Annotated in this window: 55 protein-coding genes and 2 tRNA genes (2 of these 57 cut by a window edge); 40 read left to right on the forward strand and 17 right to left on the reverse strand. The window is 36.8% G+C overall.

Annotated features, from left to right (window positions below; genetic code table 11):
* Positions 1-288, reverse strand: partial view of a L,D-transpeptidase gene (locus QOX35_RS06275; RefSeq protein WP_283686221.1) — the 5' end (the start) only. It extends 726 nt beyond the left edge of the window; the window shows 288 of its 1,014 coding nt (coding positions 1-288); the start codon lies at positions 286-288; its stop codon lies beyond the left edge, outside the window.
* A 348-nt stretch (positions 289-636) separates the two neighbouring features.
* Here QOX35_RS06275 and QOX35_RS06280 point away from each other — a divergent pair, with 348 nt between their 5' ends.
* On the forward strand, positions 637-1,722 hold the full coding sequence (locus QOX35_RS06280) for a TlpA disulfide reductase family protein (protein ID WP_283686222.1): 1,086 nt from the start codon (positions 637-639) through the stop codon (positions 1,720-1,722).
* A 97-nt stretch (positions 1,723-1,819) separates the two neighbouring features.
* On the forward strand, positions 1,820-2,929 hold the full coding sequence (locus tag QOX35_RS06285) for a TlpA disulfide reductase family protein (protein ID WP_135103741.1): 1,110 nt from the start codon (positions 1,820-1,822) through the stop codon (positions 2,927-2,929).
* Between the two features lie 68 nt (positions 2,930-2,997).
* Here the strand turns inward: QOX35_RS06285 and QOX35_RS06290 are convergent, their stop codons facing one another.
* Positions 2,998-3,984: an adenosine kinase gene (locus QOX35_RS06290; protein WP_283686223.1), complete on the reverse strand. Its 987-nt coding sequence runs from the start codon at positions 3,982-3,984 to the stop codon at positions 2,998-3,000.
* 83 nt (positions 3,985-4,067) lie between these two features.
* On the opposite strand from QOX35_RS06290, the gene QOX35_RS06295 reads away from it, so the two are divergent.
* A tRNA-Asn gene (locus tag QOX35_RS06295) sits at positions 4,068-4,141 on the forward strand.
* A gap of 32 nt (positions 4,142-4,173) precedes the next feature.
* Positions 4,174-4,247 (forward strand) — tRNA-Asn (locus QOX35_RS06300).
* Between the two features lie 58 nt (positions 4,248-4,305).
* On the opposite strand, the gene QOX35_RS06305 is transcribed toward QOX35_RS06300, so the two are convergent.
* Together QOX35_RS06305 and QOX35_RS06310 are read right to left on the reverse strand one after the other, a co-directional pair.
* Positions 4,306-6,678 (reverse strand): DUF5686 family protein, encoded by a 2,373-nt coding sequence (locus tag QOX35_RS06305; RefSeq protein ID WP_283686224.1) that lies wholly within the window; start codon positions 6,676-6,678, stop codon positions 4,306-4,308.
* A gap of 190 nt (positions 6,679-6,868) precedes the next feature.
* Complete coding sequence (locus tag QOX35_RS06310) at positions 6,869-7,318, reverse strand: type I restriction enzyme HsdR N-terminal domain-containing protein (RefSeq protein WP_283686225.1); 450 nt, start codon at positions 7,316-7,318, stop codon at positions 6,869-6,871.
* A 78-nt stretch (positions 7,319-7,396) separates the two neighbouring features.
* On the opposite strand from QOX35_RS06310, the gene QOX35_RS06315 reads away from it, so the two are divergent.
* The 3 genes from QOX35_RS06315 to QOX35_RS06325 are packed head-to-tail and all read left to right on the forward strand — an operon-like array spanning position 7,397 to position 10,154.
* Positions 7,397-8,176, forward strand: coding sequence for an AMP nucleosidase (locus QOX35_RS06315; protein WP_135103745.1), 780 nt, complete (start codon positions 7,397-7,399; stop codon positions 8,174-8,176).
* Positions 8,170-9,177 carry a DNA polymerase III subunit delta gene (gene holA, locus QOX35_RS06320; RefSeq protein ID WP_283686226.1) on the forward strand — a complete coding sequence of 336 codons (1,008 nt, stop codon included), beginning with the start codon at positions 8,170-8,172 and terminating at the stop codon, positions 9,175-9,177. The genes QOX35_RS06315 and holA overlap by 7 nt, the downstream gene beginning before the upstream one ends.
* 11 nt (positions 9,178-9,188) lie before the next feature.
* A complete protein-coding gene (locus QOX35_RS06325) occupies positions 9,189-10,154 on the forward strand; it encodes an alpha/beta hydrolase (protein ID WP_283686227.1) in 966 nt (321 codons plus the stop codon).
* 21 nt (positions 10,155-10,175) lie between these two features.
* Here the strand turns inward: QOX35_RS06325 and QOX35_RS06330 are convergent, their stop codons facing one another.
* The gene (locus QOX35_RS06330; protein WP_283686575.1) at positions 10,176-11,588 is read right to left on the reverse strand and encodes an ATP-dependent DNA helicase; all 1,413 of its coding nucleotides are present in this window, start codon (positions 11,586-11,588) and stop codon (positions 10,176-10,178) included.
* An 83-nt stretch (positions 11,589-11,671) separates the two neighbouring features.
* Here QOX35_RS06330 and QOX35_RS06335 point away from each other — a divergent pair, with 83 nt between their 5' ends.
* Entirely contained in the window at positions 11,672-12,481 is an 810-nt protein-coding gene (locus tag QOX35_RS06335) for a DUF3822 family protein (protein WP_283686228.1), read from the forward strand.
* The gene (locus QOX35_RS06340) at positions 12,478-13,023 is read left to right on the forward strand and encodes an RsmD family RNA methyltransferase (RefSeq protein WP_283686229.1); all 546 of its coding nucleotides are present in this window, start codon (positions 12,478-12,480) and stop codon (positions 13,021-13,023) included. The genes QOX35_RS06335 and QOX35_RS06340 overlap by 4 nt, the downstream gene beginning before the upstream one ends.
* 588 nt (positions 13,024-13,611) lie before the next feature.
* Here the strand turns inward: QOX35_RS06340 and QOX35_RS06345 are convergent.
* Positions 13,612-14,871 (reverse strand): DNA recombination protein RmuC, encoded by a 1,260-nt coding sequence (locus QOX35_RS06345; RefSeq protein ID WP_283686230.1) that lies wholly within the window; start codon positions 14,869-14,871, stop codon positions 13,612-13,614.
* Positions 14,872-14,988: 117 nt separating this feature from the next.
* Here QOX35_RS06345 and QOX35_RS06350 point away from each other — a divergent pair, with 117 nt between their 5' ends.
* The 3 genes from QOX35_RS06350 to QOX35_RS06360 all read left to right on the forward strand — a co-directional run bounded on the left by QOX35_RS06350 (position 14,989) and on the right by QOX35_RS06360 (position 16,831).
* The gene (locus QOX35_RS06350; RefSeq protein WP_283686231.1) at positions 14,989-15,327 is read left to right on the forward strand and encodes a hypothetical protein; all 339 of its coding nucleotides are present in this window, start codon (positions 14,989-14,991) and stop codon (positions 15,325-15,327) included.
* A complete protein-coding gene (locus QOX35_RS06355; RefSeq protein WP_283686232.1) occupies positions 15,324-16,268 on the forward strand; it encodes a bifunctional methionine sulfoxide reductase B/A protein in 945 nt (314 codons plus the stop codon). Before QOX35_RS06350 ends, QOX35_RS06355 begins: the two co-directional genes overlap by 4 nt.
* A 137-nt stretch (positions 16,269-16,405) precedes the next feature.
* On the forward strand, positions 16,406-16,831 hold the full coding sequence (locus QOX35_RS06360; RefSeq protein WP_283686233.1) for a DUF5606 family protein: 426 nt from the start codon (positions 16,406-16,408) through the stop codon (positions 16,829-16,831).
* 279 nt (positions 16,832-17,110) lie between these two features.
* Here QOX35_RS06360 and secG read toward each other — a convergent pair whose 3' ends face one another.
* From secG to QOX35_RS06400, 8 genes are all read right to left on the reverse strand, one after another.
* Positions 17,111-17,494: a preprotein translocase subunit SecG gene (secG, locus tag QOX35_RS06365; protein ID WP_135103754.1), complete on the reverse strand. Its 384-nt coding sequence runs from the start codon at positions 17,492-17,494 to the stop codon at positions 17,111-17,113.
* Positions 17,491-18,270 carry a DUF8458 domain-containing protein gene (locus QOX35_RS06370; RefSeq protein ID WP_283686234.1) on the reverse strand — a complete coding sequence of 260 codons (780 nt, stop codon included), beginning with the start codon at positions 18,268-18,270 and terminating at the stop codon, positions 17,491-17,493. Before QOX35_RS06370 ends, secG begins: the two co-directional genes overlap by 4 nt.
* An 18-nt stretch (positions 18,271-18,288) precedes the next feature.
* Positions 18,289-18,792 (reverse strand): LPS assembly lipoprotein LptE, encoded by a 504-nt coding sequence (gene lptE, locus QOX35_RS06375; protein ID WP_006842353.1) that lies wholly within the window; start codon positions 18,790-18,792, stop codon positions 18,289-18,291.
* Entirely contained in the window at positions 18,789-20,075 is a 1,287-nt protein-coding gene (locus QOX35_RS06380) for a sigma 54-interacting transcriptional regulator (RefSeq protein WP_283686235.1), read from the reverse strand. The genes lptE and QOX35_RS06380 overlap by 4 nt, the downstream gene beginning before the upstream one ends.
* A gap of 127 nt (positions 20,076-20,202) precedes the next feature.
* Positions 20,203-21,039, reverse strand: coding sequence for a lysophospholipid acyltransferase family protein (locus QOX35_RS06385; RefSeq protein ID WP_283686236.1), 837 nt, complete (start codon positions 21,037-21,039; stop codon positions 20,203-20,205).
* Between the two features lie 59 nt (positions 21,040-21,098).
* Positions 21,099-21,599: a metallophosphoesterase family protein gene (locus QOX35_RS06390; RefSeq protein ID WP_283686237.1), complete on the reverse strand. Its 501-nt coding sequence runs from the start codon at positions 21,597-21,599 to the stop codon at positions 21,099-21,101.
* The gene (menA, locus tag QOX35_RS06395) at positions 21,599-22,504 is read right to left on the reverse strand and encodes a 1,4-dihydroxy-2-naphthoate octaprenyltransferase (protein ID WP_283686238.1); all 906 of its coding nucleotides are present in this window, start codon (positions 22,502-22,504) and stop codon (positions 21,599-21,601) included. The genes QOX35_RS06390 and menA overlap by 1 nt, the downstream gene beginning before the upstream one ends.
* Positions 22,505-22,611: 107 nt before the next feature.
* Positions 22,612-25,059, reverse strand: a complete 2,448-nt coding sequence (locus QOX35_RS06400) for a DUF5686 and carboxypeptidase regulatory-like domain-containing protein (RefSeq protein WP_283686239.1) — start codon at positions 25,057-25,059, stop codon at positions 22,612-22,614.
* Positions 25,060-25,254: 195 nt separating this feature from the next.
* Here QOX35_RS06400 and QOX35_RS06405 point away from each other — a divergent pair, with 195 nt between their 5' ends.
* The 12 genes from QOX35_RS06405 (at position 25,255) to QOX35_RS06460 (ending at position 37,072) form a co-directional block, all read left to right on the forward strand.
* Positions 25,255-26,640 carry an aspartate kinase gene (locus QOX35_RS06405; protein ID WP_135103762.1) on the forward strand — a complete coding sequence of 462 codons (1,386 nt, stop codon included), beginning with the start codon at positions 25,255-25,257 and terminating at the stop codon, positions 26,638-26,640.
* Positions 26,641-27,050: 410 nt separating this feature from the next.
* Positions 27,051-27,872, forward strand: a complete 822-nt coding sequence (locus QOX35_RS06410; protein ID WP_283686240.1) for a MotA/TolQ/ExbB proton channel family protein — start codon at positions 27,051-27,053, stop codon at positions 27,870-27,872.
* A gap of 70 nt (positions 27,873-27,942) precedes the next feature.
* Entirely contained in the window at positions 27,943-28,554 is a 612-nt protein-coding gene (locus QOX35_RS06415; protein ID WP_135103764.1) for an ExbD/TolR family protein, read from the forward strand.
* Positions 28,555-28,587: 33 nt separating this feature from the next.
* Positions 28,588-29,250, forward strand: a complete 663-nt coding sequence (locus QOX35_RS06420; protein ID WP_283686241.1) for an ExbD/TolR family protein — start codon at positions 28,588-28,590, stop codon at positions 29,248-29,250.
* Between the two features lie 24 nt (positions 29,251-29,274).
* Positions 29,275-30,111: an energy transducer TonB gene (locus QOX35_RS06425; protein WP_135103766.1), complete on the forward strand. Its 837-nt coding sequence runs from the start codon at positions 29,275-29,277 to the stop codon at positions 30,109-30,111.
* 111 nt (positions 30,112-30,222) lie between these two features.
* Entirely contained in the window at positions 30,223-30,417 is a 195-nt protein-coding gene (locus QOX35_RS06430; protein WP_228093666.1) for a hypothetical protein, read from the forward strand.
* A 21-nt stretch (positions 30,418-30,438) separates the two neighbouring features.
* Positions 30,439-31,422, forward strand: a complete 984-nt coding sequence (locus QOX35_RS06435) for a PstS family phosphate ABC transporter substrate-binding protein (protein ID WP_252637666.1) — start codon at positions 30,439-30,441, stop codon at positions 31,420-31,422.
* A gap of 55 nt (positions 31,423-31,477) precedes the next feature.
* The gene (locus tag QOX35_RS06440) at positions 31,478-33,130 is read left to right on the forward strand and encodes a tetratricopeptide repeat protein (RefSeq protein ID WP_283686242.1); all 1,653 of its coding nucleotides are present in this window, start codon (positions 31,478-31,480) and stop codon (positions 33,128-33,130) included.
* A gap of 218 nt (positions 33,131-33,348) precedes the next feature.
* Positions 33,349-34,617 carry a methionine adenosyltransferase gene (metK, locus tag QOX35_RS06445; protein ID WP_283686243.1) on the forward strand — a complete coding sequence of 423 codons (1,269 nt, stop codon included), beginning with the start codon at positions 33,349-33,351 and terminating at the stop codon, positions 34,615-34,617.
* Between the two features lie 99 nt (positions 34,618-34,716).
* Complete coding sequence (locus QOX35_RS06450; protein WP_135103771.1) at positions 34,717-35,556, forward strand: DUF4271 domain-containing protein; 840 nt, start codon at positions 34,717-34,719, stop codon at positions 35,554-35,556.
* Positions 35,553-36,311 (forward strand): uroporphyrinogen-III synthase, encoded by a 759-nt coding sequence (locus tag QOX35_RS06455; protein ID WP_135103772.1) that lies wholly within the window; start codon positions 35,553-35,555, stop codon positions 36,309-36,311. Before QOX35_RS06450 ends, QOX35_RS06455 begins: the two co-directional genes overlap by 4 nt.
* A gap of 62 nt (positions 36,312-36,373) precedes the next feature.
* Positions 36,374-37,072 carry a M48 family metallopeptidase gene (locus tag QOX35_RS06460; RefSeq protein ID WP_283686244.1) on the forward strand — a complete coding sequence of 233 codons (699 nt, stop codon included), beginning with the start codon at positions 36,374-36,376 and terminating at the stop codon, positions 37,070-37,072.
* A gap of 1 nt (position 37,073) precedes the next feature.
* Here the strand turns inward: QOX35_RS06460 and cdd are convergent, their stop codons facing one another.
* Positions 37,074-37,556: a cytidine deaminase gene (cdd, locus tag QOX35_RS06465; RefSeq protein WP_283686245.1), complete on the reverse strand. Its 483-nt coding sequence runs from the start codon at positions 37,554-37,556 to the stop codon at positions 37,074-37,076.
* Positions 37,557-37,591: 35 nt separating this feature from the next.
* Between cdd and QOX35_RS06470 the strand changes: the two genes are divergently transcribed.
* The 5 genes from QOX35_RS06470 to trmD all read left to right on the forward strand — a co-directional run bounded on the left by QOX35_RS06470 (position 37,592) and on the right by trmD (position 42,984).
* A complete protein-coding gene (locus QOX35_RS06470) occupies positions 37,592-38,530 on the forward strand; it encodes a glucosaminidase domain-containing protein (RefSeq protein WP_283686246.1) in 939 nt (312 codons plus the stop codon).
* A 150-nt stretch (positions 38,531-38,680) separates the two neighbouring features.
* Positions 38,681-39,961, forward strand: a complete 1,281-nt coding sequence (locus QOX35_RS06475) for a DUF4468 domain-containing protein (protein ID WP_283686247.1) — start codon at positions 38,681-38,683, stop codon at positions 39,959-39,961.
* A gap of 6 nt (positions 39,962-39,967) precedes the next feature.
* On the forward strand, positions 39,968-40,732 hold the full coding sequence (locus tag QOX35_RS06480) for an SDR family oxidoreductase (RefSeq protein WP_283686248.1): 765 nt from the start codon (positions 39,968-39,970) through the stop codon (positions 40,730-40,732).
* Positions 40,733-40,965: 233 nt separating this feature from the next.
* On the forward strand, positions 40,966-41,877 hold the full coding sequence (locus QOX35_RS06485; RefSeq protein ID WP_283686249.1) for an EamA family transporter: 912 nt from the start codon (positions 40,966-40,968) through the stop codon (positions 41,875-41,877).
* 423 nt (positions 41,878-42,300) lie between these two features.
* Positions 42,301-42,984: a tRNA (guanosine(37)-N1)-methyltransferase TrmD gene (gene trmD, locus QOX35_RS06490; RefSeq protein ID WP_283686250.1), complete on the forward strand. Its 684-nt coding sequence runs from the start codon at positions 42,301-42,303 to the stop codon at positions 42,982-42,984.
* Here trmD and QOX35_RS06495 read toward each other — a convergent pair.
* A complete protein-coding gene (locus QOX35_RS06495) occupies positions 42,981-43,799 on the reverse strand; it encodes a hypothetical protein (protein WP_283686251.1) in 819 nt (272 codons plus the stop codon). The two genes, trmD and QOX35_RS06495, sit on opposite strands and share 4 nt — an antisense overlap.
* Positions 43,796-44,389, reverse strand: a complete 594-nt coding sequence (locus QOX35_RS06500; RefSeq protein ID WP_283686252.1) for an RNA polymerase sigma factor — start codon at positions 44,387-44,389, stop codon at positions 43,796-43,798. The genes QOX35_RS06495 and QOX35_RS06500 overlap by 4 nt, the downstream gene beginning before the upstream one ends.
* 170 nt (positions 44,390-44,559) lie before the next feature.
* Between QOX35_RS06500 and QOX35_RS06505 the strand changes: the two genes are divergently transcribed.
* From QOX35_RS06505 to metH, 11 genes are all read left to right on the forward strand, one after another.
* Positions 44,560-44,757 carry a winged helix-turn-helix domain-containing protein gene (locus QOX35_RS06505; protein ID WP_006842379.1) on the forward strand — a complete coding sequence of 66 codons (198 nt, stop codon included), beginning with the start codon at positions 44,560-44,562 and terminating at the stop codon, positions 44,755-44,757.
* A 205-nt stretch (positions 44,758-44,962) separates the two neighbouring features.
* Positions 44,963-45,214: a coiled-coil domain-containing protein gene (locus QOX35_RS06510; protein ID WP_283686253.1), complete on the forward strand. Its 252-nt coding sequence runs from the start codon at positions 44,963-44,965 to the stop codon at positions 45,212-45,214.
* Between the two features lie 15 nt (positions 45,215-45,229).
* Positions 45,230-45,535 carry a cell division protein ZapA gene (locus QOX35_RS06515; RefSeq protein ID WP_006842381.1) on the forward strand — a complete coding sequence of 102 codons (306 nt, stop codon included), beginning with the start codon at positions 45,230-45,232 and terminating at the stop codon, positions 45,533-45,535.
* 114 nt (positions 45,536-45,649) lie between these two features.
* The gene (gene rny, locus QOX35_RS06520) at positions 45,650-47,179 is read left to right on the forward strand and encodes a ribonuclease Y (protein WP_006842382.1); all 1,530 of its coding nucleotides are present in this window, start codon (positions 45,650-45,652) and stop codon (positions 47,177-47,179) included.
* Between the two features lie 252 nt (positions 47,180-47,431).
* A complete protein-coding gene (locus QOX35_RS06525) occupies positions 47,432-48,439 on the forward strand; it encodes a 2-hydroxyacid dehydrogenase (protein WP_135103782.1) in 1,008 nt (335 codons plus the stop codon).
* A gap of 24 nt (positions 48,440-48,463) precedes the next feature.
* Positions 48,464-49,633, forward strand: a complete 1,170-nt coding sequence (locus QOX35_RS06530) for an N-acetylmuramoyl-L-alanine amidase family protein (RefSeq protein WP_283686254.1) — start codon at positions 48,464-48,466, stop codon at positions 49,631-49,633.
* Positions 49,634-49,671: 38 nt separating this feature from the next.
* Positions 49,672-50,559 carry an MlaD family protein gene (locus QOX35_RS06535; protein ID WP_135103784.1) on the forward strand — a complete coding sequence of 296 codons (888 nt, stop codon included), beginning with the start codon at positions 49,672-49,674 and terminating at the stop codon, positions 50,557-50,559.
* Between the two features lie 322 nt (positions 50,560-50,881).
* On the forward strand, positions 50,882-52,285 hold the full coding sequence (gene dnaA, locus QOX35_RS06540; protein WP_252637680.1) for a chromosomal replication initiator protein DnaA: 1,404 nt from the start codon (positions 50,882-50,884) through the stop codon (positions 52,283-52,285).
* Positions 52,286-52,503: 218 nt separating this feature from the next.
* Entirely contained in the window at positions 52,504-52,956 is a 453-nt protein-coding gene (smpB, locus tag QOX35_RS06545) for an SsrA-binding protein (protein ID WP_283686255.1), read from the forward strand.
* Positions 52,957-52,994: 38 nt separating this feature from the next.
* Entirely contained in the window at positions 52,995-54,341 is a 1,347-nt protein-coding gene (locus tag QOX35_RS06550) for a DUF3329 domain-containing protein (protein ID WP_283686256.1), read from the forward strand.
* Between the two features lie 4 nt (positions 54,342-54,345).
* Positions 54,346-57,671, forward strand: the 5' portion of a protein-coding gene (gene metH / locus QOX35_RS06555) for a methionine synthase (protein WP_283686257.1). 367 nt of this gene lie beyond the right edge of the window; only the first 3,326 of its 3,693 coding nucleotides appear in the window; the start codon lies at positions 54,346-54,348; the stop codon falls past the right edge of the window.

Here is a 57,671-nt window from a genome sequence, read left to right on the forward strand (position 1 = left end):
TTGTTGGAAATTTTCGAGAATAGCCAAGCCTTGTTTGATCTTCTCCCACTGGAACTGCCGTGTTGTGTCACGATATGGGTATGTGTCTTGCAGAGTGTATTGGTCGTAAAGAAAATCCTTCTCTATGGTAATATCTTTGGCTTTTATCCTCTGCATTTTTTGAGCATTCTTCATCAAGAGAGAATCCTGACGTAATTGGCTGAGAAATGAGTCTTGTCCGGTTTTTTCGGAACAAGAATTAAATATAAATAAACAAACGAAAAATAAAGAAATTGTTGTCGCTTTCATCAAAACGTAAAATGTTTCTTGAAGTTTATATGATATAATTTAAATACCGACATTTCATTTTTGTCACATATGATACAAACAATAAAAATGCCTGATTGTTCGATGTTTATATCTACACGTAAAACAAAAAGTAACAAAGGTAACACTTATTTGCAGAATTTAGAGTGTCACTGTTTTTATATCGAACCATCTCTTTATGAGATAATTTTAATCGGTCAAAATACAAAATAAAAGAAAGCTAAAAGTTGCAGTATCACATATTTCGCTTTTAAGTATTAAGTGTTAAATAAGCAAGATTATGAACTATTTACTTATCTTTGCTTGATATTTACTTAATACCTCTTATTAATGAAAAAAATCATATTTCTCTTTTTATCAACCCTTGCAATCTTATTCGTTTCTTGTCAGGGTAATTCTTATTCCATAGAAGGAAAGTTTTCGGATAATTCATTCGACACCAAAGTTGCATATTTACAAAAAATAGATAGTATCAACTCTCAGAAGGCAACAGTAATCGATTCCGCAACGATATCTGATGGAAAATTCAGTTTTAAAGGAACAGCTGATGAGCCTATGATGGGATTTGTATCTGTAGGCAAACTTGAGAATGCAGATAATGATACACCGATAGGAACACTGATATTAGAACCGGGTAATATCAAAATTACATTTGATAAAACAAACGTAACTCTTGGAGGAACACCCAAGAATGACGAGTTTAATAATATACACAAGGTAATGAACACTCTTACCGATAAGATATCTAAAATTACGCCTCAGGATGCGAACAACCCTGCAATAAGAGCCGAAGTAGATACTTTGCAAAAACAATTGCAGATGTCGACTTTCAATTTTGCTAAGGCAAATATTTCGAATAAAGCCGGTGAGTTTTTATTCTATTCATCAGCAAAATCATTTAGTAAAGATCAGCTAAAAGAATTGATAGCAGCCAGCGACAGTACATTCCGAAACAGAGATGAGATCAAGGCTTTGGTAAAAGAATTGGACAGAGTGAAACCTGAAGTAGGTAATCCATACAGTGATGCTCAATTGATAGATCAAAGTGGACAGATGGTATCCTTGTCTGACTATGTAGGCAAAAATAAATTAGTCTTGATCGATTTCTGGGCTTCATGGTGTCAGCCATGTATTCAGGAAATACCAAATCTTATAAAAACTTATAATGCATACAAATCTAAAGGTCTTGAAATAGTTGGTATATCAGTTGATGATGATAAAAACAAATGGACTGCAGCTGTCCAAAACTATAAAATGACCTGGGTGCAATTGGCAGATGCAACAACAATGGCATCGCAATTATACGGAGTGCAAAGCATCCCGCATACATTACTTATAGATCAAAATGGCGTTGTTATAGCCACCGATTTAAGGGGTAAAGAATTGGACGATAAAATAGCTGAAATCCTAAAATAATCTTTAAGTCATAAACAATAAGAGTTTTGTCTTTGTTTTAAACGTAACTCTTAAAAAATTAAGATATACTATTTATTAACCACTATTTTGATTTAGAATGAAGAAAATAATTTTGTTTCTTGCAGCAATTGCGATACTTGCTACATCTTGTGTAGAGAAAGATGCTTTTACCATTAAAGGTAAATTACCGAATGGTACGTATGACGGACAACAAGTATATCTAAAGACTTTAGATGAGAATTGGAAAGACCTTGTGGCTGTTGACACAGTAGATGTTGTTGACGGAGAATTTGTTTTCAAAGGACTAGCCAAAGACGGTGCAAAAATACATTTCATCTCATTGGATGATGCACCTGACAATATGAACAGACCTGTTTTGGTGATAGTGGAACCCGGACAGATAGAAGTTTCTCTGGATAGCATTTCTACAGTAAAAGGTACTCCTTTGAATAATGCTTGCCAAGCGTTTAATACAAAGAGCCAGGCTATAGAAAATGAAATGATGTCTATCTCTTCCAAGTTGAGGGATGATTCAACGAATACAGCCAATAAAGCTGAACTTGAAAAACAGTATGAAGACAAATATAATGTTTGGACAAAAGAGACTTTCGACTTTGTAAAGGAAAATATACAAAACCAACTTGGAGTTTATTTCTTATCTCGCAACTTTTATCGCTTCTCTGCCGAACAGCTTAATGAGCTTATTCCGTCTATTAAGCCTGAATATAAGTCTATAGCCAGAATACAAAAGGTAGAGAAAGTAGCCAAAGCTCTTGATGCAACGTCTGTAGGGAAAACATTTACCGATATAAAAGGTAAAACTCCGGAAGGAAAAGATATAGCATTAGCAGATTTTGCAGGTAAAGGAAAATATGTCTTGGTCGATTTTTGGGCTTCATGGTGTCCTCCATGTCGTGCCGAAATGCCAAAACTTGTAGAACTTTATAAGCAATACAGTGCCAAAGGGGTTGAGATCGTAGGTATTTCTTTAGACAAAACAAATGAAGACTGGGTGAAAGGAATCAAGAACCTGAATATTACATGGCCTCAAATTTCAGACCTTAAATTCTGGGATAGTGAAGGTGCTGCAATTTATGGTGTGTCTTCTATTCCTCACTTGATGTTGTTAGACAAAGATGGTAAAATATTAGCCAGAGGTCTGAATGCTGAAGAAGCAACTAAAAAGATAGAGGAACTCTTGAAATAATAAAAGAGCCGATCATAAATAAAAAAGCCTGTTTGCAAAAACAGGCTTTTTTGTTACTCAATAGTATCTTATAATACTGTCTTTATTTTTTCTATCTCGTCATCTATATCATTCCACTCGTTGTCGCCCACTTTAGCCCCTATCTTTTGAATTACGTATGCGGCTAGTAGAGTTCCTATTTGCCCACTGATAAAAAGTGAATAGTTTTGTATCAGTCCATATATAAATCCGGCTGCATATAGGTCTCCTGCTCCCGTTGTATCTACACAGTTTACTTTGTATGCGGGAACAAATATCTTTTCGTCTCCTTGTTGTATCCACGATCCTTTGTCTCCAACTTTCACTATAGCTATATCTGTTTGTTTAGCTAATAAAGAGACGGCTTCTTCGGCTTCTACATTCAATAGGGCTCTTGCTTCCTCTTCGTTCGCAAAGACGATGTCTGTGTACGTAGGGATGATGTCTAGAAGAAATTGACGGTTTGCTTCCACTACATTATAACTGGCAAGGTCAAGTACAACTTTTGCTCCTGCTTCTCTGGCTAATTCAATTGCTCTGCGGATCAGTGCATGACTTTGTACCAGATATCCCTCAATGTAGAAATACTTGTAACCTTCAAAATCGGCTGTTTTAAGCTCTTCTGCATCCAATAGGGCAGCAGCACCTAAGTATGTGCCAAAAGTACGCTCTCCGTCCTTAGAAATGAACGTAGATGCAACACCCGAAGGTTCATTAACCTCGGTCAGGTGTGATTTGATTTTGTATTTATTTAAGTCTTCTTTAAAGAAGTTTCCATAAAAGTCTTTTCCTACCTTTCCCAGAAAGCCGGTTTCTATTCCCAAACGGGATAAACCTACAATTGTATTCGATGCAGAACCGCCTGATACAATATTCTTTTTTAATTTATTTATTTCACCTGATAATATTTCAAACTTCTTGTCATCTATAAGCTGCATGCTACCTTTCGGTAGTTCAAGCAGTTCTAACATCTTATCGTCTTCTATAATTGCCAAAACATCCACTAAGGCATTGCCCATTCCTAATACTTTTGCCATTCTTCTTCGTTTTTTTTTGCAAAGATATTGCATAATTCAGAAATAAGGTCTATTTTTGCGTCACTTTTGAGAGAAACAAACACTCTTCCTTAGCTCAGTCGGTTAGAGCATCTGACTGTTAATCAGAGGGTCCTTGGTTCAAGTCCAAGAGGAAGAGCAAAGTAAACGAGATTTCTTCCAAAAGTACATTCTTCCTTAGCTCAGTCGGTTAGAGCATCTGACTGTTAATCAGAGGGTCCTTGGTTCAAGTCCAAGAGGAAGAGCAAAAAGAGTTACATGAAAATGTAACTCTTTTGTTTTTTATATAGATACCTCAAATGATTAATCTTTTAATAGCAGAAGAGACTGAAGATTTAAAGAGAATCTGACTCCTGCCGTTTTGTAATCGAAGTTGTTGAAAGAAGAAAATACACCCATCCCAAACAGTCTTGTAATATTTATTGAATACCCGATCTCTGAATAGAACTTTATGTCGGGAGTATACAATGTCTTAAAGTGTAGTCCTTCAAAAAATGGTTTTCCTTGTAGAAACGAGAGGCGTTTGAGTAAAAAATATTGACTGGCATAATTGAATGAGAGTGTAACCCAGTAATGGTTAGCCTGCAATTCATAATTATCGAGCAAAAGAAATGAGTCGAACAACGAGCCCAGGTTGAAGACAAGGTCGGGCGCACCATAAAACTGGTAATCGGCAAAGTGCAAATTTTTTCTAGGCCCGATAAAAGCTCCTGCTTCAAACTTATAGTCTAGTTTATCGAAATAATTCAATCGGATATTTTGCACAGCTCCGCCTTTTATTTTTCGATATTGTGAATTGTTCGTTTGCCAAGAAGAGAAGCCTTCTTCATACTGAAGATGAAAAACAAGGGGCGATTCATTATTCTGGATTGTATAGTTTGCAAACGGAACATAAGAGAGTCCCACAGAATAATATGTTCTGTCGAAACGCTTATCAGGGTTTATATTCGGTGTGATATTGTCTCTTTCTATAATCGTAAAATCTGTATTGTTATTTAATCCTGCCCGTCTTTCAACTCCAAGCCCGACTGTTAGCTTTAGCTTCTTTGTGAGATCTATGTCATTGTTCACTGAGACATAATCTTTTTGATAGAAAGAATTATAGTTTTTACCCAGAAACAAAGAGCTGAAATAGTTATTATATCGCGTTATGCTTAAGCTATTGAAATCGGCAGTATGGGAACCGATGGAGAACTTTAGCTTTCCTGCTCTTTCGGGCAAGTAGTTATACGTAAAGTCGCTTCCCCCTATAAGCCGATGTCTTGCTGTCGTATAGTATATGTAAGGGCTGATTTCGAGCTGTTGATCTTTGTCTATTTGCGATTTTAGATAAAAGCGATTTCCGAGCCAGAAACCATCCACATAGTTATAATCTCTGAATATCATTTTCACACCACCATATCTCAACGACCACTTGCTAGAGTCATTTCCTAAAAAATAATCTCCCAGCAAAGCCTTTCCATACCAAGGCTTAGACGCTATTCTTTCTTTTAACCTAAAGTGATCGAGAATCTCCAATCGTTCTGTATTTACAGGAAACATTCTTATACTATCCCAAAATGTTGAATCTTGAGTATAAGCATCTTTGTTGAATTTTATTTTGTCATTGATTTTTGGTCGTTCATCTCCTCTGCTTATAACTCCTATTGCTTCTCCGCCATTATCTATCTTCTTATATTTTAGAGATGTCAGATATGTAACGTTTCCCTTATTTCCTAATATATTGATGCTTATATCAGTTTGATATGTAATCGGAAGGTTAGGGTGGCCATCAATTGTCTGATATGTGATTTGATTAACAGTTTCCAGACCTTGGAATTTTCTATACAACTTAGCACAGGTTATATTACCGTCATCTGTAATGTACAAGTCGCCGTTCAGTAATTTGTAATCATCATATCGTGGAACAACCTCTATCTTGTTGATGACTTTGCCATCTTCTAAGTAATAGCCTTTATATTTGAATTTATAATAAGACGATACTCTCCTCCCTAAAGGAGAAATACTGCCATTGAACCAATCGGAGAATAAAGATTCACTGAGAAGCCCTATAGCTCCTCTTGTATTCATTGCATCAGCGATATTTCCGGTGTATCCGTTTACTTGAATTTTGTAGCTGTCGGGTGCTGTATATTTTACTGTACAATTGATTTCCTGATGTATGATCTTATTCTCGAGATCGGAGACATTTACATTCTCTATTTTCTTTACGACTGTATTTGTGAGCTCTGTTATTCTGGTTAATGTTAAGTTACCTTTGATGTAGGCATCAGCATCGTACGATGTGTAAGATGCCGCTTTTCTTGTTACTTTATTTAGTATATCGTTTCCTGTCAGTTCTATTTTCCTATCGGTATTTTGATATTCATAGAATGGATATGGCATGAGTGTAATCTCTACTTCACACGCTTTATCCTTTTGAATAGAAATAGACTGTTTCTGCGCTTTATATCCTATCTGTTTATAAACAAAAGTGTAGTTTCCCGGTAGAAGATTGATCTGGAATAATCCCTCATTGTTGGTCACCAACCCCTTTTTTTCTTCTTCTATATAGATAGAAGTATATGGGACAGCGACTCCTGAGGAATTTTTGACAAAACCTTTAAGGTATTGGGAAAAGACCTCACATGGGTATAAAAATAACACAAAAACAACTAAAGCAAGGGTAAGCTTCATCCTTTGATTTCCATAATAAACTATCACCCTTCAAAATTAATATTATTGTAGAATCAAAGAACTTTGCTTATTGTCAATCTTATTCAACAAGAGAAATTATAACATTTTATCACATTTTTGTGACAATAAGAGATGAGTGGGACTTGCTTTAAAACTAGTAGTGTTGATTTAAGATGTAGTTTGGTGTTTATTATAAATCAGTGTAGTTAGGTATATCCGATAGATAATTGAAGGACTGTTTATCATAGTCCATTATGCAGCAATAATGATTCAGGCCATTGGACACGATCAGATACTTAACTTTCAATACAATGTTATACCTTACAATCTGATCAAAGACTTGTTGTGTGATATCTACATCCGGCGCCTTATATTCTATAATCATCAGGGGGGATAAATCACGATTATACACTACCGAATCGCAGCGTTTTTTCATCTTGTTAAGATTTATCTGAATTTCGTTTGTAATTAAGGCTGCGGGATAGCCTTTTTCTCTTAACAAAAAGTTCACAAAGTGTTGCCTGACCCACTCTTCGGGTGTCAATGCTACAAACTTACGGCGTAAAGGGTCTAAGATAGAGATTTTTCCACCTATCTTTTTTACATTTATATCGAAGGACGGTAAATTTAACTCTAACATTTGCTACCTTTGTTAAATCCGCATATCAAATAATAAGGGATAGTGCTTGTTTATTAGACGAACAAAAGTAGAATTTATATGAAAACAAAACAAGAAATTGTAGCAAATTGGCTGCCACGCTATACGAAAAGACCACTCGAGCAATTTACAAAATATATATTATTAACCAACTTTGCCAAATACGTAGAAGTTTTTGCTCATCACTTTAATGTCCCTATTTTAGGATTGGATGGCAATATGCCAAATGCCTCGGCAGAAGGAATTACAATTATAAACTTTGGAATGGGTAGCGCCAATGCTGCTACTATAATGGATCTGTTGAGTGCAGTAGAGCCCGAGGCTGTACTTTTCCTTGGAAAGTGTGGAGGGCTGAAAAAGCATAATAATTTAGGAGATTATATATTACCGATAGCGGCTATCAGAGGAGAAGGAACATCGAATGATTATCTTCCACCCGAAGTGCCGTCTCTACCTGCTTTCAGCCTTTTGAGATCGGTATCCTCTACGATACGTAACCATAATAAGGATTACTGGACAGGAACGGTATACACCACTAATAGACGTGTCTGGGAACATGATGATAAGTTTAAGGAATATCTTCTTCAGATACGAACTATGGCTGTAGATATGGAAACTGCAACACTGTTTACTTGCGGCTTTGCAAATCAGATACCCACAGGGGCATTACTCTTAGTGTCGGATCAGCCAATGATTTCTGATGGTGTAAAAACGGAAAAAAGTGATAACGTTGTCACAAAGAATTTTGTAGAAGAGCATGTCATAGTGGGTATCGAATCGCTAATGACTTTAATTAATAACGGAGAAACAGTAAAACACCTACGCTTCGAAACATGGTAACATTTGAACAGATAGTTACAGAGATTAAAGCACGAAAATACAGACCCGTATATCTTTTTATGGGTGATGAGCCTTACTATATAGATGAGCTTACAAACATGCTGACCGAAACCGTTTTGCCTGAAGAGGAACGCGATTTCAATCAGAGTATACTGTATGGGATGGAAACGAATGTTACAGCCGTGATAACAATGGCTCGCAGTTATCCGATGATGTCAGATCATCAACTCATTGTAATCAAAGAAGCTCAAAACCTAAGTAAGATAGAGGAGCTCGAAGTATACGTAAAGAACCCGCTAAAATCTACTATACTTGTTCTCAATTATAAAGGAGGCTCTCTTGATAAACGCAAAAAGCTATATGCCGAGATAGACAAAAACGGAGCTATTTTTGAGTCGAAAAAAATACCGGAGTATAAGATTCCGGCATTTATTACTTCCTATATATTATCAAAAGGTTTGAGCATCGATCAGAAATCTGCACAGATGTTGTCTGACTATCTGGGGAATGATCTGAGTAAGCTTACGAATGAGATAGCAAAGCTGTTAATAGCTATACCGTCCGGGCAGATGCGTATTACGGCAGACCTTATCGAAGAAAATATAGGCATCAGTAAAGATTTCAATAATTTTGAATTGCTAAATGCGATTATAAATAAAAATATATTCAAGGTAAATCAGATTGCCGACTATTTCGAAAAGAATCCGAAGAACAATCCGATGATTATGACCATGTCGGTACTCTTTAACTTTTTCAGCAACCTGATGATTTGTTATTGGGCAAAAAATAAAACAGAGCAAGGGCTTGCAACCGAACTTGGACTTAGAAATCCCTATCAGGCTAAAGACTACGTTATTGCCTTGAAGAATTATAATGCGTTTAAGTGCATGGAAATTATTGGTCTCTTACGTATATACGATGCCAAATCAAAAGGCGTTGATAACAACTCTGCCCCTGACGGGGAATTACTGAAAGAATTACTATATAAAATAACTCACTGAATTTGTACATTATGGGAAAGAGAATAATAACATCATTGCTTGTTTCGCTATTTGTCTCTATTTCATTGTTTGCTGATGGATATATTGACAAGCAGACGTACGTGTATGCTGTAAAAGATGGTAGCTCATTGAAGCTGGATAGATACTATCTTAAAGATGATGAAGCAGTAGCTGTAAAGGTTACCCCTTGTATTGTTTTTATGTTTGGAGGTGGTTTTGCTGCCGGTGAACGTGACGGAGAACAGTATGTGGATTATTTTCGCAAGCTGGTAGAAAGAGGATATCAGGTTGTATCTATCGATTATCGGCTCGGAATGAAAAATATAGGTGATGGTTCGCGGATAGATCCGATGCGTTTTGCAGCACTATTGACCAATAGCATAACGATGGCTGTAGAAGACCTTTTTGATGCAACGACCTTTGTGTATAATCATGCTGAGGACTGGAATATCCAAAAAGATGAGATTATTACAAATGGTTCGAGCGCCGGAGCTGTTGCCGTTCTGCACGGAGAATATGCAATATGTAATAAGAGCAAGCTTGCAGAGAAACTCCCTCAAGGGTTTAATTATGCAGGGACAATTGCTTTTGCCGGAGCTATCTTTAGTACAAGTGGAGATTTGAAATGGCAAACAGCACCCTCGCCTATACAGATGTTTCACGGAGATGCCGATAGGAATGTTCCATTTGATAAGACAGAAATGCTTCAGGTTGGGTTGTATGGATCGAAACATATTGCAAAACAGCTTCAAGAATTAAATACTCCATATTATTTCTACAAAGTAGAAAATGCTGCACATGAAATTGCCGAACGGCCGATGAAAGAAAATATAAATGAGATCTGCTCATTTATTGATAAGTTGATTATAGGTAAAGGCAACCTAATAATAAATACAGGTGAGATGGAAATCGGCAAACCCGAACTGAAAAAAGATTTCGACTTAATGGATTATATAAAAGCAAACTTTGGAGGGTAGCTTTTTAATCGTAATCTCATTTTATACAAACTCGTCGGGAAGATTTACTAAGTATAACTTCTTCCCGGCTCGGGTAATTGCCGTGTAGAGCCAACGATAAAAATTTATCCCTAAATGTTCTTCCGAAATATAGCCTAAATCAAGAAAAACGGTACTCCATTCACCCCCTTGTGCCTTATGGCAGGTGACAGCATAAGCGAATTTTACTTGTACCGCATTATAAAAAGGGTCGGTTTTAAGTTTTTTCATTTTACCTGCCTTTGTAGATATATCAGAGTAATCTTCTAATATATTTAGGAATAATTCTTCTGCACGCTCACGAGGTAATCCCGAAACATCAGAGTAAAGCGTATCCATAAGTATCTTGATTTCGAACTCTATATCATAATCGAGGCTCCTAACCAAGACATCACAAAAGCGGAATCCATACAATTCTTGTTCACGGCGAACACGAAGCACTTCTACTATTTCACCATTCGCTAAGAAATCTATTCCTTCTATGTTTTCTGTCCAATAATAATTGTTTTTGGTGATCATCAGCATATCTCCCGCCGATAATTCCTCCTCTCTGTATAGAATCCTGTTGCGCACCCCCTGATTGTAGATGTTGCATCGCTTATTGGAGCGGGAAACAATCATCGTATTGTCTAGCCCTTCTCTATCATAAGATGCGGATATTTCATCGATAAGATCTTCTCCGTTGATACGTACAATGTCCTCAAAATTATCGAGTAGGAGCTTAGGATATGCTCCCGTTTCCCCCTTGCTCAACAGATTACGTATATTGGTGGCATTATAAAGGATGCCGGAACTTTCAGCTTGCCGCACGATCTGCGAGAGCATAGCCTCATAAACATCGAGTCCGTAACCTTCGAGTACCGCCGTTTGCAGGGCAGGGCTGTCTTCTTCCATAACGGGTGGCAACTGTGCCGAGTCGCCAATAAGCAGTAAGCGGCAATTTTCGCCTGAATAGACATAATGAATCAGATCATCGAGCAGATGCCCTGTACCAAAGAAGGATGCATCCATTCCACTATTGCTGATCATAGAAGCTTCATCTACAATGAAAAGAGTGTCTTTGTGTAGATTGTCCATCAGTCCAAAGCTTCCGAAGTCTCCTGCATACTTCTGTTGTCGGTATATTTTCTTGTGAATGGTAAAAGCCGGATGGCTGGCATAGGATGAAAATACTTTTGCTGCTCGTCCTGTAGGCGCTAGTAATACTGTTTTTTGCTTAAACTCAGTCATTGTTTTCACTAAGGCTCCCAGCAAGGATGACTTTCCCGTTCCTGCATATCCCCGCAACAAAAACAGAGTCTCTTCTTTTTGCAAAAATAAGAAGTTTACGATCCTCTCCAAGGCTTCATTTTGTTGGCTTGTAGGTTCGAATGGGAAATTCTCTATTATTTTACTGCGGAAGAAATCATTGATCATAGCGGAAGGAAATGGTGAATTGAAGATCAAAAATAGCAGATAAAAATATCTTTTTCTAACTTTGTGTATAGAAATACCAAAATATGTTTTTACCCGAAAGTATAGACCTCGGACAATCAGATAGATATGTGTTATCGATACGTATAACGCCCTATAGCTTTATGTTCTCTATTTCAGATCCTGAGACAAAAGATAATTATTGTCTGCGTGAAACATCCTTTTCAATGAGCGATAACCTTCTGGCAAATATTCAACGGATCATTTTTGATTTTAATTTTCTTACGCAGGAGTTTAAGCAGACGAATGTCATTTTCGTTTCTTCAAGCTATGATCTAATTCCTGCGCGATATTTTGATCTTAAGGATAAAGAGCATTTGTATAATTTTACACATGTAGAGAAAGCAAGCCATCTATCTACGGGTTTTATCAAAAATCAGGATGTGACTACATTGTTTAATTTGAATAAAGATATTTTTGACTTTCTATCTAGAAGCCTTTGGACTCCGCACTTTTTTCATCATACCAATTTGCTTATCAATTACTTTGAAGATAAAAACAAGCTTACTGGGAATGCTTCGAGAATGTATTTAAACTTCCACGATAATTTCCTTGATATTATTTGTTTTACCGGGCCAAAGTTGGTTCATAGCTTAACATATACGAATGAACAAATAACAAATCAGCTATATTATATTCTTAAACTTTGGGAGCAATGCAGATTCAGTCAACTGGATGATTATCTCTTTATAGTCGGTAATCCCGATCTGCAATTGGTGAAACTTCTGCAACAATATATAAAAAACATTGAGCAACAGAATATTCCAAGTGAGATTTTCTTGTGGAATGAAGATGCTCAAAAAGCTCCATTAGACTTACTAACATTATCATTATGAGAATTATCAGTGGGAAATATAAAGGGCGTAGATTTGATCCTCCCAAAAGTTTCAAAGCACGTCCTACAACAGATTTTGCAAAAGAAAATATATTCAACGTCCTGAACAACTCTATAGACTGGGAAGAAACTACAGCATTAGACCTTTTTGGAGGTACAGGTAGTATTAGTTTTGAATTAGTTTCGCGAGGGTGTCCACGTGTTGTATGTGTAGAGAAAAACTTTGCTCATGCATCATTCATCGAAAAAACAAAAGCGGAATTACAAATACAATCGGAGCTAATGCTCTCCAAGATGGATGTATTCAGTTATTTGGCGCATTGTAAAGAGCAGTTTGATTTTATTTTTGCCGACCCTCCTTATGATTTAAAGCATTTTGAAGATGTGCCTAAGCTTGTATTTGAAAAAGAATTGATAAAGCCGGGGGGGATATTTATTCTAGAACATTCTAAGGATTATAATTTCTCTAATTATCCGTTATTCGAAGATCAACGAGTATATGGAAGTGTGAATTTCAGCGTATTTAGGAATGGTTCTATATAAAAAAGAAAAGGTTGTCATCTCGACAACCAATCTTCATTGTTAACCTTAAATCTAATACCATGAAAAACACAGTACAAAGATAGTATATTTTTCATGTTATAAAACATATTATATAGTTTTTTTTAATCATTTTTTTCTATATTACAATAAATGTATATTATAACGTATAATTAACGTTATATAAAACAATAACTTAGCAAATTTTACCCCGATAATAAGGATTCTATCAATACCTCAATTTTTTTATAAAGACTTTATTTGTAAATATCGTTTCCTATTAATCTGATAGGATAGGGGATGGTTTGTTTTGTAATGTTCTCTTTATGTGTTGTTTGTCTGTCTGTTTTTTTGGAGATTTATTTCCTGAATTTATGCTCGATGAAAAATTTAGTGACGAGAAAGGAGGTTTAAATTATATATCTATAGAACGGATACTATATAAAAAAGAAAAGGCTGTCATCACGACAACCAATCTTCATTGTTAACCTTAAATCTAATACCATGAAAAACACAGTACAAAGATAAGTGAATTTTTATGTTGTAAAACATGTTTCGCTATTTTTCTTTATTCGTTTAACTTTATTTAACTTATTCGGTGCTATCCGGTAGTTCTTTTTGAGCTTTAACTCCTAGATCTTTAAGCATTTCTGCCTGTCGTATGAGATTACCATTGCCTTCTTTTAATTGAGAAAGAGCTTTATCGTATGCTTTCTGAGAACGTTCTATGTTTTTTCCTACATCTTGAAGCGTTTCTACAAAGCCCGCAAACTTATCGTATAAGGCAGCTCCTCGTTTGGCTATCTCTATGGCATTGCGGCTTTGGTATTCACGTTTCCACAGGTCGGCTACTACTTTTAATGAGGCTACCAAGTTTGTAGGACTTATCAATAAGATACGTTTGCGATATGCATAATCCCACAAAGTGGAATCGAGCTGCATCGCTAATATATAAGCCGGTTCGTTAGGGATGAACATCATCACAAAGTCGAGAGATTCTACATAGTCCTGATATGCTTTTTGGCTCAGTTCATCAATATGTTGCCTTACAGAAGTAATATGTTCTTTTTCGGCAGAGATTTTTACTGCATCTATTTCAGCTTCCACATACTTAATGTAGGCGCTCAGGGATACTTTGGAATCTATGATAATTTTTCGTCCACCGGGATAAACAACTGTAACATCGGGCTGCATATATTTATTTTGCGTGTTCTGAATGCGTGTTCCGTTTTCGTCGGTAATAAATTCCTGAGTGAAATATTCTTCACCTTTTTTTAGTCCCGATTTTTCTAATATAGATTCCAGAATCATTTCGCCCCAGTTACCCTGTATCTTATTGCTGCCTTTCAGTGCTTTCGTTAAGTTATTGGCATCTTCGCTTATCTGATTATTCAGAGCAACCAGATCTTTGATACGTTCTTCGAGCGAAAAACGCTGCTTCGATTCTTTATCGTACGTTTCTTCTACTTTTACTTTAAACTCAACCAGTTTTTCGTTCAGGGGTTTCAGTATAGCCTCCATATTTGCTCTATTCACATCGGTGAAGCGAAGGGTTTTTTCTTCCAATATCTGTGTGGCTAATATTTGGAAATCTTTATTTAGCTGAGTCCGGGTATTCAATAACTCTTCTTGCTGAATGCGCAATTGTTCTTCTCTGGACTGTATTAAAGCTTTATTTTCTGCAATCTCTTTCACATGCTCTAATTGAGCCATTTGTAAAGACTCCTTATCCCGAGTTAAGCGAACAACTTCTTCTTTCAGTTCAGATTCTCTCTGCTTATTGTTTCTTTGGATTAAATAAATAACAATTGCAGCCAGGATCAATATTACGCCGGCATAAACTAATTCCATATTGATTTGTTTTAAAAGAAACGGAAAGTTATTTAAAAGATTCCCTTTAACAAAATTTGCCTCAAAAAACTTGTGAACATCTTTGTTCAAAGATATTTTTGTCTGGTAAATGAAGGAATGAAAATATTATACAGTAAACATTTTCCTCCGGGGAATTTCGGAGCAATCAACCTGTTTGGAATAATCATTGCTCGTAAGGATTATGGTAGGCTGACTGATGCCGAAATAAACCATGAGTGTATACATACACGACAAATGGCTGAAATGCTCGTCATATTCTTTTATATAAGTTATTTGATAGAGTGGATCGTTCGCTTGATACAATATAGGAATATGTTTGATGCTTATGTAAATATTTCGTACGAACGCGAGGCGTATAACAATATGTATAATATTGAATATCTGAAGAAGAGAAGACCTTTTACTTTTAAAAATTATTATAAAAAAACGGTATGAAACTTAGATTATTCATATATTTATTATGTACCGTGATTGTAGGGGGAGTATCATGCGTACAGAGTCAAAATAAAATAGAACAAGGTAATATGAAATACAATAAACTGACACCCGAAGAAGAAAGGGTAATAATACATAAAGGCACAGAAGCTCCTTATACAGGAGAATATGTGAATAATAAGCGGGCTGGAGTGTATGTGTGTAGAAGATGCAACGCCCCTCTGTATAATTCATCTGATAAATTTGATTCTCATTGTGGATGGCCTTCTTTTGATGATGAAATAAAGGGTGCTGTAAAACGTGTTCCTGATGCCGATGGAAGACGAACTGAAATAATATGTACAAACTGCGGTGCTCATCTAGGACATGTATTCCTCAACGAAGGCTTCACGGCAAAAGAGACAAGGCACTGTGTAAACTCGATATCACTAAAATTTATACCTCAAGAGAATAAAATGATTAAGAAAGCTTATTTTGCCTCCGGTTGTTTTTGGGGCACAGAGTATTATTTCATGAAAGCCAAAGGCGTGGCACATACCGCTGTAGGCTTTATGGGTGGGCATGTAGATCATCCTAGTTACGAACAAGTTTGTCAGAAAAATACCGGACATTTAGAAACAACTGAAGTAGATTATGATACTTCGAAAACATCGTATGAAGATCTTGTAAAGCTGTTTTTCGAAACGCATGATTTTACTCAAACAAATGGCCAAGGTCCGGATATTGGGCCTCAGTATCTGTCTTGTATATTTTATGCCGATGAGAATGAAAAAAATATTGCTGAAAAATATATATCGATTCTACAAAAAAAGGGATATAAGGTTGCAACAATGCTAAAACCCTTATCTACATTCTGGAAAGCAGAAGATTATCATCAACAATATTACGAGCACAAAGGAACAACTCCTTATTGCCATGTATATAAAAAGATATTTGAATAGTTGGATTGCCTATTAATTAATAGGTTAATAAATATATTGTTAATTTGAATACATTAAATTATTATATTTAATGTATTCATATTATTTTTGTGGCTTAACTAAAAATCAGAAAAGTATTTTAATTAAATTATTTTTTTATGCTTAAAACAATCTTATCTATTTCTGGAAAACCCGGACTTTACAAACTTGTATCGAACAGTAAGAATATGGTTATTGTAGAGTCTCTCGCAGATAACAAAAAGATTCCTATTCATCCACGTGATAAAGTAGTATCATTGGGAGATATCTCTATATACACAGAAACTGATGATGTGTCTTTAAAAAGCATTCTTGCTTCTATCAAAGAGAAAGAAAATGGGGCTAAAGTATCAATCAGTGCAAACTCAAAGCCTGAAGAATTAAAGAGATACTTCGAAGAGGTATTACCTGAGTTTGACAAAGATCGTGTTTACCCGACAGATATCAAGAAAATAATAAACTGGTATAATATAATAATCGAGTCTGGTTTCGACTTCGAACAAGAAGATAACAGCAGCGAAGAGAATACGGAAGATAGCGAGTAGTATTTGCTGTCGCTAATAATGTTTTCAGACCTTAAGGTATTCTTTATGTATTTCTGAGGTCTACTTTTATAATAAGAACCCCTTCAAAGGCCTCCCCGAAAATGGAGAAGTTTGGAGGGATTCTTATTTTGTGGCCTCTCTATTTTTCCAAAGATAGTTGCGACTATTGTTCTATATTTTATAGTCAAGCCTCTTTCTATTTTCGATGTGTAGGTATACAAAAAAAGCTTATCTGATTGCAGATAAGCTTTCTTATATTATATGATTTTTATATTTTCCTTATTCAGTAGGAGGTGTTGTCGGCTGTTGAGTAGGAGCCGGAGTAGTTGTACTTGCTGCACCTTGACCTTGATTAAGAGGTAAAGTAGTGGACATATCAGGTGTTCCTGTAGCAGGAGTAGTTGGTATGCTTATATCCGGTTTTGCTGTTCCTAAACCACCTTTAGGTCTGATCATAACACAAACAATACTCATTATCATGATGAAACCAGCCAATCCCCAAGTTGCTTTCTCCAAGAAGTCTGTGGTTTTACGAACTCCCATGATTGCATTTGAAGATGAAAATCCAGATGAAAGGCCTCCGCCTTTTGAGTTTTGAACAAGAACTATAAGTACCAAGGCTATAGCTGCTATCACAATTAATATGGTAATAAGTGCGATCATTTTTTATCTTTAGATTTTGAATTTATAATCAATTTTTCGAGAAAACTCAATTGGTCTGCAAAGTAAATATTTTTTTTTGGATAATTCAAACTTAAATGTTTAATTATTTTGTATGCTTTCTCATACTTCTGCTGCTTTATATATATTTTGGCAAGGGTCTCGGTGAAAAACAAGTCTTCATTTAATTCATCCTGATCTTCATTGCTGTCTTTTAGTTCATAAGTATGATCTCGGAGCGACTCATCTTCTTTCTCTATTTGGATGTGGATGCCATCTTCTTCCGATTTAGTAATGAAGGTATCTATAATATCTTGATGCTTGAGTTGCAGGTTACTCTCTTTTTTGTTCCCTTCTTCCTGAGGCTGATACTGTATGTATGAAAAATAATCGGTTGTGGCTATGCTCGAATGGGATATATTATACTCCAGTTGCATGTCATCGCTGATTGTTTCGCCTCGAGATTCAAAAAAAGCATTTAATAGAATGTTCGTCTTATCTTCAGCAATTTCTTTTTTACCTGTTTCTACAAAGAATTGTTGATATTCTTCACTGAATATATAATAGAACAGAGCTCTTCTGTCAGTTATTGTAATACTGAGCCTTTCCAGTTCTGTTTTATATCTTTCAGGTTCGTGTATATACACAGCTTTTAGATATATGAAAATGGCAGCTTGAAAAAAAGGGTATTCGAAAGCAATCCTCTCCAAACTTCCGATATCGGATTTGGAGGGAGAATTTTTTTGAATAATAAATTCATTCAGCTTCTGGATATCCATGTTTAAGATTATTGTTTACTACCAATTAGACATGGTTGCATTAAATATCTGGTCTACTATTTCCTTTGTGAGTTCTTCTCCGAGTTTATCTTGTACATCGGTAAGCATTTTGCTGCTCTCAAAATCTCGATATGCCGAGATTGTCTCCTCTTTATCCTCCTCTGGTCTCACATTGTTTCTAAATCGGAATTTAACCGCCATTGTAAGTCGAGTCTGCGAAGCCAGATTGTTTTCCTGCACAGCTAGAGGTGTCAGATCCCAACGTACAATCTCGCCTTCTATTTCCATTGACGGTGCTACGCTGGTAAACTGTAGTTTGGTTCCGCGTATAAACACATCTTTCATCTCCTCGTTAAACATTTGAGCTAACATAGGATATACGTTAGGCGACTGGTTTTGGAAGTCGCGAATCTCTAAAGTGGGTGTTTCGGAATAGTTAATGTTTGAACCGTTAAACTTGTATGAGATTGTACAAGCTGTCATCATGATTGACACTAGAATCAACAGACCGATTTTTTTCATAAATTTTCCAGATTATATTCTTTTATTTTTCTGTATAGTGTACGTTCCGATATTTTCAGGTCTTGAGCCGCATTCTTACGCTTTCCGTTATGACGATCCAACGCTTTTATAATCATGTCTTTTTCTACATCCTGTAGAGAAAGTGTTTCTTCTTCATATTCGGGAGCTTCTATTATATCTACGTCAGCAATATCATTTCTGGTAGGGGTAATAGTATGAGGATCATTTTTTATAGTCAGAGGTGTAGTTGCTCCTTTGTCAGCTGCACTTACTACCATAGTGGGTAAAGTGTTATCGCTTTTGCTGATTGTGGATGCAGATACAGCATCTGAGGCTTTTAGATTTCCGGCAACAATATCATGAACAATTTTTTTCAACTCGTTCATGTCTTTTTTCATATCAAAAAGTACCTGATAGAGTATTTCTCGCTCATTACTAAAGTTTTTAGGATCATTATGTCCCGCAGAAGTGTGTATGGGAATTAAGCCAACCTCGTTTGCCGGAAGATAAAGTTTTAGTATATCCGGAGTTATTTCTCTTGCCTGTTCTATAATTGATATCTGTTCGGTAATATTTTTCAACTGGCGAATATTCCCCGGCCAATAGTAGTCTTTGAGCATTTGCTTTGCCAATTCGGTTAGAACAATAGACGGCATGTTGTATTTTTCAGCACAGTCGCTTGCAAACTTTCTAAAGAGTAGAGGAATGTCGTCTTTCCTGTCTCTTAGTGCAGGTATCCGAATGGGGACAGTGTTTAAGCGGTAATACAAGTCTTCACGAAAACGTCCATTTCGTGTAGCAGTTATCATGTCCAGATTTGTAGCCGCAACAACACGTACATCTGTTTTCTCTACTTTTGATGATCCTACTTTTATAAATTCACCCGTCTCGAGTACACGAAGTAAACGAGCCTGTGTAGAAAGAGGTAATTCTCCTACTTCGTCGAGAAATAGTGTCCCTCCATTCGCAACTTCGAAATACCCTTTCCGTTCGCCTGTAGCTCCAGTAAAGGATCCTTTTTCGTGTCCGAAAAGTTCTGAATCTATAGTACCTTCGGGGATAGACCCACAGTTGACCGCAATATAAGTTCCATGTTTGCGATGGCTGAACTGATGGATAATCTGCGGAAAACTTTCTTTACCCACTCCGCTCTCTCCTGTCACCAGTACAGACATATCGGTAGGTGCTACCTGAAGCGCTATGTCTATAGCTCGGTTGAGATCGGGTGTGTTCCCTATGATGCCGAAGCGTTGTTTTACCTGTTGTATATCTGGTCTTGCCATTTTATTAGATAGATAAGTCACAAATAAACAAAAGTTTATATGTGAAGTTTAACGAAACCTGACAAAATTACATATTAATTTCAGTTTTGTCAGTCTTTTTTAGTGAAGATTTCTAAAGGTGATGAGTTTAATCTGTAGATTTAGCTAAAGCGTATGTTTTAGCCTTCAAAAACTCTCCGAATTCTTTTATATCTGTATGTTTTGCCTGTTCTTCCGGTGATATTGGCTCACCCAATCGTAAGTATATAGTTTTACCCTTTTTATTATACACTTCATGTCCTAACCTCAATGAACGGAGTCTCCAATTTACAAGATCAAGAAAGTTAAAGAACCAAGAATTTTTACCGCTAAAGTACATTGGTATCACAGGTACTTTCGACTTTTTTATCAGTTTTAGTACTGGTTCTTGCCATTCACGGTCTTCAACCTCCATCCTGAAGTTTCTTACTTTTGTCTTAGATACAGCACCGGCAGGGAAGAATCCCAATGGATGTCCGCTTTTGATATGTTCGATGGATTGTTTTATCCCTTCGAGGCTTGACTTACTTGCCATTTTTCCACTTTGGAAAGGATTAACAGCAATGAAGTTGGGGGACATTGTGTCTATCATGCCGAGAATGAAATTTACCATCATTTTATAGTCGGGGCGAACCGATGCGATTGTGGCAATGGCGGCAATACCATCTATGTGACCGTATGCATGGTTCGAGACAGTGATAAACGCAGCTCCTTCGTATTGGTTAAGCACCTCTATATTTTCGACTACTATATTGACACCAACGTCTTGTAATAAATGTTTGCAAAATTCAGGGCCTTCGTATTGCTTCGAAGTATCGTAGATGCGGTTGACTTTATTCATTCCGGTCAGCCACATAGCAAATTTTATAAGTATATTTCCAAATGGACCACGCAAAATAGGGCTCATTTTGCGAACATCATCATAGCTCAGTAATTTTTCCTTCATGCTGCTGTTTTTTTACTGTTGCAAATTTCGTTAAAATAGAAATATTAGACAAGTATTAATTAAGATTCGTCATGAAGTTCGATGATATCCAAGTCGGAGATATTGCCTTCACTCAAGTTAAACTTAAGAAGGGTTCTGACTTTATGTATTCCATATTTGCCTGCTGCACCTGGGTTGATGAATAATCCGTTTATTTTTTTATCGAATATGACTTTCAGTATATGTGAGTGCCCGGTTATAAATAATTTGGGCGGATTCATAAGTAATATTGATTGTACTTTTCGTTCATACCTACCCGGAGAGCCTCCGATATGAATCATAAACACATCTACACCTTCTAGAGTGAAGCGTAACGTTTCGGGGTATGCTGCACGTACACGACTATCATCGATATTTCCGTACACAGCCCGAAAGGGTTTGCCCAAAGCTTCGAACTTTAAAGCCAACTCCATTGAACCTATATCTCCCGCATGCCATATTTCGTGACAGTCGGAAAAATATTTTGCAAACTTCTCATCCCACCAGTTATGGGTGTCAGAAAGTAATCCTATCTTTTTCATTATAGATTGATACAAATACAAAAACAAACAGATAGGATAAATGTTCCCATCGAAGTATATTTCAAGTATGGGTCGAGTAGACGATTCTCTTTTATTTTGATAATGTTAATTAACAATTTAAAAAATACAAGAAAACTTAATAGGTACATATATTGATACCAGTGGGTACTATATAATATAGAATATGCCGTAAGGGAAACGAACGCTCCTATAATTAAGAGGGCGTGGTATATCTTCGCATTCTTGATTCCTATCCGTACAGGGATTGTTATTTTCCCTGATTTTCTATCATTGTCTATGTCGCGCATATTGTTAAGATTGAGTACGGCAACTGTTAGCAGCCCCAAAGCTATAGCAGGTAGCCACGGCTTGAAATCTATGGTATGGGTATGTAAAAAATATGTTCCAACTACCGATACAAGTCCAAAAAAGATAAAAGAGAAAATATCTCCCAATCCCTTGTATCCATAAGGATTTTTTCCGGCTGTATATTTTATTGCAGCGACAATACTACCCAGTCCCAAGCCTAGAAAGAGTAAAATATATTGCCATGCCATAAACTGAAGAGCAACATAAACAAGCAATATCCCGATCACAATAGCACATGCTATAGCTATTTTTATTGCTTTAGTCATCTCTTCGGGAGTAATGGCTCCGCTTTGAACTGTTCGTTGAGGTCCTATTCTTTCGCCTGTGATATCTGTGCCTTGTTGGTAATCACCAAGGTCGTTTGCCATATTGGATAACAGTTGTAATACATTCGCTACCAAAATAGTCAGAACAAATACAAATATGCTGAATTTTCCTGTGCTATATGCGATCCCGCTGCCACATAGTGCTGTAGCTCCCGCCAAGAATAGTGTGCGTGGACGCAGAGCCGATACCCAAGATTTTACAGATGCCATAATTAAATTTGTGCAAAGGTATGTATTTTAGTCTGATGAGAAAAATATTATTATCCTGTCAAATTCTAATATTACCTAAAAATAGAAAGGTGACGTTACGCTTACTTCTATCTGTTTATAGTTTTCTTTATATTGTCTAAATCGAACAATACTCTTATTCCGAAATCCTGATATTTTGTTTTCTTGAATGACGCAAATACTCCTACATTAAGCAGCTTTGTGAAGTTTAGTGAGTAGCCCATCTCACTGTATTTCATGTCGGCGGTGTATAGGTTTTTTAGATGTAGGCTTTCTGTAAACATTTTTCCTTGAAGAAATGGTAGTCGCTTAATTAATATATACTTGCTTTCGTAGTTGAAATTGGTTCTGACCCAATATCTGTTTGTTGAAGCAACATAATTGTCTAACAGCATAAAGGATACAAAGGGAGACTTTAGGTTCACTGTTACATTCGATGTGTTGAAATGTTGATAATCCACAAAGTGTATTTTGTCTCTTTCGCCCAGAAAGCGACCTCCTTCGAGTTGGTAGTTGAAGTTGCTAAACTCACTTAACTTTATATTTTGTTTTATGCCTCCCGATAATTTTTGATATTGAGCATTGTTGGTTTGCCATCCGGAGAATGCCTGCTCATAATTAATATAGAATGTAGGTGATGCGTATTTCTCATATCGTTTTGCTCCATCTTTTATAGAGTAATAAGCGTAAGGGGTGTATTCTATGCCTAAGTTGAATGCTGTTTTGTCAAACCTGTCGTCTGGGTATATGTTAGGCGTGATTTTACTTTTCTTACCCCAGGTGTAATCCGTATTATTCGATAATCCATGACGCCTGTCTATCTCCAGTCCTACAGATACAGATAATCCATTCGAAATATCTATACTATTCGTTGCGGAAATAAAATCTTTCTGATAAAAATAGTTATAATTCTTACCTCTTATTAGTGAATTTGAAAAGTTATTGAAGCGGTGAATACCTAGTGGGTTGAAATCTTCACTTGTGCTTCCTATAGAGATCGTAAGGTTGCCTAATCTTAAAGGTGCATACGTAAAATTTATATTACTTCCACCTATCAATCTTTTCCTTGATAAGGCATAATATATATAAGGTGTTAGTTCAAGCTTGTTGTGTTTTCCGATATTACTCGTTAACCTGAATGATTGTCCCATCCATAGCCCATCTACAAAATTATACTCATAGATACTACCTTCGAGTAGCCCGTTGAATTTAATTTTTACTTTGCTGGAGTCACTTCCTATCTGCCCTCCGTTCATTATATTCGAAAATGTCAGCTTTGGATTACGGTGCTTCTCTCTCGCCGAATCGAGATGTTGCTGTATGGAATCCCTTTTAATTAATGTTTTTATCTCCCGTTCTCCCAAGGGTATCGTTCTTACATTGTTCCAATATGCCGTATCACGCTTGGATGCCAAACTATCAGATTTTACTATATATAAGGAGTCTTGACGTGCGATTTCAAAGGTTCTTTTCTCTTTTTTACTTTTTGTGCCACTTATTACCGATTCATTCGTTTTAATATTACTATAGGTTAGTGATGTGTAGTAGTTCATTGTAGCTTTAATTCCGAAGATGTCAATATCAGATGCTATCAAATAAGTGATAGGCAGATATACATTTGGTGCTAATTCCTGAAACGAGATTGTATATGCTTGTTTTGCTCCGTATGGATTAGAACGAAGTTCCGCAGAATATATATGCCATGTATAATCTGCTATATATATGTAGCCTTCAAAAAGGGCTGGGTCTTTTAGCTTTGGTTCTATTTTGATTTTATTTATTGTTAATTCATTCTCTTCTATAAACCCTTCGTATCTGAATTTGTAATAAGAGAATGCTTGAGGATGCAGCGGCGAAATGTATGAACCAATCTTCGGATTGTACAAGGAAGTGCTTAATATTCCCATCACGTCTTTCGAATCTATATTGTCGGGAATACTGCTTGAGAATGCTTTTACTGTTTGTTCGTACTTATTGGGTGCTGTAAAACGTATTTCGTTGAAGGATTCTTGTGTAAATAGCAACTCTTTAAAATCTGATAGTTTAATCCCTTCTTCTCTTTTTGCCATTTTGTCTATCAACGACGAAACTTTAAGCAATTCAGCGTTTACCTTTATGTAGGCTTCGGCAGTGTACTCTTTTACTGAAGCGGCATATAATGGTGCTTTTTCTATTGCTTTCCGCATAATAGGGTAGGCCGGGTCTTCCTGATTTGATACGGTAATTTCTTTCAGGTTGAAAGGTGTTTCATATAGTACTATATCTAATGTAGTTACTTTATCTGTACTGATCTTGATTATTCGCACTTCGGGTTTAAACCCCAAACATTTATATTCAACTTCGTATTCTCCGTTGGGTATAGTCGTTTGATAGCTCCCTGTTTCGTTACATACCAACCCTTGATTTACACCTTTTATATATACTGTGCTTCCATATAACGGTTCGCCGTTTGTGTCTGTAATCTTCCCTTTAAAGTTTTGTGCGTGCAAATGAGTGAAGCAAAAAAAGGATAAAACCAAGGCAATATATAATCTCATTATTAGTTTATTATTTAGGGACACTTTTTAACATTCTCTACAAATATATCGGAAATATCGATTTATTCTTTACTTATTTCCTGTTTTTATTCGATTTAATGTTACAAAGGAGTGACATTATTCTATATTCCCCTGTGAAATAAGATTATTTTATTATTTTTGCGCTAAATTTTTTTCAAAATATTAAAGATTAAAATGCTTACAGTTGAGAAAATTGGCGGAACCTCCATGTCGCAGTTTAAAGATGTGCTGGAGAACGTCATTGTAGGAAAGAGAAAGCCGGAAGAAATGTACAATCGGATATTTGTTGTATCCGCATATAATAATGTCACTAACTGGCTATTGGAACATAAAAAAACAGGAGAGCCCGGAGTATATGTTCAATTTCTCGAAAATGCAGATTATAGCATCGGATTAGATAGTCTGTGTCAAAGGCTTTTGCTTATAAATAAGGGTTTTGAAGAAATCGGCCTGAATCTTTTAGAAGCAAGAGAATTTATTACCTTTCGCCTCAAACAGGCTAAAACAATGCTTCATAGTTTGAGCAAAGTTTTGGCTTCAGGGTACGTAAATGCCGAAGATATCTGTTTAGCCGCACGCGAAATTTTAGCTTCGATAGGAGAGGCACATTCAGCGTGGAATACTGTAAATATTTTGAATAACAATGGTATTTCTGCTCGGTTTATCGATCTATGCGGATTTAATGACTCTCTGCCTCTTACAATAGATGAGCGTATTCATAGAGCATTCAAAGGTGTTGATTTTAGTAAGGATGTTTGTGTCGCTACCGGCTATACGAAAGGTACTGAGGGTATTATGCGCGCGTTCGATAGAGGTTATACAGAGGTTACTTTTAGTAAAATTGCCGTAGAAGTAAATGCCGACGAGGCTATTATCCATAAAGAATATCACTTGTCGAGCGCTGATCCGAATATAGTAGGTGTGGATAAGGTGGTTCCTGTAGGGCGAACAAATTTTATTGTGGCCGATCAGCTAGCTGATATTGGTATGGAGGCTATTCATCCGAAAGCGTCTAAACCTTTGGAACTTGCAAATATCGATATTCGTATCAAAAATACCTTTGAGCCCGAACATCCGGGGACATTGATAACAAAAGAGTATGTGTCGGAAATACCGAAGATAGAGATTGTTTCAGGTACAGATAAGGTATTAGCTGTAGAAATTCACGATCCGATGATGGTTGGAGAGGTTGGGTTTGACTTGAGAATCATGCAGATATTTGCCAAATATAATGTGAGTTACATTCTCAAATCTACAAATGCAAACTCTATTACAATGGTGGTTTGGGACAATTATAAATCACGCGAAATGATAACAGACCTGGAGGCGACATTCTATCAGGTTATTGTAGAACGTGTAGCTTTAGTCTGTGTAATGGGTACCAATATTGCATTGCCCGGATTCTTGTATAGAGCCTCGAAAGCTCTGTTTCAAAAAGGAATCAATGTCGAGAGTTTTGCTCAATCTCTACGGCAGGTGAATATGCAGTTTGTAATAAAAAGAGAATTTTATAAAGACGCGGTAATTGCACTGAATGATGAATTGTGTATAGAGAAATAGGTTAATAAGGGTTTTTTTATATTTTTTTTATTGTGTGAATTGATTTTTAGTTCTATTTTTGTTTGCTGAAACTAGAGTGATCGTTTAATACCTTGTGGGGCACTTAAATAAAAAAGAATATCCACAATTACAGATATATAGACCTTTGAATTTGCTTGAACATTCTCTATTACAAAAGTTGCTTTTATTGGAAAATAAAAAACTGATTTCACCGTTACATTTGATTAGAAGTGTGAATAAAAGTGCAATGTTAGATGCGAAATACTTAAAAAATCAAAATAATAGTATATTTGCATCCTATAATAATTGACACTGTGTAATTTTATTGTTTTAAAATAAGGAGACTATTGAAAATTAAAAGATATAAATTTAAAAATTGATTCACTAAACTTAAATTATTTATTATCATTATGGAAACTAAAAAACAACAACCAAAACAAAAACCAAGATCTAAAGGCGTTTCAGCTATGATAGTCGTTATTGGATGTGCGATTGTAGCTCACCTATTCTTCTACCTAGTTGCCGGGGATAAGGCTAACTTTGACGAAAAAGGTCAACCACTACCAGGCAATTCACTAGGTGCATTATTCCAAGGAGGATGGGTAATTCCTATCGTTATCACGCTGTTACTAACAACACTTACTCTTTCTGTAGAGAGATTCTTTGCATTGAACAGAGCTAGTGGAAAAGGAAACACAGCTAAATTTGTGATGAATGCTAAAGCTAAATTAGAAGCTGGTGACATCGCAGGTGCAACAAAGCTATGTGACGAACAAAAAGGATCTGTGGCTAATATACTAAAAGCAGGATTAATCAGATATGCAGATGTTGAGAAAATTGCTGACAAGAACAATGACGAAAAAGCAGCAATGATTCAAAAAGAATTGGAAGAAGCTACAACTCTTGAACTTCCATATCTACAACAAAACTTATCAGTTATCGCTACTATCTCTACTCTAGGTACTTTGATGGGACTATTCGGAACAGTACTTGGTATGATCCGTTCGTTTGGTGCAATGGGTCAAGAAGGAGCTCCGGACTCTACAGCTCTTGCAGTAGGTATCTCTGAAGCACTTTACAATACAGCTATGGGTATCGGTACTGGTGCTGCATCTATCATTTCTTATTCTTATTTCTCTGGAAAAGTTGAAGATATAACTAACGCTGTTGATGAAGTAGGTTTTGCTATCGGTCAAACTTATACTACTCTTCACGGAGGTCTATCTAAATAATTAACAATTTTTTTCAGAACAATTTGTGGAATTCATATAAGATTCCACTCTAATAAGTAAAAGTAAGAAAATGGGAAAGACAAAAGTAAAAAAACAGAGCACATTCATCGACATGACGGCGATGAGTGACGTTACTGTACTCTTGCTCACATTCTTTATGCTTACTGCTACCTTCTTACCAAAAGAACCGGTACAGGTAATGACTCCACAGTCAGTATCTGAGGTGAAAGTGCCTGAATATAATGTGTTGAATATATTGATAGATCCACAAGGAAAGGTATTCTTGAATATAGACAAACCAGAAAATAAAAAGGCGGTATTGGAAAAGATGGGGCAAGATTATGGTATTACATTCACCGATAAGCAGATTAGATCTTTCATAGAACAAACACACATTGGTGTGCCTATGAACAGAATGGCTGCTTTCCTTGATATGCCATTGAGCACTCAAGATAGTGAGATAAAGAAATGGGGTGTGCCATCTGATAGTGTAAACGATCAGTTTTCACGTTGGGTACAACATGCACGCGAAATTGGAGGCGATGATATGGGTATTGCTATCAAAGCAGACCAGTCAACAGCTTATCCATTGGTGGATAAGGTATTGAAAAGTCTTGTGAAGATGAAAGAAAACCGTTATAGCCTCATAACATCTCTAAGGGGAATGCCGGAAGGCGTATAAAACATGATTTAAACATTAAAAAAAGAAAAAATTATGGCAGAAGTACAACAGTCCGGTGGTGGAGAAGAGAAAAAAGGTAAACCCAAGAAACAGACCCTGAGAGTAGACTTTACTCCGATGGTGGATATGAACATGCTCTTGATTACATTCTTCATGTTCTGTACAACATTGAGTAAACCGCAAATCATGGATATTGCGATGCCTACAGATCAGAAACTTACTGAAGAGGATGAAGTGAAGGTCAAGGAGTCTAAAGCTATTACTTTGATTCTAGGAGAAGACAATAAAGTATATTACTATACAGGTATACCTAACTATAGTGACTATACTACCTTGAAAGAAACTGATTATTCCCCTGAAGGACTTCGTAAAGTTTTACTGGAACGCAATGCCCCTATCGTAGCAAAAATGAGGGAATTGAGACAGGAGAAGTTTGAGAAGAAAAATAAAATGTCAGAGGAAGAATTTAAAACAAGATCGAAAACAATAAAAGAAGATAAGGATGGACAAGTAGTGGTTATTAAACCAACATCCGAAGCTAGTTATAAAAATCTTGTTGATGCTCTTGATGAAATGCAAATTTGCAGTATTGCAAAATATGCAATTGTGGATATGACCGAGGGTGACCAATTCTTGCTTGAGAACCTGAAAAGTAAAGGGGCTTATGGCGCTAGTGCTGCACCACCAAAAAATTAATCACATTAAGAAAGGAGTAAAATTATGGGAAAAGATATAAAATTGAATTCCTCCGAATGGTGTGATGTAGTTTTTGAAGGTAAGAATAAAAACTATGGAGCTTACAAGCTACGTCAATCATCATCGAAGAGACATATCGTTGCGTTTTTAGTAATCCTTGCGCTTGCAATATTTGTGTCGGCTTTACCGAGTCTGGTATCAGTAGTAAAGAGCCTTACTCAAAGCAATACAGGGCCAATGGAGGATACTTTCGAGTTATCTAATATTCCGGTAGATCAAGAAATTCCGGAAGAGAATAAGATTAAACAAGAAACAGCTCCGCCGCCTCCACCGTTGAAAACAACAGTGAAGTTTGTGCCACCTAAGATTGCAAAAGACGACGAGGTGCGTGAAGATCAGGAAATGAAGTCACAGGATGAAATTCAGGAAACTAAAATCCAAATTTCGGTGGCTGACGTGAAAGGTACAAATGATAAGACAGGTGTCGATATCGCTGAGTTGAGAGAACACAAGGTGATAGTAGAAGAAAAACCTGCCGTTGAAAAACCTTTCGTTACTGTAGAACAGATGCCAACTTTCCCGGGAGGCGAGATGGAAATGCAAAAGTATATTGCTTCCAACCTCAAATATCCGGTAGTGGCTCAAGAATCAGGTATTCAGGGACGTGTAACAGTACGTTTCGTTGTTTCTAAAACAGGAGCAATTGAAGATGTAAACGTAATTCGTGGTATCGACCCATCGTGCGACAAAGAAGCTGTACGTGTGGTTAAATCGATGCCGAAATGGATACCGGGAAAACAAAATGGATTGAATGTACCTGTGTACTTTACTCTCCCTATCGTATTCCGTTTGAAACAGTAAAAGTGAATATCTATTGAGATTTTTATAAAAAATTGTAAATAAGACTTAGTAAAGAAGAGAAGTTGGAGTATGAAAGACACATCTTCTCTTCTTTTTCCAATAAAAAAAGGTATGAAAGAAGGAAAAAAAATATCGGGAAAAGCAATATTTGGTATATTTATGGTATTGTTTTATTTATGTGTGTCAGTTTTGATGGTATTTACCCCTATTTTTGATAATGTACATATCTTGCTTCGCGTGGCCATGGGTGTGCTGTTGTTTTTGTATGGCATATTTAGAGGATACCGTGCATGGAAACAATTTTAAACGAATTATCTGTTTTTTGTTATGAAAAATCTTAGTCTTATTGTATGTATTTTTGCTTTTATCTTTCTCTTTTCTTGTAGCGACCAGAGAAAGATAACACGAACAGATACGCCCACAAGTGGTATCGCTGAGATAGCTGTTGATGAATGCTTTGCTCCTGTAATACAAGAACAGGTTGATGTTTTTGGAGCTTTAAATCACGAAGCTCTGGTTATTCCCATATTTACCAGTGAAAATGAAGCATTTAATTTATTTATGAAAGATAGCTTGCGTGTAATAATTGCTACACGACAACTTACTGCCAACGAAACACAAATTATAAAAGAACGCAAACAAGCACCACGTACACAGCGGCTTGCTATTGATGGTATTGCCCTTATTGTAAACAAAGAAAATATGGACACTTTGATTACAGTGTCTGATATTAAAAAAATAATGACAGGTAAGATTAAGGATTGGAAGGAGATAAATCCGAAATCTAAACTGGGTGAAATATCGGTCGTATTCGATAGCCCTAATTCCAGTACTGTCAGATTTATAAAAGATTCGATCTGTGGAGGCGAGCCTCTCAGTCAGAATGTGAAAGCGAGATCGGCAGACAGCGTTAAAAATGTCAACCTGCAAGAACGTACACCCAATCAGCAAGTGATAGATTATGTTGCTGCTGTTCCTAATGCGATAGGTGTTATCGGTGTCAATTGGATTAGCAATCCATCCGATCCTAAAAATTTAAGCTTTATTAATAGTATAAATGTTATGTCGGTAAGCTCAGAAGATAAAGCCACTGAGGAAAACAGTTTTAAACCATTTGCCGCATATTTAGTCTTAAAAAAATACCCGCTAACGAGAGATATTTTTATTATAATCTCAGATGTCAAAGGTGGATTACCTTCAGGTTTTGTTACCTTTGCTGCAGGAGAGAAAGGACAACGTATTATACTCAAGGCCGGGCTTTATCCCGCAAATGTACCTACCAGACTGGTAAGAGCAAACCCAACATTTTAGGATAGGCCTGATATCTGTCACATATAAATAAATATTAATAAAAATAGTATAGAAGATGAAAATGAAGTATTTAGTGAGCGCATTTTTGAGCTTAGCGATAAGCTTGTCGGCATTTGCGCAAAATAGCCCGGGAGCAGATTATCTGAGCCTTGGTGAAACCAAACTAGCGAAAGAATATTTTACTAAAAACGTAGGGCAGAATCCTGAAGAATCTCATTATTATCTGGGAGAAATTGCAATTCTGGAAAATAACTTGACTGAAGCTAAGTCTCAGTTTGAGCAAAGTGCGGCAGCAACTACTGAGCTAGGTCTTGGTGCTGTAGGATTGGCTAAATTGCAATTAAAGTCAAACCCTAAGGTTGCAGAAGATCAATTAAAAGAAGTTCAAAAAAAGAATAAAAAGAATGTAACTGTTCTTTTAGCAATAGCAAAAGCATATTTTGATAATGGCATGAAAGACAAAGCCACTTTGATGATTGCTGAAGCTAAGAAGGCAGATAAGAAATCACCATATTCATACATTCTCGAAGGAGATATGTTAGCCAAAGAAAACAATCCGGGCGGAGCAGCAGGTCAGTACGATCAGGCTATCAACTTTGATCCTAACTGTGTATTGGCTTATATGAAAGGTGCTAAGGTATATGAATATATTAATCGTAACACAGCAGCCGATTTGTTGAAAAAAGCGATAGAAATCAAACCTGAATATAAGATTGCTTACAAAGATCTTGCTGACTTGTATTACAGAGACGGTTTTTATCCGGATGCTATTGCTGCATACAAAGAATTCTTCAAGGGGGGCGATTACACCGTAGATGATATTACTCGTTATGCTGCATCAGAGTACTTTACACAAGGATATTCAGGTGCAAAGAATCTGATTAATGAAGGTCTGAAACGCGAACCAAACAGCTTCGTGTTGAATCGTTTGTTGATGTATATCGAAAATGAAACAAAAAACTATCAGGACGGTTTAGCTGCAGGAGACAAGTTCTTCAGTATACCTAGATCAGAGGTTGATACAGTGAAATATCTGGTTTCAGACTATATGGCTTATGGAAATATACTATCTGAAACAGGCAATAAAGCGAAGGCTATAGAGCAATATCAGAAAGCTATAAAATTAGATCCGAGCAAAGTAAGTTTGTTTAAAGAGATCGCTACAGCTTCTGCCAGAGATCAGATGTACGCTGAAGCAGCTAATTATTACAAAGAATACATCCAGATGCTTGGAGAAAGAGCAGAAGCAACTGATTATTATCAATTGGGTAGCTACTATCTATCTGCAGCATCTAAAGTTGAATCTGATAAATCGTTAACTCCGGAGCAAGTAAAAGAACAATCTATTGCGCTATACAAACAAGCAGATGCAGCTTTTGCTGTAGTTGCAGAACGTAAGCCGGATAGTTATTTAGGATTCTATCAGAGAGCACGTACAAACTATCAGATGGACCCGGACTCGGAGCAAGGGTTGGCAAAACCATTCTATGAAGAAACAATTAAAGTTCTGTTGGCTGATCCGGAACCAAGCAGCAAAATATTGATAGAAGCATATAGCTATTTGAGCTACTATTATTATTTACAGTTCGAGAAAAGCAAAAAGGCTGATGATAAAGCAAATGTAAAATTATATGCAGAAAAGGTTCTTGAGCTAGATCCTGAAAATGCAAATGGTAAAGCTTTATTTGAATTTGCTAATGGCAAGTAAATAAATAGATATAAAATATGAGAAACAGCCTGTATCAATTTTGATGCAGGCTGTTTTTTTATATAGAATAATTTTAAATTGAGAAAAAGATGTATCTTTGCACTCAATTAAGTGGATAGATTTGTATTGATTGCAACCACATGAAAAAATGCTAAACCATTTTCTGCACTGCATTATAATACATATCTTCCTGTTTTTATTACAATAAAACAATATTTATGAGTTATTTATTTACATCTGAATCTGTATCAGAAGGTCACCCTGATAAAGTGGCAGATCAGATATCAGACTCCTTATTGGACGAATTCTTGGCCTATGATGCTGATTCGAAGGTCGCATGCGAAACATTGGTAACTACCGGACAGGTGGTTTTGGCAGGAGAAGTAAAATCAAAAGCATATATCGATATTCCCGAAACGGCACGTAAAGTGATCGAGCGTATAGGGTATACTAAAAGTGAATACCAGTTTGAGGCTCAATCTTGCGGGGTGCTGTCTGCCATACATGAGCAATCCGATGATATCAACAGAGGTGTTGATGGCAAATCCGATCCGATGGATCAAGGAGCGGGAGATCAGGGTATGATGTTTGGCTACGCAACAAACGAAACAGACAATTATATGCCATTAGCACTAGACTTGTCTCATGCATTGTTGAGAGAATTAGCCGTTATACGCAAGAATGAATTGCATTTGATGCCATACCTTCGTCCTGATGCCAAATCGCAGGTAACGATCGAATATGATGACAACGGAACGCCTTTGAGAATAGATACTATCGTTATTTCTACTCAGCATGATGATTTTGCTGACGACGAGGCAATGCAAGTTAAAATAAAAGAAGATGTGATCAATATCCTTATACCTCGTGTGAAGGAGAAGTATAAGTTCAGAGATGATATTACGAAGCTCTTTACAACGGATATTACTTATCATGTAAACCCTACCGGACGTTTTGTTATAGGAGGGCCTCATGGAGATACCGGTCTGACAGGACGTAAAATCATAGTTGATACTTACGGAGGAAAAGGTGCGCATGGCGGTGGTGCTTTTTCGGGTAAAGATCCTTCAAAAGTAGACCGTTCGGCTGCTTATGCAGCTCGTCATATTGCAAAAAACCTTGTTGCTGCCGGTGTGTCTTCCGAAATACTTGTTCAGGTATCGTATGCAATCGGTGTTGCCAAACCTATGAATATTTATGTAAATACATATGGCAAGGGTACCGTAAATCTTTCGGATGGAGAGATAGCCGTTAAGGTAGAGGAACTGTTCGACATGCGACCAAAAGCAATCGAGCAACGCCTGAAATTACGCAATCCTATCTATGCTGAGACTGCTGCTTATGGGCATATGGGTCGTGAGCCGGAAATCGTAACTAAACATTTTCAATCACGCTACAATCCTCAGGGAATAACTCGCGAAGTAGAGTTGTTTACATGGGAGAAGTTAGATTATGTAGATGTGATAAAAAAAGAGTTTAATCTGTAATATAATAATATAGCACATACTTGTTCTGCAATAGAGCAAGTATGTGCTTTCAAGTATATAAGAGCTTTGATTAACGATACAGTACCATACATAGGTGTAATGAAAGATAGTGTCTTGTTGCAGGATACTGTCTATATTCATCGTTTTTCATTAAATCCTGTAGAAGGCGAGATTGTGAATATGACTAACAAACAATTATATTCTGCTCATCAAGATAGCATTGGAGATGTTGTAAGATATTCCGGCGATCTTCTGCCTTTCAATCTGGAACAAGTAGATGGGATTTTCTGCCTGTTGCTTTTATGCTTATTTCTTTTTACATATATATATAGTGGCGGGTTATCTTTCTTGAAAGAGAGTATCTCCTTCCTGTTTACTCCTGTAAAGGCCTCAAGAATACATAGTCAGACTACATCGAGGGAAATGATATATAGTTATTTCCTTATTTTTCAGTCTGCTGTTTTATCTGCAATATGTATTTATGATGTTTTTGTAGAGTATGAATCTTCTGTGCAAAGCAATAGTAAAGCTTTTCTGACTATTGTCACATTTATCGTTGCCATAGCTTTGTTTTTTGGAATCAAAGATTTTATTTACAAACTGATAGGTTATATCTTTAATCAGAAGAAAGCAATGAATTCGTGGCGAAGAATGCATATGGTGTCTATCGAGGTGCTGGGTATACTATATTTTCTGCCTACGTTGCTCTTGATTTATTCTAATTTTTATCATACTGAGATATTAATACTTATATTAATACTCTTCTTAATTGTTCAAATAACACTTTTTTATCAAATAATAGTCTTTTTTATTGGTCAAAAATTTAACTTTTTGTATTTGATTGCCTACCTTTGCACCTTTGAAATATTACCTTATGTGTATTTAGCGATAGGATTGATTCAATTATATAGAACCGACGTATTTAACACACTATTATGACCTTGAAAGTAAAGAAGATATTAATCTCTCAACCTGCTCCGACAACAGAGAAATCGCCTTACTTTGATATTGCCGAGAAATATCATGTGCAAATGGATTTTCGTCCGTTTATTCGTGTAGATGGCATTGATGTAAAAGAGTTTAGGCAACAGCGTATTAATATACAAGATTATACAGCAGTCGTTTTTACAGCAAGGATTGCAATAGATCATTTCTTCTCTCTGTGTGAGGAACTTAGAGTAACAATGCCCGAAACAATGAAATATTTTTGTATATCGGAAGCAGTCGCTTTGTATCTGCAAAAATATATTGTTTACAGAAAGCGCAAGATATTCTTTAGTGCAACAGGTAAGATGGATGGTCTGGCAACAGCTTTAACAAAACACAACAAAGAAAAATTTATTGTACCTGTCTCGGATGTACATACAGAAGACCTTACGGCAGTATTGGACGAGAAAAAAGTTGATTATACAAAATCAGTGATGTACAGAACAGTTAGTAATGAAATAACCGAGTCTGAGATATTATCTTACGATATGATGATATTTTTTACTCCGGCCGGTATTGTTTCTTTATTTAAGAATATGCCTAATTTTGAACAAGGAGAGAGGGCTATCGGTTGTTTTGGTACCGCTACAGCAAAAGCTGTTCGCGATGCGGGCTTGAGGCTCGATTGTGAAGCTCCGCTTCCCGGTATGCCATCTATGACGGCTGCATTAGAAGCGTTTATAAAGGAAAATCATAAAGCCAAATAGGTTTGAAGCAAATAAAATATAAAGCTTAACTTTTGGGTTAAGCTTTTTTTATATCATTTCTGATGGTTATTGTAGATAAAGATCTGGGGGAAATAAGGCTTGTTAAGAATGCGAGAGCCAAAAGGATAATCGTTCGAAAAAAAGATGGTTATCTACAACTTACATATCCAGCATCAGTAAGTATGTCCTTTGTAGAGAAGACTATTCGTGAAATGAAGCCTCGCCTGATGTCGTTAGTGGAAAAAAAGACTACCCGTATTTTATTTACTCCCGATATAGAATTTAAGACCTTTAGTTTTACCTTGAAGTTGATTACCGGAACATCGACCAAAAATTATTATATGAGTCTGAAAGAAGGCATACTATCCATCTCATGTCCGGCTGATATAAATTACAATGATTCAACCGTTCAATCGACAATAAAAGGATTTGTAGAAAAAGCCCTTCGCTATGAGGCAAACAGGCTCTTTCCTGCAAAAGTGAAATCATTTGCAGAAAGGTACGGTTTTAAATATACCGAAGTAAAGATTAATAAAAGTCGTACCCGATGGGGGAGCTGTTCATCAAAGAAGACAATAAATCTATCGTTTTACTGTATGCTCTTACCTGAATACCTTGTGGATTTTGTAATCTTGCACGAACTATGCCATACGGTAGAAATGAATCATGGAGAACGTTTTTGGCAACTGTTGGATAAAGTATCAGATGATAAAGCAAAAGAGTTGACAAAGGCTTTAAAAGACCATAAAACAATGTTATAAATTAGTCGTCTAGCGATTCCTTTCCAAATCCTACAGGAAGAAGTGCTTTGGCAGATTTTAATTCATAGATTTTACTTTCACCGTACAGTATTACTCTCATTGGGGAACTATGTCTATTCTCTGTTTCTAACAAAACTTGTCTGCAACCGCCACACGGGCTACAGGGGTTTACAGTAAAGACTCCATCATGACAAGCGGCAACTGCAATCGCTTCAATCGAAGCCTCCGGATATTGTGCATTTGCATAAAACACAGCAACCCGTTCGGCGCATAAGCCTGAAGGGTAAGCCGCATTTTCCTGATTGTTGCCCGTAACAATTTTTCCATTGGAAAGAAGAACTGCCGCTCCTACATGAAAGTCTGAGTAGGGCGCATATGCTTTTTCCGCAGCCGCTTTAGCCTCTATTATAAGTTTTTTTATACTTTCGGTAGCCTCTTCAAAGGTGTAAACGAGTATCTTTGTTATTAAATTTAAATTTTCCATTTTATTACTGTTACAAATAAAATACTTCTAAATATATGAAAAAAGCAAATAGCTCGGATATATCTCTCAAATTTATTATCCTTTCTGTACTTGTTTTTCTGTCTGCCACATCTGCCTATTCTCAGGCAAAACGATACAAGATATACGAAGAGTATATTGAGACTTACAAAGGCATAGCTGTAGATCACATGAGAAAATATAAAATTCCGGCAAGTATAACGCTCGCTCAGGGATTGTTAGAGTCGGGTGCGGGTAAAAGTGCCTTGACTAAAAATTCGAATAATCACTTTGGTATTAAGTGTCACAACGATTGGACAGGAGGAAAAGTCTATCAAGCAGATGATACCCCGAATGATTGTTTCAGAAAATATAAAAGAGCTGAAGATTCATTTGAAGATCATTCGAGATTTCTAGCCGATAAACCTCGATATAAAAGTCTGTTTGCTTTGGAAATTACTGATTATAGAGGATGGGCAAAAGGATTGCAGCAAGCAGGCTATGCAACTGATAAAGCTTATGCGAACAAACTGATAAAGCTAATTGAAGATTATGAGCTTTACCAACATGATAAAAGAGGATTCTCCAAGGAGAAAATAAGAGAAATAGAAGAGACTCAGGTAAGAAATAAAGAATATCGTCATATTCCATATAAAACACACAATCTGGTTTATGTGATAGCAGAAGCGGGTGATACGTACGAGGGTATTGCGGGCGAATTTGATTTTAAGCCAAAAGACTTGTATAAATACAATGAAGTACCCGAAGGTTTCCCTTTGAAGGCAGGTGATTTGGTCTATTTTGAGAAGAAAAAATCGAAAGCCGATAAACCATATTATGAGCACGAAGTTCAGGTGGGAGAGTCTATGTATAGTATTTCTCAGCTGTATGGTATCAAGGTGAAAAACTTGTACAAAATGAACAAAAAAGATTTTGAATATGTCCCTACCGAAGGAGATGTCTTAAAACTAAGATAAATTTTATAATACACTAAAGAAAATAATAAATATAGACTAAAATGGTATTGACAGTAATCGGTCGATACCATTTTTTTGTTTTAATATTCTATTGTCTTGTTTCTGAAATTATACTACTTTTATGGTATATAACATAATAACTCTGATAAAATGAAAAATAGTCTTCTGTTTTTTTTATGTGCAGTTTTCTCGTTGGTAGTGAGTGCACAAGACAACCCGAAATATCTAGTAGGAGCTGTCCCCGAAGTGGATGGTAAGATTGTTTTTTCGAAGAAGATACCTGTAAAGGGGCAAATCTCCGACGAACAGCTTTTTTCATTGATGGAAAAATGGGCAATAAACAACTATGATAATGCACAGACTGATGAGAAAGATTTGAATAATCGGGTTCTGCTAAGTAAGGCTGACGATAAAATGATCGCATGTTTTGGAGAGAAATATCTTGAGTTTAAGCGAAGTTCTCTTGTGCTCGATCGGGCTAAGATGATCTATCAGTTGATTTTGGAAACGAAAGATGGGGCATGCGAAGTAACGTTGAGGAATATAAAATATAGCTATTCTGATAGTAAGAAACTGCTTCCGGCTGAGGAGATGATCTCCGATAAAATAGCTCTCAACAAAAAAGGAGATAAACTAAATCGCTATTATGATAAATTCAGAATACATACTGTAGATTCTGTAAACAGCATATACAAATCTATAGACATTTATCTGAACGGTATTAATACAACAGGTGCAACAACCTCATTGCAAGCAGAGGCGAAAACTTATTCAGCTCCTGCAGTACCCCAAAAAGAAAGTCCGGTAGAAGTGCCTTTAGCCACTGCCGCTCAATCTATACCTGATCCTGTTCAGGTTGCGGCATCTATTCCGGTAACATCTAATAATACTCCGCAAACGATTGCCGCTGGTGCGGTTGCTACAATGGAAGGATTCAGGCAGATAACGCCCGATAAAATACCGGGCAATATTATCAAGTTGTTAGGAGATTGGACATTGATCACTTCGGGTACTGCAGACCAAATGAATGTGATGACTGCCTCGTGGGGTGGACTTGGTACATTCTGGGAAAAGCCTGTGTCATTCTGTTTCCTCAATCCTTCACGCTACTCGGTACAAACAATGGATAAAGGAGAAACATATACAATATCTTTTTACACTGAAGCGTATAAAGATGCTTTGCGATATTGTGGTTCGGTAAGCGGTCGTAATACAGATAAAATAAAAGGATCGGGATTGACACCGATCAAAACTCCATCAGGTGCTACAGCATTTGCTGAAGCCTGGATGATCTTTGAATGTAAGAAAATAGTAGTGCAGCCAATTACTCCGGAAGCTGTAGTTGATAAATCTTTACCTAACAAAGATTGGAGTAAAAGCGGATATCATAAAATGTATATCGGTGAAATATTGAATGTTTGGATTAAATAAACTCAGATGAAAAAAATAGCATTAATAACCGGTGCTACGTCCGGTTTGGGCAGGGCAATTGCTTTGCGGCTGGGCAAGGAAGGGTATAACCTTATTATTACCGGACGAAGAAAGGATAAATTAGAAGAACTGGATAAAGAAATAAGCATAAACTATGGTTCTGCGGTTCTCCCTCTATGCTTTGATGTAAGAAAATACGATGAGGTAGAGGCTGCTTTGGGCAACCTTCCCGAAAAATGGAAAAATATTGATGTCCTTGTCAATAATGCGGGGCTTGCTGTAGGGTTAGACCCAATTTATAAAGGCGAAGTTGACGACTGGGAAAGAATGATAGATACAAATGTCAAGGGTTTGTTGTATGTTACTCGGGTGGTTACTCCGGTTATGGTAGAACGTTGTTCGGGACATATAATCAATATAGGGTCTATTGCCGGAAAGGCAGTTTATCCAAATGGTGCTGTATATTGTGCGACTAAGTATGCAGTGAATGCATTGCATCAAGGTATGCGTATGGATCTGCTGCCTTATAATATTCGGGTGACTCAGATTTGTCCCGGAGCTGTGGAAACGGAATTCTCGTTGGTTCGCTTCAAAGGAGACAAAGGGCGTGCCGATCAGGTATATACAGGTTATGAGAATCTGGTTGCCGACGATATTGCTGAATCTGTTTATTTTGCCATATCACAACCTCCGCATGTGGATATTCAGGATATGCTGGTGATGCCTACGGCACAGGCTACAGGGAATATGTTCCATAAAAAGGAGAAGTAGGAAGAGCAGAGCATAAAAGGAAAAGTTTCTTGTTGTAAAGAAATATATAAACTTTCCTATGTGTTTTGCATGAAGAAATAAATATTGTAATTTTGCAGTACCAAAGCGTATATAATAATTCTTGAGTTTATTGTATGCGAACGAAAATGTAAATGGAGGGGGTATCCGAAAAAGGGTATTCCTTTTTTTGTGCTTACCTCTGAGGTATAATGATTTAGAACTTAACATAAATAATGGATCAAAGAATAAAAGGTGGATTGTTAGTGTTTATTGGAGCGGCAAGCTTCGGACTACTTTCCACTATCGTAAAATTTGCATATGCCGAAGGTTACACTCTCGGTGAAATCACAGGAACGCAATCTTTTTCGGGAATGGTCATTTTATGGCTATTGTATTTTATTACCAAATCGGTAAAGAAAGGTGATAAAAAAGAAGAGACAGAGAATACTCAACCTAATACTAAATGGTGGAAAATAGTCGTTGCCGGAACCTTTACGGGGCTGGTTGGTATATTCTATTACCAATGTGTGAAACTATTGCCTGCATCTGTCGCTATTATATTGCTGATGCAGTATCTGTGGATAAGTATGCTTATAGAGGCTGTGGTTTTCAGGAAGAAACCCGGACGTAAGCAATTGCTGCTACTTGGCATTGTTTTGATAGGGACACTGCTTGCCGGTGGAATATTCAGTCAGGAAATTATGCTCAATTTCAAAGGAGTCGTTTTCGGCTTGCTGGCGGCTACTAGTTATGCTACTTTCTTGATGACAAGCGGACGTGTAGGTAACGATCAGCCTGTACTGAAAAAGAGCGCTTTGATGATTACCGGATCATGCGTTATTACATGGATAATTTTCCCTCCATTATTCTTCTTTAATGGTGTATATTTTGGTGGATTGGTCTTTTGGGGACTGGCGTTGGCTCTGTTGGGTACGGTGGTTCCTCCTCTTCTCTTTTCGATGGGTATGCCCCGTGTGGGTGTCTCGATAGGTGCAATCCTTAGTGCTGTCGAGTTGCCTGTCGCAATATCATCTTCGGCGTTTATATTGCAAGAATCGGTAGATGCACTTCGCTGGCTCGGAGTAGCCCTCATTTTGTCGGCTATAGTGGCTACAAATATTAGAACAAAAGGAATAAGCGGTTGAGTATAATTTAAACTACAGTATAGGAAGAAAAGTAATAATGAGAGTTTATAATTTATATGAAAAAGGTTATCTATTATAAACGCTCTTTGATTTATTAGGTCATGAAAAGGAACTGTTCTCGCTTTTGCTCTTATCTATTCTTTTTAACCACAGAGTAAAAAGAGTCATACGGAGTTTCTTGCTTCGTTCCTAAAGCATGTAAGAACAACGTATAGTATTAATTATTATTGACTTCTTCGAAAGAAGAAAAAGTGACAAATAAAAACAACTTAAAAAGTGTCACTTTTGTCACCTTTTGTCTGTAATGTATTGACTATTTGTGTTGTGCTGTTTTGTACACTTGTCACTTTTTTACTTATATCCCGGGCTCTTATTTATTAATTGAAAGAAAACTCTACCTTTGCAATTCATTTTACTATAAGTATGCGCATAGATATAATAAGTGTTTTGCCTGAAATGTTTACAGGTCTTTTGGATTGTTCTATTCTTAAGAGAGCTCAAGACAAAAGCTTAGTAGAGATAGTCGTTCACAATCTTCGTGATTATACAACGAACAAACACCGACGTGTGGATGATTATCCTTTCGGGGGCGAAGCAGGCATGGTAATGCAGATAGAACCGATCGATAATGCTATTTCAGCATTAAAGGAACAACGAGTGTACGATGAAGTAATCTATACCTCACCCGATGGAGAAGTATTTGATCAGAAAATAGCAAACCAAATGTCGTCGTATAACAATATTATTATCCTGTGTGGGCATTACAAAGGTATCGATTATCGCGTTCGCGAACATCTGATAACCCGCGAAATATCTATAGGTGATTATGTTCTTACGGGAGGAGAATTGGCTGCTGCTGTTATGGCTGACGCTATTGTCCGGCTTTTACCCGGCGCAATAGGAGATGAACAATCAGCTTTGTCCGATTCTTTTCAGGATAATTTACTGGCTCCGCCTGTCTATACACGTCCGGCAGAATATAAGGGTTGGCGTGTACCTGATATTTTGTTGTCGGGTCATCAGGCTAAGATGGATGAATGGCGCTTGCAGCAAGCTATGGAGCGCACCGAACGTTTGCGTCCTGATTTGCTCGAAAAGAAAGATTAAAATATTACCCTTACCATAACACGCTCAGTGCCAGTAGTCCATTTGGCTCCGTTTTGTATCAGGCGAATAGCTTCATTGTCACAAGTTCCGCAAAGACTTTGTTTTACTTCAAATAGATATGGGCGTCCTTGTTCGTCAACCGAAAATTCAATGGCTACTTTTCCTTTCCTGTCTTTGCACGAATCGTCAGTAGGTCGGCGCATTGCCGTTTTTAAATAGGCATTGTATCTGTTATATCCACCTATTGGTTCAGGTTTCCCTTTCTTTATAGTAAGAGAAGTATTTGCTTCGTCTTTGAAATTCTCGGGCGCATAAACCTCTACCATGCCATCGTCCTCTTGTTGGGATAATACAGTCAGAGCTTCGGTATTGATAGACTCTTCTTTGTCTAGTCTGAACTTGCTTATGTTGGGCTTATATGTTTTGGTTGCTTCGGTATTGTGTTTTGCTATTACAACTATATTCTCTACATAGTACTCTTCAGGTACGTATATGTTGATAATAGAGCTCATCCCTTTATCTTGTGCCTGTAGGTCGTTAGACTCATGGTATCCGATAATCATATATCCGGCTATAGCAAAAATCACAACAGCCGCCGCTGCTACACTTTGCCATATAGGATGATGTTTCTTGATTGTTTTTGTTTTGGCATTCAGGCGTTCCTGTATATTGTTGATACTTGCCAAGTGATCATCGTCGATACTGTCGAAACCTTCTATAGCCTCATACATAAACGGATCTTTCATCGAATCTTTTTCGATCCGATGAGCATCAACGCCTTTCCTTTGTCCTTTTATGTAATCTAAAAAATTCATTCTTTCAGGTTTTTCTCAATGCAGATTTTTAAATTCCTTTTTCCGTTTTGGATATAACTTTTTACACTCTTCAGATGAAATCCAGTTTCATCCACAATCTCAGCATAGGATTTGTCTTCGTAGAAGAACTTCTCCACCGATATGCGCTGAGGCTCGGGCAGCTGCTCCAAGCATTTGCTCAACGCATCTTCTTTGTCTTCATTCGCATTCTCGCTTAATAGATCCAAAATAGGTTCAGATTCCATAAGTTGAGAGTCGAAATTTACTATAATTTCTCTTTTATTTTCTTTTAAAATGTGAAAACAGTGATTTTTAACAACACTATACAGCCAGTTCTTAAAAATCTTTATTTCATAGCCTTGTATTTTCTGAGAGAGGTTCTCAAATATATCTATTACAGCGTCTTGCGATTGTTCTGTGTTTTGCAGATACTTCAGGCACAACCCATAGATGAGAGGTATGTAGCGTTCGTAAAGCTGTTGGAAGTATTCAGCTTTACTCGTATCTTTAAACAGTGACAAAAGTTCTTCGTCACTATACTCCTTTCTCTTATGCAGACTAAAAAAACGCAAGGCAATTATTTTTATCACAAAACTACAAGAATTTGGTTAAAATCCAAATAAATGATCCCTTTAACTACTTTGTCATAATATTATCTATTTGCTAATAAATGTAATATTAAATTGTTGGGGTAGTTAATTTTATGTATTTTTGTAAGTGATAATTAATGATGAGTTTAATTTTTTAACTTACACCCATTATGAAAGAAAAAATTGGAACAAATGCAGGAATCATTTGGACTTATCTTGATGCGGAAGGTAGTAAATCTTTAAAGGAAATCAAGAAAGCCTGCAAACTTACAGAAAAAGACATGTATGCAGCTCTTGGCTGGCTAGCCAGAGAAGGGAAAATTGCGTTTAACGAATTAAAGGACGACTTGCAAGTCGTTTTGCTTTGAAAGACCTAAACAAGCTTACAAAAGAGGGGTGCTTATTACATATAGTAAGTGCCCCTCTTTGTTTTTTTTCGGTATAATGTATTTTTCAATAATTAAGGAGCGTAATAATTTTGTTAATTCGTTGGTATTATCTATTTTTGTGTAGCATTTTGGCTATTATATGACTGGAAATGATGAAAAACTTCTTGCCGAGTTTGAGATAAGAATGAGGCAGTTAATGTATCTCTGTGATATGCTTAAAGAGGAAAATGCACAGATGAAGCAGGAATTGAAGCAAAAAGAAACAGCGATAGAAGCATTATCATTAAAGTTGGATGCGTTAAATGCTAAATATGACAATTTGAAGTTTGCAAAATCTTTTTCGTCAGCAGACCCAGAGGAGAGGATGAATGCTAAAAAACGGTTGTCGAGATTAGTGCGAGATGTAGATAAATGTATCACCATGCTAAAAGCGTAAACGAAAAATGATGTTATGGATGAGCATTTAATTATTAATCTACGAGTGGCTGATATGAGATACCCTCTTCGTATAAAACGTAGAGATGAGGAAGTTTATCGTAGAGCTGCAGACGAAATAGATTATAAGTTAGTACAATATAAAAATTATTTTACAGGAGTTTCTACTCAGCCGTTGAGGGATGTCGACTATATGGCAATGACATCAATTCAGGCAGTGGCAGAGAAGGTTGAACATCAACTGCGAGCCGAAACTTTCGAGCATAGAATCCAAAGTTTGACAAATGAACTGGATGAATATTTGAAAGCGCAGGTAAAGTAAAGTTTTAAATTGATGATATATAAAGCACTAATTTCAGATATGAGATAAGTTTCATATTTGGGTTGGTGTTTTTTTGTTTATTGAATATAAGTTTTTATCAAAGAAAAATAGAATATGGATATATTATTGTATGGAATTACCTTTCTTGTTGGAGCAATACTGACTTGGGTGGTTTTGAATTTTATGGCGAATTCAAAATTCAAACGTCAAGTAAAAGAGGCGGAACAAGAAGCAGAGGTGATCAAGAAAAATAAACTACTTGAAGTAAAAGAGCAGGCTTTACAGATGAAGTCTGAATTTGAAAAGCAAGTGAATAGTAGGAACTCGAAACTGCAAGCTGCTGAGGCTAAGATTAAGCAACGAGAATTAAGTTTGACCCAGAAGCAGGAAGAGCTTCAACGCAAGCGTAGCGAGGTAGATACAATCAAAACTAATCTAGAGGCTCAATTAGAGGTGATAGATAAGAAAAAGCAAGATCTGGATAAGCTTCACAAACAAGAGGTGGAAAGGCTTGAGGCGTTGTCGGGATTGTCGGCAGAAGAAGTGAAAGAAAAACTGGTAGAAGCATTGAAAGATGAGGCTCAGTCTCATGCTCAGTCTTATATCAGTGAGATAATGGAAGAGGCTAAAATGACAGCCAATAAAGAAGCTAAGAAGATTGTTATCCAATCTATTCAGCGTGTGGCAACAGAAACTGCAATTGAAAATGCCATAACAGTATTCCATATAGAATCTGACGAAATAAAAGGTCGTATAATCGGACGTGAAGGACGTAATATTCGTGCATTAGAGGCGGCTACAGGGATTGAAATCGTAGTTGATGATACTCCGGAAGCAATTGTTCTTTCAGGATTTGATCCTGTGAGACGTGAGGTTGCACGTTTAGCTTTGCATCAGTTGGTTGCAGACGGACGTATTCACCCGGCACGTATTGAGGAGGTTGTAGCCAAAGTGAGAAAGCAAATCGAAGAAGAAATAATAGAAACAGGAAAACGTACAACTATTGACTTAGGTATACATGGTTTGCACCCAGAGTTGATACGCTTAGTTGGTAAGATGAAGTATCGTTCATCTTATGGACAGAACCTGTTGCAGCATGCTCGTGAAACTGCTAATCTTTGTGCGATTATGGCATCCGAGCTAGGATTGAATGTGAAAAAAGCAAAAAGAGCCGGATTGTTACACGATATAGGTAAAGTTCCAGATGATGAACCGGAACTTCCACACGCTTTGCTTGGTATGAAGCTGGCTGAAAAATATAAAGAAAAAGCCGACGTTTGTAACGCGATAGGATCTCATCACGATGAAGTGGAAATGACAAGCTTATTGGCACCGATCGTGCAGGTTTGTGATGCGATATCCGGTGCTCGTCCGGGTGCTCGTCGTGAAATTGTTGAGGCTTATATCAAACGTTTGAATGATCTGGAGCAATTAGCTCTTTCGTATCCGGGCGTATTGAAAACTTATGCTATTCAGGCTGGTCGTGAGTTGAGAGTTATAGTTGGAGCAGATAAGATTGATGATGTGGAAACTGAAAAACTGTCTGCAGATATCGCTAAACGTATTCAGGATGAGATGACTTATCCGGGACAAGTGAAAATCACTGTCATTCGTGAAACCCGTGCAGTAAGTTACGCTAAATAATAAATTAGACTTAAGATTATAAACAAAGGGAGCTTTTTCGCTCCCTTTGTTGTTTTTAGAGACTTACGGGGTGGCGGGCTAGTTATATATACTTTCTGATTGTATAGCACGATTGACTAATGAGTGGGGTATATGTGAAAAATATTTTAAATGTAATACTGTAAAACAAATAGCTCAATGATAGTTTTGAGGATAAAAGTTATTTTGTTTACTTTTGTGACTTAGTGTTATAAGAAATAAAAAAATAAAATCATGGCGTACAAAATCGCAGTTTTTGATGCAAAACCATATGATAGAGTTACTTTTGATAGAGTAAATGAGAAATATGGATTCGAACTAACATATCACAAAGAACATCTCGATATAAATAATGTTGTGCTGGCTAACGGTGCAGATGCTGTATGTATTTTTGTTAATGCTGTCGTTGATTCAGACGTTGTAGCAAAATTGAAATCATATGGAATTAATCTGATAGCATTACGTTGTGCCGGTTTCAATAATGTAGATATTTTGGCTGCTGAAAAGCATGGAGTAAAGGTGGTACGTGTACCCGATTATTCTCCGCATGCTATTGCTGAACATACTTTGGCTTTGATGCTTTGTCTTAACCGCAAAGTTCATCGTGCTTTTTTACGAACACGCGACGGAAACTTTTCTCTTGTCGGATTCGAAGGTTTTGATATGTACGGAAAGACTGTTGGTGTGATCGGTACAGGCAAGATTGGTAAGGTAGCTATAGGTTTGTTCAAAGGTTTAGGAATGAATGTGCTGGCTTATGATCTGTATCCTGATAATGCTTTTGCCGAAGCAGAAGGTATTAAATATGTTACTTTGGATGAGTTGTATGCCAATTCTGATATAATTACCTTGCATTGCCCGTTGACAAAGGAAACAGAGTATCTCATCTGCGATGAATCTATCAACAAAATGAAAGACGGCGTGATGATTGTTAATACAGGTAGAGGAAAGTTGATTCATACAAGACATCTGATTGATGGATTGTTAAGCCGAAAGATTGGCTATGCCGGATTAGATGTATATGAAGAAGAAGGAGCATACTTCTACGAAGACCACTCTGATGCTGTGATGACAGATGATGTATTGGCTCGACTTTTGTCTTTTAACAATGTGATAGTAACTTCGCATCAGGCATTCTTTACTCAGGAGGCGATGGAGAATATCGCAAATACGACAATGAATAGTATTTCTGATTTCTTTGCAGGCAAAGAACTTAAAAACCAAGTAGTTTATAAAGCGTAACTTTATACATCGATTAATTTCCTTATGAACAAAGTTTTGAGTCTTCTTATTTTACTCTTTATTGCAAATGTAACTTATGCAATAGACTCAAGATTTGTTGTAGTAATTGATGCCGGGCACGGAGGAAAAGATACCGGGGCAACCAGAGGTGGATATAAAGAGAAAGATATAAATCTTGGTGTTGTCTTAGCTTTAGGTCAATTAATAGAGCGAAATCATAAAGATGTAAAAGTTGTATATACTCGAAAATCAGATGTTTTTGTAGATCTTGATAAAAGAGCTGATATAGCAAATAAGGCTAAAGCTAATTTATTTATCTCAGTTCATACCAACTCTACAGCAGCAAAGTCAACTACAGTATCAGGCGCTGATACTTATATTTTGGGGTTGGCTCGTAGTGAAGAAAACCTACAAGTTGCCAAGCGAGAAAACTCTGTGATATTATTAGAAGATAATTACAAAACCAAATATGAGGGCTTTGATCCGAATTCGCCCGAATCGTATATTATTTTTGAATTCATGACGAACACCTTTATGGAGCAAAGTCTACAATTTGCTTCTTTTGTTCAGTCTGATTTTAGGAATGTAGCAAAGCGAGTGGATAGAGGGGTTCGTCAGGCCGGATTTTTGGTGTTAAGAAAAACAAGTGCTCCGAGTGTGTTGATTGAGCTAGGTTTTATAAATAATCAATCGGAGGCACAGTTTTTATCAACAAAGTCAGGGCAACAGTCGATGGCTACGGCTATCTACTCCGGTTTTAGAAAATACAAACGTGACTTTGATAAAAAACAAGGGAAATTAGTTGTAGAATCTACAGAAGTAGAAGATATTAGTTTTGATGATGTAGAAGAAGAAACGATAACCGTTAAGAATGATCAGAATGAAGACAGGATATCTCAAGTGTCAGTTTCTGAAAAAGTAAGAAACAATACTGCGTCATCAAATAAAAAAATAGAAAAAGATCAAATAGAATATAGAGTGCAGTTTCTTGTATCGCCTCGCAAGTTATCTGGAAATTCACCGGCTCTGAAGGGATTGTCTCCCGTGTCTTTTTATAAAGATGGTAGTGTGTATAGGTATACATACGGTTCAACTACCAATTTTAATGAAATAACAAAGATACAGAATCAGGTAAGGTTGAAATTTAAAGATGCATTTGTTATAAGAATGAAGAATGGGAAGCGTATAAAGTAATAAGCACCGGATTAACTAACATACAATAGAGATACATTATGGGTAAAATATCTAAAGAAGTAAAAATAGGCATGGCTTTTGTAATTGCAATATTTATATTGTATTACGGAATCAGTTTCTTGAAAGGAATTAATTTGTTCAGGCCATCTAATTCGTATATGGTAGTTTTTGACGATGTTGCCGGATTAACACAGGCTACACCGGTAACTCTAAACGGTTATCCGATCGGTTTGGTATCTTCTATGAAATTGGATACAGAACACGGAAATCGTATCATTACTTATTTGGATATGAACAAAGGAGTGCAACTACCTAAAGGTAGTAAAATGATATTGGATGTATCTATGTTGGGTTCTGCCACAATAATTGTTAAAGAAAGCGATAATAAGACAGAGTTTATTTCTCCTTCGGACACTATAATTGGCATTCGAAATAAAGGCATGCTGGATGCTGCAGGGGGGATGATCCCTCAAATACAGAATCTCATGCCGAAGATAGATTCTATTTTGACCGGTATAAATGTGCTGGTCAATAATCCTGCTTTATCTCAATCTTTGTCTGATGTGAATCAAATAACAGGAGATTTAGCTAAAACAACAAAACAGCTGAATGTAATGATGGCAGCATTAAATAAAGATGTGCCTACAATTACCGGAAACCTTAGTCAGGCTTCAACCGATTTTGCTACTATGTCGAAACAATTCAACCAAATTGATTTGGCTTCTACTTATAAGTCTGTTGATGCAACCGTGAAAAGCTTAGAAAATCTTTCAGCAAAAATGAATTCGAAAGATGGATCTATTGGTCTGTTGCTGAATGATAGACAACTCTATGATAGTATTGTCAATACCATGAGTAACGCATCTCTGCTTCTTAAAGACGTAAAAGAAAACCCTTCCCGTTATATTAATGTCAAGGTGTTTTAAGGTCATTGTTTAGAATTATTCTAAATAAGCAAAAAACATTATTTTTTGTAAAGGTGTAACACGAATGCTTTCTGAGAGATATTTCGGAATTGTTAAAATTTTGTTACATTTCATTATTGGCTACTAAGGTCTTGATTTAGATAGGCTTTTGAAGGTACTTCCCCTCTGATTGGGTTAAAGCTCTATAAGTGGTTGATATTAAGCGAGATGCTTGCTTGCGAGGAATTCCAAATTTATACCCACTTTTTTTTATTGAAAATATTTTAGAAATTTACATTCGGAAGCAATTAATAAATATTCAAATTCATATTAAATAACGTAAATGGAACAAGTGTCAGCTCAGAAATTATGGTCAAATTGTTTGAAGGTTTTTCAGGATAATGTAACTGAGGCCGCTTTCAAGACATGGTTTCTGCCTATTGTCCCACTCTCGTACGAAAACAGGGTGTTTACGATACAAGTTCCCAGCCAATTCTTTTACGAATATTTAGAAGACAAGTTCATTGATTTGCTCAAAGCCACATTATATAGAGAAATAGGTAGCGATACGATATTGCAATATCGCATACTTATGGAAAATACTACAAATACATTAGTAGACTATCGTGGCGATGCAAAATCTTCTACAGATAAGATTGTACTAGGAAAGAATACAAACAAAGTACCTAATCCATTCCAAAAAGTAGTAGCGGATGATTTTGATTCGCAACTGAATAATAAATATACATTCGATAACTTTTTTGAAGGGGAAAGTAACAAGCTGGCTCGTACCGCAGGGGAAACTATAACAAGAAATCCAGGGAAGACAGCCTTCAATCCTTTGTTTGTTCATGGAACATCAGGTGTGGGTAAAACACATTTGTGTCATGCAATAGGAAATAGCATTAAGGAACAATATCCGGAGAAACGTGTATTGTATGTATCTGCTCATTTGTTTAAAGTACAATATGCAGATGCGGGACGATACAATACGACCAATGATTTTATTAATTTCTATCAGGGCATAGATGTCCTTATCATAGACGATATTCACGAATTGGCCGGAATAGAGAAAACGCAGAATACATTATTTCATATATTCAATCATTTACATCAGAACAATAAGCAGCTTATTCTCACTTGCGACAAGTCTCCTTCGGAGCTACACGGTGTTGAAGAACGATTGCTGACTCGCTTTAGATGGGGATTAACTACTAAGGTTGATAATCCGGACAAGCTGTTAAGATTGAAAATCCTTCAGAATAAGATATTACACGATGGATTGTCTATTCCTGAGGATGTAGTAGATTATATAGCTGAAAATGTAACAGATAATGCTCGTGACTTAGAAGGTATCATTGTCTCTATAATGGCGCACTCTTTGGTGTATAACAAAGAGATCGACTTGCCTTTGGCCAGACGAGTTATTGGTCAGGCAATAAAGAAGATAGAAGCAAAGAAAATCACAATTAATACAATAGAATCTGCTGTTTGTGATTTCTATAATATCAAAAGCGAACTTATTCATACAGCATCAAGAAAACGTCAGATTGTGCAAGCAAGACAGGTAGCAATGTATCTTTCTAAGAGTTATACGGAAATGTCTCTTGCTCAGATTGGCTCTTTGATAGGTAAGAAAAACCATGCGACGGTACTCCACGCATGCAGAACTGTACGAGAGCAAATGGAAGTAGATAAAACATTCCGAGAAGAAGTTGCTGAAATAGAAAAGAAATTAAAAGGTTGAATTTGAGAATTCAACCTTTTTTCTTTGCAACTTTTTTCTCCGCAAAATTATGTGTCCGCGAACTAGCTTTACAATATCAAAATTCTTCTTTTTTTCATAATCAACGCTTGAGATTATCTTGTTCTGAATGCATCAACTAAGAATATTCAGGTTGAAATAGATACTTAAGCCTAATATTTAGTATTTTTGTAAGTTTGGATAAGAATGCTTATATAATTATGAATCAATCAAACATAAATATAAAGAATAAACGTGCAAGTTTTGATTATGAATTTATCGAAACATATACTGCCGGCATTGTGCTTACAGGAACAGAAATAAAATCTATTCGCCTTGGTAAAGCCAGTCTGGTGGATACATTTTGTATCTTCGAAAAGAATGAGCTGTGGGTACGTAATATGTACATTGCAGAATATTTTTATGGGTCGTATAACAATCATGCTGCACGTAGTGATCGCAAACTTTTGTTGAATAAGAAAGAGCTGAAAAAAATACAGCGATTGGTAAAAGAAACAGGATATACGATCGTACCTACCCGTATTTTCTTAAACGAACGGGGTTTAGCGAAGGTAAATATAGCTGTAGCACGAGGTAAAAAACAATATGATAAACGTCAGTCGCTACGCGAGAAAGACGATAAGCGCGCTATGGATCGTGCTATGAAGCATTAATTGTATAGGTAATGTTGCAGGGATTTAAAACGATTTTATTGGAACAAAAATACATTGTTCTGACTTCCATATTACTGTTTTTCGGTATTTATGGACTGAATCATTATTTCCCTATTACCCTCGATGATTGGACATACAGTATGACAGCCGAAGGCAATAGAGTCGGTTTTTCTGACATTATTCCGTATCAATATGTTCATTATTTCAAGTGGGGAGGACGTTCAGTTGTTCATGCGATAGCTCAGTTTATGCTTGCTGCAGGTGTTTTCTGGGGTGATATCATCAATAGCATTGGGTATATAGTATTAGTTGTAACAATCTATTATATAGCAAATAAGGGAAACAAGAGTAATTTGTCACTTTTTGTTGGAATAAATCTGTTGATATGGTTTCTTACGCCTGCATTGATCGAAAATGTTTTTTGGATTACAGGGAGTGCAAATTATATGTGGGGAACCTTACTTATCTTGTTGTTTCTATCTTTCTATTGCTCTGCTTACCTTACAGGAAAGTCTAACGATAGTTGGATAAAAGCCTGTGCAATGTTTTTTCTTGGTATTATCGCCGGATGGACAAATGAGAATATGGCTGTGGCGATGATTTTCTTTGTTATATGCTTAATTATGTTAGCGAAAAAGGAAAAGCAAACGCTACACAAATGGATGGTATTAGGGCTTATAGGAGCTATTGTAGGGTGTGCTTTTATGCTGTTAGCGCCGGGTAATTATATAAGAAATGCAGGAGAACTTAGCAACCTGAATTCGGGAGGCACTGAACCTATATACATGTTTTATGTTTATAGGTTTACAAGCATTTTGAAAATGTCTACTTGGTATGCACTTATTCCAACAGTTATATATGCAATCTTTTTATTTCTATATTTCAAATGCAAAAAGAAAGGTAGTAATAAGAAGATACTGTTTCTGTCCTTGTTATTTGCCTTTACAGCAGGTGTGGGAACGTTGGCTATGACTGGTGCTCCAACTTTTCCTACTCGGGTGTGGTTTGCTATACTGATATTCCTGTTTATTGCTACAGGATTGTTATATGCCAATCTTGATTTCTCCATTTTATTTATAAAGAGGTCTTTATACTCAATTATTGGAGTTGCTTCTTTAGTGTTTATTTATTCATATTGGCTAAGTCTCGAAGACTTTAAACGAATACATGGAATATGGGCAGAAAGAGATCGGATTGTGCTTGCTGAAAAACAAAAAGGAATAAAAGATATTATAATATATGGACGTTTTAATGCATCTGAATCGATATTGGTACGTCCTAAAACGGGAGATATTCCTTTAGATTCGATTGTGTGGATGCAGAATGCGTATGGAAATTATATGGGTGTAAACTCAGTTAAAATTTTTGATTTAGAAAATAAATAAATTGATGCAAAAGATACAAGATATATTGAAAGAGAGGATACTTATCCTTGATGGTGCTATGGGGAGCCTTATTCAGCAGTATAAACTGAAAGAAGAGGATTTCAGGGGCGAGCGCTTTTGTGATAGCGCAATATTACAAAAAGGGAATAATGATCTGCTAAATCTCACACGTCCCGATATAATAGAAGAAATTCATCGAAAGTATCTGGATGCGGGAGCTGATATTATTGAAACAAATACATTCAATGCAACAGCTATATCCTTAGAGGACTATAACATGTCGTATCTGGCGAAAGAAATAAACAGAGAGGCAGCGAAGATTGCAAAAAAAGCTGCTATAGATTATACAAACCTGAATCCCGATAAACCTCGTTTTGTTGCGGGTTCTATTGGGCCAACCAATAAAACAGCATCAATGAGTCCTAAGGTTGAAAATCCGATCTATCGTGCTGTTACTTTTGACGACTTGTCTTCTGCTTATAAGGAACAGATAGAGGGGCTTGCGGATGGCGGTGTCGATCTATTGCTTATAGAAACGATATTTGATACACTAAATGCAAAGGCTGCTTTATTCGCAGCCGAAGAGGTTCGCAAAGAAAGAAATATTGAGTTGCCGATAATGATATCTGTGACTTTATCAGATAAAGCAGGACGTACATTATCAGGGCAAACAATAGGAGGATTTTTGGCATCGGTCAATCATATAGACTATCTTTCGGTCGGGCTTAATTGCTCTTTTGGAGCATCGGATATGAAGCCATTCTTAAAAGAATTGGCTCGAATGGCTCCAAGTTTTATATCAGCGTATCCAAATGCCGGATTGCCAAACCAGTTTGGAGAATATGACCAGACACCTGATATAATGGCTGAGCAAATCAGCGAATTCATCGGAGAAGGATTAGTAAATATTATTGGTGGTTGTTGTGGTACGACACCCGAGCATATTGCAAAATATGCTGATTTGGTGAAGGATTCAAAACCTCACAAACCAGCTGAGAAGCCAAAATATATGTGGCTCTCAGGTTTGGAGTTGCTAGAGGCTAAGCCTGAAATTAATTTTATCAATATAGGAGAACGTCTCAATGTTGCAGGTTCTCGCAAGTTTCTTCGCCTGATAAAAGAAGAGAAATATGAAGAGGCTCTAACTATTGCTCATAAGCAAGTAGAAGATGGGGCGCAGGTACTCGATGTGAATATGGATGAAGGGTTGCTTGATGGAGTAAAAGAAATGACTACTTTCCTCAACCTGATGGCTTCCGATCCTGATGTCTCTCGTATTCCTGTGATGATCGACTCCTCGAAGTGGGAAGTGTTGGAAGCCGGGCTAAAATGTGTTCAAGGGAAGGCTATTGTAAATTCAATATCGCTGAAAGGAGGGGAGGAAGAATTTCTTCGTCACGCTCGTCTTGTCCGACAATATGGAGCAGCAGTTATTATAATGGCTTTTGATGAAACAGGACAAGCTGATACATTCTCCCGTAGAATCGAAATCTGTGAGAGAGCATACAAATTGTTGATAAATGACGGATTCGATCCGCTTGATATAATATTCGACCCTAATATTTTAGCTATAGCTACGGGGATAGAAGAACACCGTAATTATGCTGTTGATTTCCTAGAAACTATTACATGGATAAAGAAAAACCTTCCGCATGCAAAGATTAGTGGAGGGGTAAGTAATTTATCTTTCTCCTTCCGTGGCAATGACTATGTGCGTGAAGGGATGCATGCCGTATTCCTCTATTATGCTATTCAGAGGGGTATGGATATGGGTATTGTTAATCCGGGGCAATCGGTGGTGTATGATGATATTCCACTCGAACTTAAAAATCTGGTAGAAGATGTGATCTTTAACCGTAGACCGGAAGCTACTGACGAACTTATCGAATATGCAGAACGCATTAAAAATGAAAAGACCGGGCAGACTGAACAAAAAGTGGAAGAATGGAGATCATTCCCGCTCGATGAACGTATTCAGTACTCATTAATAAAGGGTATTAGCGATCACTTGGAAGAAGACTTGGAAGAAGCTCTCAAAGTATATCCTAAGGCTGTGGATATAATTGATAAGCCTTTGATGGACGGTATGAACAAGGTAGGAGACCTGTTTGGCTCGGGTAAGATGTTCTTGCCGCAAGTGGTTAAAACAGCTCGCACTATGAAACGTGCTGTGGCTATTCTTCAACCTACATTGGAAGCTCAGAAATCATCTTCGGCAGGGAGTAATAAAGCCGGAAAGCTTGTTATTGCGACTGTGAAAGGCGATGTACATGATATAGGTAAAAACATCGTAGCTATAATTCTTGCATGTAATAACTATGAAGTCATAGACTTAGGGGTTATGACTCCTCCTGAGGTTATTATCCAAAAAGTAAAGGAAGAGCAGCCGGATATTCTTTGTCTAAGCGGACTGATTACACCATCGCTGGAAGAAATGAGCATTGTTGCTCACGAGATGGAGAAGGCAGGATTCTCTATTCCATTGATGATTGGCGGCGCAACTACATCTAAACTGCATACGGCAATAAAGATAGATCCTAAGTACAATAACGGGTCGGTAGTGTATGTAAAAGATGCATCTCAGGCTCCTGCTGCTGTAAGTAAATTAATAAATCCGAATACAAAAGAAAATTATATAAACGAAGTAAAACAGGAATATTCTCAATTAAGAGATAATGCCGGAGATAAGAAGGCTGACCTGTTACCTTTGACTCAAGTTTTAGATAAAGGAATGCCAATAGACTGGTCTGAATATAAAACACCTGAGCCGAAAGTAAAAGGGCGACAGGTTTTGAAGCGTATACCGGTGGATGAGATAGTTCCGTATATCGACTGGAAGTTCTTCTTCCATTCTTGGAATTTGTCGGCTCGTTATGCATCAGTACAGCATATTGATGATTGTTCTTCGTGTAGTACGACATGGCTGAATTCTTTTCCCGAGCAGGAACGAGAAAAAGCAGCCGAAGGCATGCAGCTTTATAAAGATGCCAAGGCTTTGTTAGACCAATTGATATTTGAGAAAGTAGAGTATATAAACGCTGTTTTTGGTGTTTTTGAGGCATATAGCGAAAATGAATGTCTCTACATCAATGACGTCTGTTTTCCGATGCTGCGTCAGCAAAAAAAGAATGACAGAGGAGAATATTTGTCTCTTTGCGATTTTGTTGCACCTAAATCATCAGGGAAAAAGGACTATGTAGGAGGTTTTACAGTAACTGCCGGAGTCGGCTCGAATGAGTTGATGAGCGAATTCGAGCAGCAGGGTGACGAATACAAGGTTCTATTACTAAAATCAGTTTTAGACCGCTTGGCAGAAGCCACAACCGAGTG

The sequence above is a fragment of the Dysgonomonas sp. Marseille-Q5470 genome (assembly GCF_951230145.1).
Taxonomy (GTDB): domain Bacteria; phylum Bacteroidota; class Bacteroidia; order Bacteroidales; family Dysgonomonadaceae; genus Dysgonomonas.

What these genes read in the sequence shown, in the direction of transcription:
- QOX35_RS06385 (WP_283686236.1), bottom strand. Translation starts at nt 21,039, where the DNA reads ATGAAGGAAAAATTACTGAGCTATGATGATGTTCGCAAAATGAGCCCT.
- QOX35_RS06305 (WP_283686224.1), bottom strand. Translation starts at nt 6,678, where the DNA reads ATGAAGCTTACCCTTGCTTTAGTTGTTTTTGTGTTATTTTTATACCCA.
- QOX35_RS06480 (WP_283686248.1), top strand. Translation starts at nt 39,968, where the DNA reads ATGAAAAAAATAGCATTAATAACCGGTGCTACGTCCGGTTTGGGCAGG.
- QOX35_RS06475 (WP_283686247.1), top strand. Translation starts at nt 38,681, where the DNA reads ATGAAAAATAGTCTTCTGTTTTTTTTATGTGCAGTTTTCTCGTTGGTA.
- QOX35_RS06440 (WP_283686242.1), top strand. Translation starts at nt 31,478, where the DNA reads ATGAAAATGAAGTATTTAGTGAGCGCATTTTTGAGCTTAGCGATAAGC.
- QOX35_RS06435 (WP_252637666.1), top strand. Translation starts at nt 30,439, where the DNA reads ATGAAAAATCTTAGTCTTATTGTATGTATTTTTGCTTTTATCTTTCTC.
- QOX35_RS06510 (WP_283686253.1), top strand. Translation starts at nt 44,963, where the DNA reads ATGAGGCAGTTAATGTATCTCTGTGATATGCTTAAAGAGGAAAATGCA.
- QOX35_RS06450 (WP_135103771.1), top strand. Translation starts at nt 34,717, where the DNA reads ATGAAAGATAGTGTCTTGTTGCAGGATACTGTCTATATTCATCGTTTT.
- QOX35_RS06405 (WP_135103762.1), top strand. Translation starts at nt 25,255, where the DNA reads ATGCTTACAGTTGAGAAAATTGGCGGAACCTCCATGTCGCAGTTTAAA.
- QOX35_RS06280 (WP_283686222.1), top strand. Translation starts at nt 637, where the DNA reads ATGAAAAAAATCATATTTCTCTTTTTATCAACCCTTGCAATCTTATTC.
- menA (WP_283686238.1), bottom strand. Translation starts at nt 22,504, where the DNA reads ATGGCATCTGTAAAATCTTGGGTATCGGCTCTGCGTCCACGCACACTA.
- QOX35_RS06455 (WP_135103772.1), top strand. Translation starts at nt 35,553, where the DNA reads ATGACCTTGAAAGTAAAGAAGATATTAATCTCTCAACCTGCTCCGACA.
- QOX35_RS06485 (WP_283686249.1), top strand. Translation starts at nt 40,966, where the DNA reads ATGGATCAAAGAATAAAAGGTGGATTGTTAGTGTTTATTGGAGCGGCA.
- QOX35_RS06380 (WP_283686235.1), bottom strand. Translation starts at nt 20,075, where the DNA reads ATGGCAAGACCAGATATACAACAGGTAAAACAACGCTTCGGCATCATA.
- smpB (WP_283686255.1), top strand. Translation starts at nt 52,504, where the DNA reads ATGAATCAATCAAACATAAATATAAAGAATAAACGTGCAAGTTTTGAT.
- QOX35_RS06430 (WP_228093666.1), top strand. Translation starts at nt 30,223, where the DNA reads ATGAAAGAAGGAAAAAAAATATCGGGAAAAGCAATATTTGGTATATTT.
- QOX35_RS06325 (WP_283686227.1), top strand. Translation starts at nt 9,189, where the DNA reads ATGGGAAAGAGAATAATAACATCATTGCTTGTTTCGCTATTTGTCTCT.
- QOX35_RS06390 (WP_283686237.1), bottom strand. Translation starts at nt 21,599, where the DNA reads ATGAAAAAGATAGGATTACTTTCTGACACCCATAACTGGTGGGATGAG.
- rny (WP_006842382.1), top strand. Translation starts at nt 45,650, where the DNA reads ATGGATATATTATTGTATGGAATTACCTTTCTTGTTGGAGCAATACTG.
- QOX35_RS06290 (WP_283686223.1), bottom strand. Translation starts at nt 3,984, where the DNA reads ATGGCAAAAGTATTAGGAATGGGCAATGCCTTAGTGGATGTTTTGGCA.
- QOX35_RS06470 (WP_283686246.1), top strand. Translation starts at nt 37,592, where the DNA reads ATGAAAAAAGCAAATAGCTCGGATATATCTCTCAAATTTATTATCCTT.
- QOX35_RS06350 (WP_283686231.1), top strand. Translation starts at nt 14,989, where the DNA reads ATGAAAATATTATACAGTAAACATTTTCCTCCGGGGAATTTCGGAGCA.
- QOX35_RS06310 (WP_283686225.1), bottom strand. Translation starts at nt 7,318, where the DNA reads ATGTTAGAGTTAAATTTACCGTCCTTCGATATAAATGTAAAAAAGATA.
- QOX35_RS06335 (WP_283686228.1), top strand. Translation starts at nt 11,672, where the DNA reads ATGTTTTTACCCGAAAGTATAGACCTCGGACAATCAGATAGATATGTG.
- QOX35_RS06410 (WP_283686240.1), top strand. Translation starts at nt 27,051, where the DNA reads ATGGAAACTAAAAAACAACAACCAAAACAAAAACCAAGATCTAAAGGC.
- trmD (WP_283686250.1), top strand. Translation starts at nt 42,301, where the DNA reads ATGCGCATAGATATAATAAGTGTTTTGCCTGAAATGTTTACAGGTCTT.
- QOX35_RS06330 (WP_283686575.1), bottom strand. Translation starts at nt 11,588, where the DNA reads ATGATCAATGATTTCTTCCGCAGTAAAATAATAGAGAATTTCCCATTC.
- QOX35_RS06285 (WP_135103741.1), top strand. Translation starts at nt 1,820, where the DNA reads ATGAAGAAAATAATTTTGTTTCTTGCAGCAATTGCGATACTTGCTACA.
- cdd (WP_283686245.1), bottom strand. Translation starts at nt 37,556, where the DNA reads ATGGAAAATTTAAATTTAATAACAAAGATACTCGTTTACACCTTTGAA.
- QOX35_RS06460 (WP_283686244.1), top strand. Translation starts at nt 36,374, where the DNA reads ATGGTTATTGTAGATAAAGATCTGGGGGAAATAAGGCTTGTTAAGAAT.
- QOX35_RS06515 (WP_006842381.1), top strand. Translation starts at nt 45,230, where the DNA reads ATGGATGAGCATTTAATTATTAATCTACGAGTGGCTGATATGAGATAC.
- secG (WP_135103754.1), bottom strand. Translation starts at nt 17,494, where the DNA reads ATGATCGCACTTATTACCATATTAATTGTGATAGCAGCTATAGCCTTG.
- QOX35_RS06425 (WP_135103766.1), top strand. Translation starts at nt 29,275, where the DNA reads ATGGGAAAAGATATAAAATTGAATTCCTCCGAATGGTGTGATGTAGTT.
- QOX35_RS06360 (WP_283686233.1), top strand. Translation starts at nt 16,406, where the DNA reads ATGCTTAAAACAATCTTATCTATTTCTGGAAAACCCGGACTTTACAAA.
- QOX35_RS06495 (WP_283686251.1), bottom strand. Translation starts at nt 43,799, where the DNA reads ATGAATTTTTTAGATTACATAAAAGGACAAAGGAAAGGCGTTGATGCT.
- holA (WP_283686226.1), top strand. Translation starts at nt 8,170, where the DNA reads ATGGTAACATTTGAACAGATAGTTACAGAGATTAAAGCACGAAAATAC.
- QOX35_RS06315 (WP_135103745.1), top strand. Translation starts at nt 7,397, where the DNA reads ATGAAAACAAAACAAGAAATTGTAGCAAATTGGCTGCCACGCTATACG.
- QOX35_RS06535 (WP_135103784.1), top strand. Translation starts at nt 49,672, where the DNA reads ATGGGTAAAATATCTAAAGAAGTAAAAATAGGCATGGCTTTTGTAATT.
- lptE (WP_006842353.1), bottom strand. Translation starts at nt 18,792, where the DNA reads ATGAAAAAAATCGGTCTGTTGATTCTAGTGTCAATCATGATGACAGCT.
- dnaA (WP_252637680.1), top strand. Translation starts at nt 50,882, where the DNA reads ATGGAACAAGTGTCAGCTCAGAAATTATGGTCAAATTGTTTGAAGGTT.
- QOX35_RS06415 (WP_135103764.1), top strand. Translation starts at nt 27,943, where the DNA reads ATGGGAAAGACAAAAGTAAAAAAACAGAGCACATTCATCGACATGACG.
- QOX35_RS06355 (WP_283686232.1), top strand. Translation starts at nt 15,324, where the DNA reads ATGAAACTTAGATTATTCATATATTTATTATGTACCGTGATTGTAGGG.
- QOX35_RS06530 (WP_283686254.1), top strand. Translation starts at nt 48,464, where the DNA reads ATGAACAAAGTTTTGAGTCTTCTTATTTTACTCTTTATTGCAAATGTA.
- QOX35_RS06400 (WP_283686239.1), bottom strand. Translation starts at nt 25,059, where the DNA reads ATGAGATTATATATTGCCTTGGTTTTATCCTTTTTTTGCTTCACTCAT.
- QOX35_RS06420 (WP_283686241.1), top strand. Translation starts at nt 28,588, where the DNA reads ATGGCAGAAGTACAACAGTCCGGTGGTGGAGAAGAGAAAAAAGGTAAA.
- metK (WP_283686243.1), top strand. Translation starts at nt 33,349, where the DNA reads ATGAGTTATTTATTTACATCTGAATCTGTATCAGAAGGTCACCCTGAT.
- QOX35_RS06370 (WP_283686234.1), bottom strand. Translation starts at nt 18,270, where the DNA reads ATGGATATCCAGAAGCTGAATGAATTTATTATTCAAAAAAATTCTCCC.
- QOX35_RS06345 (WP_283686230.1), bottom strand. Translation starts at nt 14,871, where the DNA reads ATGGAATTAGTTTATGCCGGCGTAATATTGATCCTGGCTGCAATTGTT.
- QOX35_RS06340 (WP_283686229.1), top strand. Translation starts at nt 12,478, where the DNA reads ATGAGAATTATCAGTGGGAAATATAAAGGGCGTAGATTTGATCCTCCC.
- QOX35_RS06505 (WP_006842379.1), top strand. Translation starts at nt 44,560, where the DNA reads ATGAAAGAAAAAATTGGAACAAATGCAGGAATCATTTGGACTTATCTT.
- QOX35_RS06525 (WP_135103782.1), top strand. Translation starts at nt 47,432, where the DNA reads ATGGCGTACAAAATCGCAGTTTTTGATGCAAAACCATATGATAGAGTT.